Consider the following 57,671-nt stretch of genomic DNA (forward strand, 5'->3'; position numbering starts at 1 on the left):
CGACGGCCGCTGCGGCGAACGAGTGTCGTCAGTAGGTGAACCGGGCCACCGTGGTGCGCAGGTCGCTGGCCATCCGGGACAGCTCGTCCACCGCCTGCCGGGTCTGCCCCAGCGCCTGCGTCGTGGACGACGCCGCGGCCGACACCCCGGTGATGTTCGCCGCGATCTCGGTCGACCCGCCGGCGGCCTCCTGCACCGACCGGGACATCTCGTTCGTGGTGGCGGTCTGCTCCTCCACCGCGCTGGCGATGGTCAGCTGGTAGTCGTTGATCGACCCGATGACCTCGCTGATCCGCCCGATCGCGGCCACCGCACCCGAGGTGTCGCCCTGGATGGCCTGCACCCGGCGGGCGATGTCCTCGGTCGCGCGGGCGGTCTCCTGCGCCAGCTCCTTGACCTCGTTGGCGACGACCGCGAAGCCCTTCCCGGCCTCCCCGGCCCGGGCGGCCTCGATGGTGGCGTTCAGCGCCAGCAGGTTCGTCTGCTCCGCGATGCTCGTGATCGCCTTGACCACGGCGCCGATCTCCTGGGACGACGTGCCCAGCTTGGTGATCGTCTCCGTCGTCGACTGCGCCTCGCTCACCGCCTGGGCAGCCACCCGCGCCGCCTCGTTGGCGTTCTGGCTGATCTCCCGGATCGAGGCACCCATCTGCTCCGCCCCCGCGGCCACCGTGCCCACGTTGCGGGAGACCTCCTCGGCCGCCGAGGAGACCACCCCGGACTGGGCCGAGGTCTCCTCCGACGACGCCGCGATCTGTGCCGAGGAGGCGCACAGCTCCTCCGACGAGGAGGCGACGGCGTCCGCCGACACCGCCACCGAGGCCAGCACCGACCGCAGGCTCTGCTGGGCGGTGTCCAGCGCGGCGGCCATCCGGCCGACGTCGTCTCGCTGGACGACACCGGTCCCCTGGGTCAGGTCGCCTTCTGCGAGCCGCTCGGCGGAGTGCCGGACGCGGGCCAGCGCACCGCTGATCGACCGGGCGGTGAACACCCCCAGGCCCAGCGCGAGCGCGCTGCCGACGGCCACCAGCACGACGAGCCAGGTGCGGGTCGAGGAGTACGCGTCCGCGGCGGCGTCCGCGCTGTCGGCGGCGATCGACGCCTGCAGGTCCGCGAGGGCCTGCAGCTCCGTGACGATCTGCTCGCTCAGCGGCGCGACCTGGTTGGTGCGCAGGTCGATGAACTCCGGGGACTGCGCCTTGCCCGCGGCGCCCAGCGCGTCGAGCTGCTCCCCGAGCTCGATGTACCGGTCGATGTCGGCGAGCGAGGCCTCCAGCGCTGCTCGCACCTCCGGGGTCGGCGAGGTCTCGGTGCGCAGTCGCTCACCGGCCTCGGCCAGGGCGGCCCGGGCCTCGTCCCGCTGGGCGATGTACCGCTGCTTGGCGGTCGCGTCGGCCGAGTACGTCGCGTTGGTCGAGGCGAACCGGCTGCCGAGGAACTGAAAGCGGATGTCCTGGGCCAGCTGCCCGCCCAGCACGTTCTGCCGGTGCATGTCGGCGGTGCGGTCGGCCGAGGTGGACAGAGCGCTCAGCCCGACCAGCCCGGTCACCACGGCGACGAGAACCGCCACGGTCACGGCCGTCGTGATCTTCGTGGTGACGGCGAGGTCCCGGAATCGAATTCCGGTGGACGGCCTCTGCATGGCGACACTGCCTTTCCTGGGTACTGCTGAGCGAACTCCCTGTGTCGCCCATGATGTGGCAGTGGTTGGGTGTCGCTCACCGCACACGCCCGCGTGCCACTTCCTTTTCGAAAAGAACGCGGAATGCGCACGGTCAAGAGATGTGTCGACATCTCCCACGAAATGGGAAGGTGGTTCGATCCCCGAATCGCGGTAAACCAGATCGTGCACTTCGCAGTGCGTTCTCACCATTCCCGGGAACGACGACGGCCGTCGTCCCCGGGCTCCGGGGACGACGGCCGTTCCGTTCTCAGCGCGTCGCTCAGAAGGTGAAGCGGGCGACGCTCCCCCGCAGGTCGCTGGCCATCCGGGACAGCTCGTCCACGGCCTGCCGGGTCTGGGTCAGCGCCTGCGTGGTCGACGACGCGGCGGAGGAGACCCCGGTGATGTTCGCGGCGATCTCGGTCGACCCGCCCGCCGCTTCCTGGACCGAGCGGGACATCTCGTTGGTGGTCGCGGTCTGCTCCTCCACCGCGCTGGCGATCGTGAGCTGGAAGTCGTTGATCGACCCGATGACCTCGCTGATCCGCCCGATCGCGGCCACCGCTCCTCCGGTGTCACCCTGGATCGCCTGCACCCGGCGGGCGATGTCCTCGGTCGCCCGCGCGGTCTCCTGGGCCAGCTCCTTGACCTCGTTGGCCACCACGGCGAACCCCTTGCCCGCCTCCCCGGCCCGCGCCGCCTCGATCGTGGCGTTCAGCGCCAGCAGGTTCGTCTGCTCCGCGATGCTGGTGATGGTCTTGACCACCGCGCCGATCTCCTGCGACGACGTGCCCAGCTTGGTGATCGTCTCCGTCGTCGCCTGCGCCTCGGTCACCGCCTGCGCCGCCACCCGCGCCGCCTCGTTCGCGTTCTGGCTGATCTCCCGGATCGAGGCACCCATCTGCTCCGCACCCGCCGCCACCGTGCCCACGTTCCGGGAGACCTCCTCCGCCGCCGAGGACACCACGTTGGACTGCGCCGAGGTCTCCTCCGCCGACGCCGAGATCTGCGCCGACGACGCCGACAGCTCCTCCGACGACGCCGCCACCGCATCCGCCGAACCCGCCACCGAGGCGAGCACCGAGCACAGGTTCTGCTGGGCAGCGACCAGGGCGGTCGCCATCCGGCCGATCTCGTCGAGGTCCCGGACCTGCGGGGTACGGGTGAGGTCGCCGGCCGCCATCGCTTCCACCGACGACTGGACCGAGCGAACGGTCGCGGTGATCCGCCGGATGACGAGGAAGCCGAGCCCGGCGGCGAGGACGATCGCCACCGTCGAGATCGTCAAGAGCAACGTGATCGAGGACCGCGCCTCGTCGGCGGCGGTCGCATTGCGCGCCGCGGCCTGCTCGGACTGGGCGATGCCCTCCTCCTCCAGCCCGTCGGCGATGTCGTCGAAGAACGGCTGCATGGTCTCCCGGACCAGCAGGGCGTAGCCGCCGAGGTCGCCGGAGGCGCCCAGCGGGAACGCGGTCGTCGTCAGCAGGTCGAGCAGCGCCGAGCGGGCGCCGAGGTACTTGTCCATGGCGGCCTGGTCGACGATGTGCGACTCGTACTCGGCCAGCGCCGCGTCCACGTCCGCCTGCTTCTCGTCCATCTGACCGACCAGCTCCTGCTGGCGGGCCGGGTCGGAGAAGGCGTACTCCAGCACCCGCGCGCGGTGCGCCGCGGTGGCGCGCTGCACGGCGGAGAGGGCGTTGAGCGGCTTGAGGTTCTCCGCGTAGATCGCCTCCTGGCCGGCCCGCATGTCGTTCATTCGGGTCACCGCCACGAGGTTGGTGGCGAGCACGACGACGGCGAGCAGGGCGATGACCGCACCGATCTTGACGCCGATGGGCCGGTCGGTGAACCACGCGAGCCTCCGGGGAGGCGTGGCGGTGGCGTTCATGGTGGCTCCAGGGTGTCGGGAGGAGGTGCGGCAGCCGGCGTCATCGCCCTGTCGCCACGCAATCCCCCCGTGGCGGGCGGACCGGCGTACGGGGGAGGGTGGCGACCCACAGCTGCCCCCGCGCCTTCCTGGGCACCGTGTCGCGGGGCTCCGCCGCAGATAGTCGGGTCACCGGGTCCCGGCGCCACCTTGTCGACAGCCCGTGCCGGTGACCGCCGCAGGCTCTCTCGTGGTGCGAGCGAGGCCTCGCTCAGAAGGTGAAGCGGGCGACGCTCCCCCGCAGGTCGCTGGCCATCCGGGACAGCTCGTCGACCGCCTGCCGGGTCTGCCCCAGCGCCTGCGTGGTCGACGACGCCGACGAGGACACCCCGGTGATGTTCGCCGCGATCTCCGTCGACCCGCCGGCGGCCTCCTGCACCGACCGCGACATCTCGTTCGTGGTCGCCGTCTGCTCCTCCACCGCACTGGCGATCGTGAGCTGGAAGTCGTTGATCGACCCGATGACCTCGCTGATCCGCCCGATCGCCGCCACCGCACCCGACGTGTCGCCCTGGATCGCCTCCACCCGCCGGGCGATGTCCTCGGTCGCCCGCGCGGTCTCCTGCGCCAGCTCCTTCACCTCGTTCGCCACCACCGCGAAGCCCTTGCCCGCCTCGCCGGCCCGGGCGGCCTCGATCGTGGCGTTCAGCGCCAGCAGGTTCGTCTGCTCCGCGATGCTCGTGATCACCTTCACCACCGCACCGATCTCCTGCGAGCTCACGCCCAGCTTCTCCACCGTCTCCGTCGTCGACTGCGCCTCGGTCACCGCGGAGGCCGCCACCCGCGCCGCCTCGTTCGCGTTCTGGGAGATCTCCCGGATCGACGCACCCATCTGCTCCGCACCCGCCGCCACCGTCGCCACGTTCCGGGAGACCTCCTCCGCCGCGGAGGACACCACCCCGGACTGCGCCGAGGTCTCCTCCGCCGACGCCGAGATCTGCGCCGACGACGCCGACAGCTCCTCCGACGACGCCGCCACCGTGCCCGCGGAAGCGGCGACCTGCGTCATGACCGACCGCAGGTGCTCGACGGCGCCGTCCAGCGCCGCGCTCATCTGCCCCAGCTCGCACCTGGTCCCCCAGGCGCTGGCCTGGGTGAGGTCGCCGCGGGCGAGCGCCTCGGCGACCGTCTGGACACACCGGACACCGCGGCCCAGACCGACCGCGACGAAGAGCCCGCCGGCCACCGCGGCGAGGATCCCACCCGCCAGCAGGGCGAACATCGTCGTCCGCGCGTGGGCGGCGGACTCCACCGCCGCCTCGGAGGCCTGCTCGGCCGCCACGTTCTCCGCGTCCCGCAGCTCGACCAGCAGGTCGGTGGCCTGCGCCAGGAACAGGTTCGCGTCGTTCGCTCTCGCCCACCCGGCGTCGTCACCGGCCAGCGCCAGCGGGGCGAGCGTCTGGTCGAGGAAGCCCTGCCACTCCGCCAGCTGCGCATCGGCCTCGTCCAGCAGCGCCCGCGTCTCCGCGTCCATCCCCTCCGCGACGTACGTGGCCTCGTGGGACTCGTAACGCTCGAGCACCTCGGGGACCGCGTCGAGCTGGGCCCGCGCCGCGGCGGGGTCGGCCGCGAGCGCCGCGTTGCGCGAGGTCACCCGCAGCGTCTGGACGTCGTCGATCATCGCGCCGATCGAGACGACGCTGGTGATGTGGTCGCGGTACAACGCGTCCGCGGTGTCCGCGGCGCTGTTCAGCGCCAGGGCCCCGACGAGCCCGGTCGCGGCGGCGGCGGTGCCCGCCACGCCGACGGCGGCGAGCACCTTGGTCTTCACCCCACGGTCGGCCCACCAGTTCAGCCAGGGGTGGCTGGAGAAGCGCGGTGCCGGGGGGACATCGGGGATGATCATGAGAGCTCTCCTGGGATCCGGGTTCTGGCGCAGTGCCGGCGCCCCGAGATCCTGCGACGCCGCGGGCGGTGGACGACCCTTCCGGACGACGTGTCGGAACCTGTTCCGGAAACGATCCGATCGCCTTCCGTCGCGGTCCTCGTGTCGACACGGCCGCCACCGCCCGCCGGCGCCTCAGAAGGTGAAGCGGGCCACGCTCCCCCGCAGGTCGGCCGCCATCCGGGACAGCTCGTCCACCGCCTGCCGGGTCTGGCCCAGCGCCTGCGTGGTCGACGAGGCCGCACTCGAGACCCCGGTGATGTTCGCCGCGATCTCCGTCGAGCCGCCCGCGGCCTCCTGCACCGACCGCGACATCTCGTTCGTGGTCGCGGTCTGCTCCTCCACCGCACTGGCGATCGTCAGCTGGAAGTCGCTGATCCGGCCGATCACCGCACCGATGCGCCCGATCGCCGCCACCGCCCCTGACGTGTCGCCCTGGATCGCCTCCACCCGCCGCGCGATGTCCTCGGTCGCCCGCGCGGTCTCCTGCGCCAGCTCCTTCACCTCGTTGGCCACCACCGCGAAGCCCTTGCCGGCGTCCCCGGCCCGCGCGGCCTCGATCGTGGCGTTGAGCGCCAGCAGGTTCGTCTGCTCCGCGATGCTCGTGATCACCTTCACCACCGCACCGATCTCCTGCGAGCTCACGCCCAGCTTCTCCACCGTCTCCGTCGTCGACTGCGCCTCGGTCACCGCGGAGGCCGCCACCCGCGCCGCCTCGTTCGCGTTCTGGGAGATCTCCCGGATCGACGCACCCATCTGCTCCGCACCCGCCGCCACCGTCGCCACGTTCCGGGAGACCTCCTCCGCCGCGGAGGACACCACCCCGGACTGCGCCGAGGTCTCCTCCGCCGACGCCGAGATCTGCGCCGACGACGCCGACAGCTCCTCCGACGACGCCGCCACCGCATCCGCCGAGGAGACGACCGACGCCATCACCGAGCGCAGCTCGGCCAGGGCTCCGTCCAGCGCGGCCGCCGTGCGGCCGACCTCGTCCCGCGACTCCACCTGCGCGGTGCGGGTGAGGTCACCGGCCGCGAGCCCCTCGGCCACGACCTGCACCCGGCGCAGCCCGCGGGTGATCGATCGGGCCACCAGGACGCCGGCCCCGAGGGCCAGCACCGCCCCGGCGACGATGACCACGACGAGCACCAGCCGGGTGTCCCGGTACTCGGCGGTGGCCGCCTCCGCGCTCGCGGCCGCGTTCGCCTGACGCTGGGCGGCCAGCTCGTCGATCCAGCCGATGATCTGCGTCGCCAGCGGGCCGACGGTGACCTCGCGGGCCGCGGACCAGGCGGCGAGGTCACCGGCGTCGGCCAGCGCATCGAGGGCGACCATCTCCCGCTCGTACTCGACCATGCCGTCCCGCACCTGCTCGATCAGCTCCCGGCCCGCCGCGGAGGGGTGCGTGTCCAGGTAGCGCTCGGCGGCCTCGGCCAGGCCGGCGTAGGCCGCCTCGCGGGCGGCGAGGTAGTCCGCGCGGTCGGCCGGGTCGGTGGCGACGGCGTAGTTCGTGCCGGCCAGCCGGACGGCGAAGAACTGCGAACGGACGGCCTCCACCTCGGCGGTCCCGACCAGCTCGTCGCGGTACATGACCTCGGTGGCGTCGGCGGTGTTCCCGAGGCTGCGCACCCCCAGGAGGCCGACACAGACGGCCACCAGCACCGCCGCTCCGACGGCGGCGAGGACCTTGGTGCTGATGGACAGGTCCCGGAGACGGGACCGGACGGACGGGGTGCTCACGGTGGTGCCCTCCACGACGGACGCCGGGACGCCGGTGCGGCGTCCGCTCACGGAGGGGAATGACCCGAGTGCACTCAGTGATGCACGATCCGGTCGTGCCTCACCCGATGGGGGTGCCTCCGGGACAGCGAACGGCCGCCCCGTCCGGATGGACGGGGCGGCCGTGTTCACGGAGCTGCCGCGGTACGCCGATCAGAAGGTGAAGCGGGCGACGCTCCCCCGCAGGTCGCTGGCCATCCGGGACAGCTCGTCGACCGCCTGCCGGGTCTGCCCCAGCGCCTGCGTGGTCGACGACGCCGACGAGGACACCCCGGTGATGTTCGCCGCGATCTCCGTCGACCCGCCCGCGGCCTCCTGCACCGACCGGGACATCTCGTTGGTGGTCGCGGTCTGCTCCTCCACCGCGCTGGCGATCGTGAGCTGGAAGTCGTTGATCGACCCGATGACCTCGCTGATCCGCCCGATCGCCGCCACGGCCCCGGACGTGTCACCCTGGATCGCCTCCACCCGCCGGGCGATGTCCTCGGTCGCCCGGGCGGTCTCCTGGGCCAGCTCCTTCACCTCGTTGGCCACCACCGCGAACCCCTTGCCGGCGTCGCCGGCCCGGGCGGCCTCGATCGTGGCGTTCAGCGCCAGCAGGTTCGTCTGCTCCGCGATGCTCGTGATCGCCTTGACCACCGCACCGATCTCCTGGCTCGAGGTGCCGAGCTTGGTGATCGTCTCCGTCGTCGCCTGCGCCTCGGTCACCGCGGAGGCCGCCACCCGCGCCGCCTCGTTGGCGTTCTGGGAGATCTCCCGGATCGACGCACCCATCTGCTCCGCACCCGCCGCCACCGTCGCCACGTTCCGGGAGACCTCCTCCGCCGCCGAGGACACCACCCCGGACTGCGCCGAGGTCTCCTCCGCCGACGCCGAGATCTGCGCCGAGGAGGCACTCAGCTCCTCCGACGACGCCGCCACCGCATCGGCCGACACGATGATCTCCGTGATCGTCGCCCCCATGGTCGCGGCGGCGTCGTTGAGCGCCTCGGCCATCTGGCCCAGCTCGTCCTGCCCTCGGACCGGCAACCGCACGGTGAGATCGCGCCCCGCCAGCCGCACCAGGCCGCCCTGGACCTCACGGACGCCGCGGACGATCCCCCCGGAGACGACGAAGGCGAGCGCGCCGCCGAGGAGCAGTGCGGCACCGGCGACCAGGACGGTGGCGCGCACCGTGGCCGACTCGGCGTCCGCCGCCTCGGCGCGGGTGTCCGCGACCCGGGCATCGACCGAGGCGACGAGGTCGGTCATCGCCTGGTCCAGCACGTAGAAGACGTCCCACTTGTCCCCGGTGGACACCGCATCGCCCTCGTCCAGCCGCCCCTGGGCCCACAGCTCGAAGATCTCGTCGTTGAACGCGCTCATCGCTGCCCAGTTGGTCTCGATCGCCTCCAGGCTGGCCCTCGCCTCGGCGTCCAGCAGGTCGCGGTCGATCGCGAACAACTGCTCGAAGCCGGCAGCGCCGTCCCGGTAGTTCGGCACGTTGTCACCGTTCGGGTCGGCAGCCGCCGCCCCGCCGTCGACGCGCGCCCGCCAGGCGGTGATGTTCTGCCAGTTCGCTGCCCACAGGAGGTCGTAGCGGGCATCCTCGACCGCCCGCTGCACCCCTGCGGCCTCGGTGGCCCGGGCGTTCAGGTCGCTGACCCGCGCGGCGCCGGAGATGCCCGTGGCCGCCGCGGCGATCAGGCCGAGGAGCAGGAATGCGCTCAACGCCCCGATCCGGGTCCGGATCCCGCGGTTTCCCAGCCACCGCCGGAAGCCCCCGCCCACCGTCTTCTCCGTCGTCATCGCAGGACTTCCCGTCTGGTCGCCGTCGAGTTGAGCACGGACCATCCTCACGGCTCCGCCACGCCATTCGGCCCATGACTCGACCCACATCGCAGATGTTGCACAATTCCTGCGCCGACCATTCCGTGCGATCGATGTGTCGACCTCACGGCGCATTTCCCCATGAACCTCTCCGGCGACGGGACCCGCTGGCCGCGCCCGTGGCGGAACGGCGAACGGCCGCCCCGTCCGGGTGGACGGGACGGCCGTTGCGGCGCGGTGGATCAGAAGGTGAAGCGGGCGACGCTCCCCCGCAGGTCGCTGGCCATCCGGGACAGCTCGTCGACGGCCTGCCGGGTCTGGCCCAGCGCCTGTGTGGTCGACGACGCCGCCGAGGAGACCCCGGTGATGTTCGCGGCGATCTCGGTCGACCCGCCGGCGGCCTCCTGCACCGACCGGGACATCTCGTTCGTGGTGGCGGTCTGCTCCTCCACGGCCGACGCGATGGTCAGCTGGAAGTCGTTGATCGACCCGATGATCTCGCTGATCCGCCCGATCGCGGCCACCGCTCCTCCGGTGTCACCCTGGATCGCCTGCACCCGGCGGGCGATGTCCTCGGTTGCCCGCGCGGTCTCCTGGGCCAGCTCCTTGACCTCGTTGGCCACCACGGCGAAGCCCTTGCCCGCCTCGCCGGCCCGCGCGGCCTCGATGGTGGCGTTGAGCGCCAGCAGGTTCGTCTGCTCCGCGATGCTGGTGATGGTCTTGACCACGGCGCCGATCTCCTGGGACGACGTGCCCAGCTTGGTAATCGTCTCCGTCGTCGACTGCGCCTCGCTCACCGCCTGGGCAGCCACCCGCGCCGCCTCGTTCGCGTTCTGGGAGATCTCCCGGATCGAGGCACCCATCTGCTCCGCCCCCGCGGCCACCGTGCCCACGTTCCGGGAGACCTCCTCCGCCGCCGAGGACACCACCCCGGACTGCGCCGAGGTCTCCTCCGCCGACGCCGAGATCTGCGCCGACGACGCCGACAGCTCCTCCGACGACGCCGCCACCGCATCCGCCGACACCGACACCGAGGACAGCACCGACCGCAGGCTGTCCTGCGCCGCGGCCAGCGAGGTCGCCATCCGGCCGATCTCGTCGCAGGACCCGGCCTCCGGGGTGACGGTCAGGTCACCTGTGGCCAGCGCCTCGACCGACCGCTGGACCGAGACGACGGTCCGCTTCAGCTGTCGGACGACGAGCAGCGCCAGGCCGGCGGCGAGGGCGATGCCGACCGTCGCCGTGAGGAGCACCTGCACGGCGACCTCCGCGGCGCGCTCCTCCCCCGCCGCTGCCTCCTGGGCGGCGGCGGCCGCCTCCGCGTCACTCTCGGCCGCGTACGGGTTCATGACCGCACTGGCCAGCGGCTTCTCCTCGTTGAACCCGTAGAACTGCGCCGCCCCGGCGTCGATGGCGGCCAACTGCCGGTCGGCCTCGGCGTAGTACTCGGTGACGGCGGACGTGAACTCCGACCAGGCCGCGTCGTCGGCCTGGTGACCGTCGTACTCGTCGATGAGCTCCTGCAGCTCCCCCCGGCGCTCGGCGAGGGAATCGCGCAGGGCCGCGCGCGTCTCGGCGTCCGCGACGTTGTAGGAGACGATCCGCACCCGGTCGCCCTGGAAGCTGCGCTGGATCGCACCCAGGGTGTCCATCGGCCGGACGATCTCCTCGTACAGCCGCTGCTCGCCGTCCCGGAGGTCGTGCACCCCGCGGACCGCCAGCGTGGCGATGAGGGCCGCCACGAGCCCCATCAGGGCGACGACGACCCCGATCTTGACGGCGATCGGCCGGTCGAAGAGCCAGCTCAGTCGACGCGATCGGGAAGAGGCGGTTCGCATGTGGTGCTCCTGGAGACTGGAACGCGCTGGGCGTCCGTTGGTGCGGTGCTGGACTTGCGTCCCGGTGCGCTGCGCGCCGCCCGTGACGCATTCGCTCACTCGCGACTCAGGCGATCGGTTCGCACGGCGCGCATCGCGTTCACGAGGAAATGGTGCTGCAGGTGTGAACGGCGTGACGACCGTCGTCCTGCGTGTCGCACAGAATCGGCGACCGGAATGCGGGTGGCTCCTTCCGATCGGCAACATGTCGATTTCCGGGAATGGCCGCTGCCCCTCGCCGTGCTGCCTCCGGAACGACGGAAGGCCGCCCCGTCCGGGTGGACGGGGCGGCCGGACCGAGGCGGTGGGTCAGAAGGTGAAGCGGGCGACGCTCCCCCGCAGGTCGCTGGCCATCCGGGACAGCTCGTCGACGGCCTGCCGGGTCTGGCCCAGCGCCTGCGTGGTCGACGAGGCCGCACTCGAGACCCCGGTGATGTTCGCGGCGATCTCCGTCGAGCCGCCTGCGGCCTCCTGCACCGACCGGGACATCTCGTTCGTGGTGGCGGTCTGCTCCTCCACCGCGCTGGCGATCGTCAGCTGGAAGTCGTTGATGCTGCCGATCACCTCACTGATCCGCCCGATCGCCGCCACCGCACCCGACGTGTCGCCCTGGATCGCCTCGACCCGGCGCGCGATGTCCTCGGTTGCCCGCGCGGTCTCCTGCGCCAGCTCCTTCACCTCGTTGGCCACCACCGCGAAGCCCTTGCCGGCGTCCCCGGCCCGAGCGGCCTCGATCGTGGCGTTGAGCGCAAGCAGGTTGGTCTGCTCCGCGATGCTGGTGATGGCCTTGACCACCTCGCCGATCTCCCTGGAGCTGTCCCCCAGCTTGGTCACCGTGGCCGTGGTGGCCTCGGCCTCGGACACCGCCTGGGCGGCGACCCGGGCCGCCTCGTTCGCGTTCTGGGAGATCTCCCGGATCGACGCACCCATCTGCTCCGCACCCGCCGCCACCGTGCCCACGTTCCGCGACACCTCCTCCGCCGCCGAGGACACCACGTTGGACTGCGCCGAGGTCTCCTCCGCCGACGCCGAGATCTGCGCCGACGACGCGCTCAGCTCCTCCGACGACGCCGCCACCGCATCCGCCGAGGACACCACCGTGGCCATCACCGTGCGGAGCTCGACCACCGCGGCGTCCAGCGCGGTTCCCATCCGGCCGAGCTCGTCGTGGCTGGTGAGCCCGGTGCTGCCGGTCAGGTCGCCGGCGGCCAGCGCCTCGGCGACGTCCTTGACCCGGTTGGCCGACCGGGCGATCGACCCGGCGACGAACCAGCCCAGCCCCAGCGCGACCGCCACACCGACCACGATGAGCAGGAGCGCGACGGTGCGCTGCTGCTCGTAGGACTCCCGGTTGTCGGCCGCGGCCTGCTCGGCCTCGGCGGACTCCATGACCACGAGCTCACCGATGGCCTCGATCGCGGAGGTGACGAGGGGCGTCCCGTTGGCGGCGTTCTGCGCGATCCAGGTCGTGAAGTCACCGGTCTGGGAGAGCGGCACGAGCGCGGTCTTCTGGTAGTCGACGTACTGGGTGAAGTCGGTCTTGACCGCGTCGAGCAGCTCCAGCTTCTGCGGGTCCTCGGTGCCGGCCTGGTAGTCCTCGGCGACCGCGGCGAACTGCTCGGCCAGCTCGTCGATGCGCGCGACTGCCGCCTGCGGGTCGGTGCCGAGGATGGTGTCCCGCAGGTTGACCCGCATGTCCCCGATCCGGGCTTCCATCTCCGAGACCGCCGCGACCCCGCGCAGGTTGTCCTCGTAGAGGGCGTCGGCGGCATCGGCGGAGGTGCCGAGCGCCTGCAGCCCCGTGATGCCGATGCCGGCGGCCACGACGCCGGCGATGCCGGCGGTGGCCAGCACCTTGGTCTTGACGCTGCGGTCGCCCCACCAGGAGCGGGTGTGGGCCGGGGTGGCAGGTGCGGGCATGGCGTTCTCCAGGACAGCGGGGGAAGAGCTAACGGAGACCATGCTGCGGGATACGGAAACGCGCTGTACCCGTTCTCGAAGCGTGTCGCACAACCGGATGCCGAAATGCTGGTGACCATTCCCGGGAATGCCCATGTCGACTTTCTCGCACCACACCCCCGAAACGCCACCGCGGCCACCACCTCGCCCGGGGAAGGGGGCGGGGCGGTGGCCGCGGAGGTGGTGCGGTGTCCCTGTCGAGTGACCGTCGACCGGAACCGGGTTGTTCGGTCTTCTCCGGAGGTGCCGGTCGGGCCCGACCGGCACGAGACCATTCTCCCGGACACCGGGGCCTTTGTCGCGCACTCCGGGGAAATGACCGGACGACCATTCTCGGGGATCGACGAGTCGACCGGGGCCGGTCACCGACATGCGACGGCCGCCGGCCTCCAGGAGGAGGCGCGACGGCCGTCGTGATCGTGCTGGGGCTGCTGGGTCAGGCGCCGACCGCGCGGTTGACGTCGAGGGCCAGCAGCAGCTGGCCGTCGAGCTTGTAGGCGCCCCGGATCAGGTCGCGGGCGGCGCCGTCGAGGGTGTCCGGCGGGGCCTCGAAGTCCCGGACGTTGACGTCCACGACATCGGCGATGCTGTCGACCAGCAGGCTGACCGCCTCCCCGCGCAGCCGGACGACGATGACGACCGCCTCCTGCCCCTCCGGGCGGGCCTTGCGGCCGAGGCGCTCGCGCAGCTCGATGGCGGTGACCACCTGGCCGCGGAGGTTGATCAGGCCGGCGACGGCCGGCGGCGCCAGCGGGACCCGGGTGATCCCCTGGCTGCGGAGCACCTCCTGCACGTGCTCCACCTCCACGCCGAAGAGGTCGCCGTCGAGCCAGAAGGTGGCCAGCTGCGCACTGGCCGGCATCGTCGCGGTCGCACTGCTCATGTCAGACCTCCGTCAGGTGGTTGGGGGAGTGGGCCGGGGAGTCGCCGTCGAAACCGAAGGCGGGGGAGTCGAAGCCGGCCCCCGCCAGGTCGGCGGCCGGGACGGTCGTCGTGTAGAAGGCCGGGTCGGCGGCGAGGATCGCGGCCCGGACGTCGAGCAGCTCGGTGACCCGGTCGCCGATGACCGCGGACCCCAGCAGGCCGAGGTCGTCGATGTCGCTCTGCACGGCGGCCTCGCCGTCGACGATGTCGAGGATCTCCTCGACGACGATCGCGACGCTGCGGCCGTGGTCGGCGTAGACGATGACCTCCAGCACCTCGCGGTCGGTCTCCCCGTAGGCGCCCAGGTGCCGGTCGAGCCGGACGATCGGCAGGATCGCGCCGCGGTACTGCACGACCTCGCGGGAACCGACCCGCTCCACGGTCTCGCTGCGCACCTGCTCGAGGCGGGTGACGGTGTCCAGCGGGATGGCCACCCGGCGGCCCCCACCGATCGCGGCCAGCAGCATCCGGGTCCGCTCGGCGGTCGAGGCGGTGGCGGCGGCGAGCGCGTTGCGGTGCTCCTGCCGCTCGGTGGTCTCGGTGCGCAGGGCGCGGCGGGCCAGCGCCTGCACGTCGAGGATCAGCGCGACGGCGCCGTCACCCAGGACCGTGGCCCCGGAGTAGAGGCCGATCTGCTTGAGCTGGCCGCTGACGGCCTTGACCACGATCTCCTCGGTGTTGATGACCCGGTCGACCACCAGGCCGAACCGGCGTCCCTCGGAGCTGAGCACCGCGATGACGACGTGGCCGTCGTGCCGGTCGGAGGGCAGGCCGAGCACGTCGGCCAGATGGACCAGGGGGAGGAGCTCGCCGCGGAGCCGGTAGACCGAGGCGCCACCGACGTCCTCGACCGCGGCAGCGGCCTTCTCGGCGTCCAGCGCCACGAGCTCCTGCAGGCTGATCTGCGGGATCGCGTACCGGTCGCCGGCGCACTCGATGGTCAGCGCCGGGACGATCGCGAGGGTCAGCGGGATGCGCAGCCGCATGCAGGTGCCGCGGCCGGGCACCGACTCGACCTCGATGGTGCCGCCGATGCCCTCGATGTTGGTCTTGACCACGTCCATGCCGACGCCGCGACCGGAGACGTTGGTGACCGACGCGGCGGTGGAGAAGCCGGGCAGGAAGATCAGCTGCAGCAGGTCCGGCGGGCCCATCCGGGTCAGCGCGTCGGCGGTGATCAGCCCCTTCTGCACGGCCTTGGCGCCGATCTTGGCCGGGTCGATGCCCGCGCCGTCGTCGGCGACCTCGACCACGACCTGGCCGCTCTCGTGCCGCGAGCGCAGCGTCAGCACACCCTCGGCGGGCTTCCCGGCGGCGATGCGGCCGGCGGCGTCCTCGATGCCGTGGTCGACGGAGTTGCGGACCAGGTGGGTCAGCGGGTCCTTGACCGCCTCGAGCAGGGTCTTGTCCAGCTCGGTGTCACGGCCCTCCATCTCCAGGCGCACCGACTTGCCGCACTGCAGGCCCAGGTCGCGCACGACCCGGGGGAGCTTGCTCCAGATGTGGTCGATCGGCTGCATGCGAGTCTTCATCGCGCTCTCCTGCAGCTCGCTGGCGATGAGGTTCAGCCGCTGCGAGGCGCGGACCAGGTCCTGGTCGTTCTGCCGGCCGACGTACTGGACGATCTGGTTGCGGGTGAGCACCAGCTCACCGACGAGCAGCATCAGGTTGTCCAGCAGGTCGACGTCGACGCGGATGGTGCTGTCGGCGACGGCGCGCCGGCCGCTCTGGGCCTCCGGCGTGCCCGGCTCCGGAGCCAGGTCACCGGCGGGTGCCGCCGGTGCGGGGGGAACGTCCACGGGGACCTCCAGGGGGACCTCGGCCACGGCCGGGAGTTCGATGACCCCCGGTGCCGGGATGCGGATGGACTCGGCCTCCGGCGCCGGGGCGGGCGCCGGGACGACGGGGGGTGCGGCGGCGGCCTTGGCCGGCGCCTTGCGGGCCGGGGCCTTCTTCGCCGGGGTCTTCGCGGCGGCCTTGGCCGGGGCCTTCGCCGGGGTCTTCGCGGCGGCCTTGGCCGGGGCCTTCCGGACCGCCTTCTTCGCCGGTGCGGGCGCGGCCGCGACGGGGGCCGGCTCGACGGGCGCGGGAGCGTCCTCGACGGCGGGGGAGTCCTCGACGACGGGGGACTCCTCGACTGCGGGAGCGGGGGAGTCGTCGAGGGCGGCGCTGATCAGGGCCACCGTGCCGGTGACGTCGACCGTGCCCTCGCCGCCGGACGCCTCGATGGCCGCCAGCAGCGCGCGGATGGAGTCGACCATCTGGAGCAGCGCGTCCGTGCGCACCGGGGTCAGGTCCAGGGCGCCGTCCCGCAGCCGGGAGAGCATGTTCTCCCCGACGTGCGCGACCTCCTCCAGCCGGTTGAAGGCCAGGAAGCCGCTGGTGCCCTTGATCGTGTGGATCGTGCGGAAGATGCTCGACAGGCGCTCACGGGAACGGGGGTCCTGCTCCAGGGCCACCAGGTCCTGGTCCAGCTGGTCGAGGTTCTCGTGGCTCTCCACGAGGAACTCCTCGACGATGTCGTCCAGACCGTCCACGCCCGCCTCTTCCCTCAGGTGCCGCGGCGGGCCTTCCCCGCGCAGCGTCGGTTTCATCGGCACCCAGCCGATCTCCTTGAGGGGAACCAGGCGTTGTGCACGATTTTCTGCTCCGGACGCCACCGAACGGGTGAAGCCGGGCGCCGGCGTAGCCCGGCGTGCTCTCAGCCATCGGCAGGGGCGCAGCGCAGCGTGACCGCGGCGGACCGCGGGCCCAGGGGGTGGGGAGGGGTGGGTCAGCCGCCGAGCGCGTCGGCGAGCCGGGCCAGCACGGCGCGGGCGCCGGCCAGGTCGGGCACCCGGTGAGCGGCCGCGGTCTCCCCGTCGCCCACCTTCACGGTCACCCCGTCGGCGCCCAGCGCGCGGAAGCCGTCCTCGTCGGTGACGTCGTCCCCGAGGTACAGCGCGCCGTCGGCGCCCAGCTCGTCGCGCAGCCGCAGCAGCGCGGTGCCCTTGTCGGCGTCGGTGACGGCGATCTCCAGCACGTCCTTGCCGGGCTTGGGGGTGTGGTGCGGGCCGGCGGCGGCCGCGGCCCGCTCCAGCAGCGCCGGCCGCGCGGCCGGCTCGGCCACGGTGCGCACGTGCACCGCGACGGCGGCCGGCTTCACCTCCAGCCGGGCGCCGGGGACGGCGTCCACCAGTGGCGCCAGCGTGGCGACCAGCTCGTCCCGGACGGCGCGCAGCTCCCCGGCGAGCGGCCCGTCGAACTCCGCGCCGTGGCTGCCGATCCAGCGGAAGGGCCCGCTGAGCCCGCTGGTGCGCTGCAGGTCCTCGACGCCGCGGCCACTGACCAGGGCCACGGTCACCCCGTCGACGGCGGCCAGCCGGGCCAGCAGCTCGGCGACCCCGGGCTCGGGGACGGCGGTGGCGGGGTCGTCTCGCAGCCCGGCCAGGACGCCGTCGTAGTCGCTGGCCACCAGCAGCGGGCGCCGGGCGGCCAGCCCGTCGAGCGCGGTGCCGAGCGCCGGGTCCAGCCCGGTCACGCCTGCGCCTGCAGGGACGCGAAGAACGAGTTGGCCCAGTGGTCGAGGTCGTGCTTGGTGACGTGCCGGCGCATGGCCCGCATCCGCTTGGTGGCCTCGGCCGGCTCCATCCGCAGCGCCCGCAGCAGCTGGTTCTTCACCCCGGCGATGTCGTGCGGGTTCACCAGCAGCGCCTGCTTGAGCTCCGCTGCGGCGCCGGCGAACTCGCTGAGCACCAGCACCCCGCGCAGGTCACCACGGGCCGCGACGTACTCCTTGGCCACCAGGTTCATCCCGTCGCGGTAGGGGGTGACCAGCATGACGTCGGCCGCGCGGTACATCGCGGCGAGCTCCTCGCGGGGCATCGACTGGTTGAAGTACTGCACCGCCGGCCCGGCGATCGAGCCGTACAGGCCGTTGATGTGGCCGACCTGCTGCTCGATCGTCTCCCGCATGGTCACGTAGTGCTCGACCCGCTCGCGGCTGGGCGTGGCCACCTGCACGAACACCGTGGAGGGCGCCTCGATGGCGCCGTCCTCCAGGAGCTCCTCGAACGCCTCCAGGCGCACGCCGATGCCCTTGGTGTAGTCGAGGCGGTCGACCCCGAGGACGATCTTGTCCGGGTCGCCCAGCTCCGCGCGGATCTCCGCGGCCCGGGCCAGGACCTCCGGCGAGCGGGCGAGCTGGTCGAACGCGGCGACGTCGATGGAGATCGGGAACGACTTGGCCACCACCGTGCGGCCCTCGTAGCTCACCGTGTTGCCCTTGGACTGCAGGTCGTGCAGCCGCCGGGCCAGGTTGACGAAGTTGTTCGCCGCGGCCGGCTGTTGGAAGCCGATCAGGTCGGCGCCGAGCAGGCCCTCGATGATCGCCGAGCGCCAGGGGAGCTGGGTGAACAGCTCGTAGGGCGGGAAGGGGATGTGCAGGAAGAAGCCGATGGTCAGGTCGGGACGCTGCTGGCGCAGCATCGCCGGCACCAGCTGCAGCTGGTAGTCGTGCACCCAGACGATCGCGCCCTCGGCGGCCACCTCGGCGGCGCGGTCGGCGAACCGCTTGTTGACCTGCACGTACGCGTCCCACCACGTGCGGTGGTACTCCGGCTTCTCCACGACGTCGTGGTAGAGCGGCCACAGCGAGGCGTTGGAGAACCCCTCGTAGTAGCGGTCGACCTCGTCCTCCGACAGCGGCACCGGCACCAGGTGCATGCCCCCGGACTCGAAGGGCTCGGGCGCGTCACCCGCGGCTCCGGACCAGCCGACCCAGGCGCCGCCCCGGCCGGCCACGAACGGCTCCAGGGCGGTGACCAGCCCGCCGGGGCTGCGCTGGTAGCGGGTCGTGCCGTCGGGGTCGGTGACCTGGTCGACCGGGAGCCGGTTGGCGACCACGACCACCGGGCTGTCGGCGCTCACTGACGTCCTCCGCGCTCCGTTGATCCACTCATCCTGGACCGACCCTAGGCGACGGATGCCCTCGGGCGCTCGCCCGGAGGCTCACCGGACCAGCAGGAACCCGGTCGCGGCGGCGCCCAGTCCGAGCGCCAGCGAGCCGGTCAGGTACGCCAGCGCACGCGGCACGGCCCGCTCCTCGACCAGCCGGACGACGTCGTTCCCGTAGGTGGAGAAGGTGGTCAGCGTGCCGCAGAACCCGGTGCCGACCAGCGCCAGGACGGCGGGGGAGACCCCACGCAGGCCCAGCAGCACCCCGAGCAGCCCGCTGCCGACGACGTTGACCGTGAGCGTGCCGACGACGCTGCCCCGGCCGCGCCGGGCGACGGCCAGCCGCTCGGCCAGCAGCCGCAGCGGCGCCCCGGCCAGCGCGCCGAGCACCACCCACAGCGCCGTCACCGGGCGGCCCCGGCCGCGAGCGGGGGAGCGAGCGCCCGGGCCAGCCGGACCCCGGTGACCGCCGCCAGCACCCCGCCCAGCACCGAGGCGGCCACGTAGCCGACCGCCGTCGCCCATGCACCGTCGTCGGCCAGCCGCACGGACTCGACGGCGAAGGTGGAGAAGGTGGTGAACCCGCCCAGCACCCCGGTACCGAGGAACGGACGTAGCCACGGGTGGTCGGGGTGCCGGGGGAACACCGCCCCGAGCAGCGCGCCGAGCGCCAGGCACCCGATGAGGTTGACCAGCAGCGTCGCCCACGGCCAGCCGGCGGCGGGAGAGGGGAGCACCTCGGCGACGGCCCAGCGGGCCAGCGCCCCGAGGGCACCGCCCACCGCCGCGGCGACGTACCCGGTCACCGCCGGCGGGTCTCGGGGAACAGCAGGTCGACGAAGCGGGCGGCGGTCGGCTGCGGCTCGTGGTTCGCCAGCCCGGGGCGCTCGTTGGCCTCGATGAACACCGCGTCGGGGCCGGCGACGTCGGGCACCAGGAAGTCGATGCCGGTCACCGGGATGCCGATCGCGCGGCTCGCCCGGACGGCGGCAGCGGCGATCTCGGGGTGCAGCCGGTCGGTGACGTCCTCGATCGTGCCGCCGGTGTGCAGGTTCGCGGTGCGCCGGACCCGCAGCCGCTGCCCGGCAGGGAGCACGTCGTCCATGCCGTGGCCGGCGTCGGCGACCACCTCGGCGGTGGCGTCGTCCAGCGGGATGCTCGACTCCCCGCCGGTGGCCCGCTCCCGGCGCCGGCTGGTCTCCCGGACCAGGGCCGCGACGCCCTGCCGCCCGTCCCCGACCACCTCGGCAGGGCGGCGCAGCGCGGCGGCCACCACCTCGTGGTCGATGACGACGACGCGCAGGTCGTCGCCGGCCACCAGCTCCTCGATCAGCACGTCGGGGCAGAACTGGCCGGCGAGCTCGACGGCGCGGGCCAGCCCGTCGTCGTCCCGCACGCCGACGGTGATGCCCTTGCCCTGCTCGCCACGGGCGGGCTTGACCACCAGCTCACCGCACTCGGCGAGGAGCCGGCGGGCGGCGGCCAGGTCCTCGCCGTCGTCGACGACGACCGCGCGCGGCACCCGCACGCCCGCCCGCTCGACGATCCGCCGGGTGACCCGCTTGTCGTCGCAGCGGCTCATCGCCACGGCGCTGGTGAACTCCGACAGCGACTCCCGGGCCAGCACCGAGCGGCCCCCGAGGGACAGCCGGATCTCGCCCCACTCCGGGTCGGTGACCTGCACGCGGATGCCACGGCGCAGCGCTTCGTCGGCGATGATCCGGGCATAGGGGTTCAGCTGCTCCAGGCCGGCCGGAGGAGCGGAGAACAGCGGCGTGTTGATCGGGTTCTTCCGCTTGACGCAGACCGCCGAGACCCGGTCGAAGCCGAGCTTGCGGTAGAGCGCGATCGCCCCGGCGTTGTCGTGCATGACCGACAGGTCCAGGTACGCGCGGCCGCGGCCGATGTACCGCTCGGCCAGCACCCGGACCAGCGCCTCACCGGTGCCGGGCGGCGCGTCCTGCGGGTCGACCGCCAGGCACCACAGGCTGGTGCCGCCGTCGGGGTCGTCGAACCCGAGCACGTGGTCGACGCCGGTGACGGTGCCGATCACCGCGCCGGTGCGGCGGTCCTCGGCGACCAGGTAGGTGAACGTGCGGGTGCGGTGGTTGCGCCACATCGTGGCGGCGTCGCCGACCACCATCCCGGCCCGGGCGTAGAGGTCGTTGATCCGGTCCATCTCCGCCGCCGAGGTCACGGTGCGCACGAACACGCCCCGGATGACCTCCTCCCGGGGGCGGTACCGGTGCAGCGGGAGCCGGTAGACGTAGGACGGGTCGATGAACAGCTCGTCCGGGGCCAGGCCCACGAGCACCTGCGGGTCGCGGGGGTAGATGCAGATGTCCCGGCGGCCGGTCTCCTCCGCGCGCAGCGCGGTCAGCACGCCGGAGAGGTCGGCGAACGTCTGACCGAAGACCAGCCGCCCCCAGCCCATGTCCAGGACCACGTCGGTCTCCATGCCGGCGAGGTCGTGGGCGTCGGGTTGCTGCCAGGAGCGGCTGGTGAGTGGCGCGCGGGGCTCCCGTCGCGCACGGTGGCCGGCCAGTCGACGCGGTGCACTGGTCACCCGCCCACCGTAGGGGACCCGGATGACGACCGCGTTCCACGTGGAACGCGCCCAAAGCCTCTGTAGTGTCAAGCAATGTATAGTCGTGTATGGTTTTGCTTTACACGTAATGATACTTTCTGATCGTGGATCCCGTCCTCAACCCCTACCGACCGGGTACGGGTCGCCGTCCACCGCTGCTGGCCGGTCGGGAGTCGACGCTGCAGGCGTTCGAGGTCATCAGGCGGCGCGCTGAGGAGTACGGCGAGGGCGACCGCAGCTGGGTCCTGAACGGCCTCCGGGGAGTGGGCAAGACCGTCCTGCTCAACGAGCTGCTCGCCCGCGGGAACGAGCGGGGGTGGATCACAGCAAAGGTCGAGGCGGGCGCCAGCGTGTCGTTGCCGGTGGCACTCAGCCAGGGGCTGGTCCGTGCAATGCGCACCGCAACCGGCCGCCACCCCGACAAGCCTCTGCGCCGTCTGCTCGGAGTGGTCAAGTCGTTCAGCCTGAAGGTCGATCCCGCGGGTGCCGTCGGAGTCGGGGTGGACGTCGAACCGCTGTCGGGCTACGCCGACAGCGGCCGCTTCGCCGACGATCTAGCCGGACTGTTCGAGGTGCTCGGCGAGACAGCACAGGAACTGGGCATCGGCGTGCTCGTCCTCGTCGACGAGCTCCAGGAAGCGACGACGGACGACCTCACGGCCATCAACACCGCCGTCCACCACCTGGGACAGCAGGACGTGCCACCGCCGGTCACGTTCGTCGGAGCCGGACTGCCGTCACTGCCGGCGCAACTCGCTGATGCAACGAGCTACGCCGAACGCCTCTACGACTATCGGCCCATCGGGCTCCTGGACGAGCAGTCGGCGGAGCAGGCACTGACGGTGCCCGCCGAGGGGAGGGGAGTCCACTGGGACCGCGACGGTCTGGCGGCGGCTCTCTCGACCGCAGGCGGCTACCCGTACTTCCTGCAGTCGATCGGCAAGCACGTGTGGGACAACGCCCGAACCAGTCCGATCAGCGGGGAGGACGTCGATGTCGGGCTGCGGGAGGCCCGGCGCGAGGTCGACGACGGGCTCTACCGCTCCCGCTGGGAGCGGGCTACGCCCGCCCAGCGGGACGTTCTGCGTGCACTCGCAGAGCTGGGCGCAGCCGACCCGGCACCCGTGGCCGACATCGCCCGGCAGATGGGGAAGGCCCGCACCTCCGACATATCGGTGGCGCGGGTGGAGCTGATCAAGAAGGGGCTGGTCTACGCCCCGGAGCGGGGCCTCCTCGCCTTCACCGTGCCCGGCATGCACGAGTTCATCGCTCGGCAGTCCTGATCGCTGTGCGGGCGAGCGGTCCGGCCGGAACTCCGCCGGGACGGCCTCAGTTCCAGAAGACGCCGACCTGGCGGCCGCCGATCTCGTGCACGTCGACCTCGACGTCGAACACCTTGCGCAGCACCGCGCTCTCCATCAGCTCCGCCGTCGGCCCCTCGGCGACCACCCGGCCGTCGCGCATCGCGACGATCCGGTCGGAGTAGGCGGAGGCGAAGTTGATGTCGTGCACCACCAGGACCACGGTCTTGCCCAGCTCGGAGGCCATCCGGTGCAGCATCCGCATCATGCCGACGGAGTGCTTCATGTCCAGGTTGTTCAACGGCTCGTCCAGCAGCACGTAGTCGGTGCCCTGGCACAGCACCATCGCCACGTACGCCCGCTGCCGCTGCCCGCCCGAGAGCTGGTCCAGGTGCCGGTCGGCGAACGGGCCCAGGTCGAACCACTCGATCGCCTCGTCGACCAGCCGCCGGTCCTCCGCGGTCAGCCGGCCACCGCAGTGCGGGAACCGGCCGAAGCCGACCAGCTCCCGCACCGTCAGCCGCACCGACATGTGGTTCTCCTGCCGCAGCACCGCCAGCCTGCGGGCCAGCTCCTGCCCCGGCGTCCTGGCGACGTCCATCCCGTCGACGGTCACCCGGCCCGCGTCGGCGGGCAGCAGCCGGGACACGATCGACAGCAGGGTCGACTTCCCGGCGCCGTTGGCGCCGATCAGCGAGGTGATCCCGCCGGCCGGGATCTCCAGGCTGACGTCGTCGACCACCCGGACGTCGCCGTAGGACTTGCTGACCCCCTCGATGCGGATCACTGGTCGCCCCCTCTCGTTGGCCCTCTCACAAGCGTGGCTCCCGGGTGAGCAGGGCGATGAAGACGATGCCGCCCACGAAGTTGATGACGATGGACAGGCTGGAGTTGAAGCCGAACGCCTGCTCCAGCACCAGCTGGCCGCCGACCAGCGCGATCACCGCGAGCAAGCTGGCGCCGGGGAGGGCCCAGGCGTGCCGGTGGGTGCCCAGCAGCTGGCGCGCGAGGTTGGCCACCAGCAGCCCGAGGAAGGTGATCGGCCCGACCAGCGCCGTGGAGACGCCCACCAGCACGGTCATCGCCAGCAGCGACACGGCGACCACCCGGCGGTGGTCGACGCCGAGGCCGACGGCGGTGTCCCGGCCCAGGGCGACGACGTCCAGCCGGGGCACCAGCCGGACCACCCCGACCAGCACCGCCGCCACGATGACCGCGGCCAGCGTGAGCAGCTGGGGGTCGACCCCGTTGAAGCTGGCGAACAGCAGGTCCTGCAGGGTGAGGAACTCGTTCGGGTCGATCAGTCGGGACACCAGCAGGGTCAGGCTGGTGAACAGCGTGCCGAGCACGACGCCGACCAAGACCAGCACGTAGACGTCCCGCTGGGTCCGGCCGAACAGCATCCGGTAGAGCAGCGCACCGAAGGCGACGAGCGCCACCAGGTCGACGAGGAAGCGCAGCCGCACGTCGGTCCCGGCCAGGGTGCCGGCGCCGAACCAGAAGACGCCGACGGTCTGGATGAGCACGAACAGCGAGTCGAACCCCATGATCGACGGGGTCAGGATCCGGTTGTTCGTCACCGTCTGGAACAGCACGGTCGCGACGGCGACGGCGATCCCGACGACGACCATCGCGGCGAGGCGCCTGCTGCGCAGGCGCAGTGAGAACTCCCACGAGCCGGTGACGCCGACGGTGAGGAACAGGCCCGCGCAGACCAGGGCCACCACCCCGAGCAGCAGCAACACCCGCCGGCGACGGGCGGCGCGCTGCGCCTCGGTGGCTGCGGCCGAGGTGGGGGCAGCGGTGCGGGAGACGGTGGCCATCAGGCGCCCCGGGTCCGGGCGCGCAGCAGCAGCGCGATGAACAGCAGCCCGCCCACGACGCCGACGACGCTGCCGACCGGGATCTCGTACGGGTACCGGACGGTCCGTCCGATCACGTCGCAGACGAGCACGAACGCCGCGCCCGCGAGGGCGGTGACAGGCAGCGCCCGGCGCAGGTGGTCACCCAGCAGCATGGTCACCAGGTTGGGGACGACGAGGCCGAGGAACGGGATCGACCCGACGGTGACCACCACGATCGCGGTGACCACCGAGACGATGACCAGCCCGGTCCGCACCACCCGGTCGTAGGGGATGCCCAGGTTGATGGCGAAGCTCTCACCCATCCCGGCGACGGCGAAGCGGTCGGCGAAGAGGTAGGCCACGACGGTGGCGGCGGCGACCGCCCACAGCAGCTCGTACCGGCCGGAGACGACGCCGGAGAAGTCGCCGTTGGTCCAGGCGTCCATGGTCTGCAGCAGGTCGTAGCGGTAGGCCAGGAACATCGCCACCGCGATGACCACGCCGCCGAGCATGATCCCGACCAGCGGCACGACGATCATGTCGGTGAAGACCATCCGCCGCAGCAGGTGCAGGAACACCCAGGTGCCGACCACCGCGAACGCGACGGCGATGCCCATCTTGGCCGGCAGCGAGCTGCTGCCGAACAACAGCGTGGCGACGACGATGCCCAGACCCGCCCACTCCGTCGTCCCGGCGGTGTGCGGGGAGACGAACCGGTTGCGGGTCAGCGTCATCATCACCAGCCCGGCCACCGCCATGGCCGAGCCGGACAGCAGGATCGCCAGGAGCCGGGGCACCCGGGAGGCGAGGAAGACCCGGGCCTGGGCCTCGTCGGGGTGCAGCAGGTCCAGCGGCGTGAGGTCGGTGACCCCGATGAACAGCGACGCGAAGGCGCCACCGACGACCAGGAGAAGCCCGGCCAGCAGGTGCCAGCGGCGCACGCCGGGACGCCGCGGCTCCCGGGAGGCGGGAGCCGCGGCGTCGCGGGTCTTCAGCGTGTCGGCCATGCGGGAGGTCAGGCGCCGACGCTCTCGGCGATCTCCTCGACCATCCGCTCGACGTTCGGCAGGCCGTTGGGGGCCAGGTACCAGTCGGCGCCGTCGAGGTAGGTCACCGCGTCCTCGGACCAGGCGGTGGTGCTCCGGACCAGCTCGTTGTCCAGCACCTGCTGGGCCGCGGCACCGGACTCGCCGATGGTGGCGTCCCGGTCGATGACGTAGAGCAGGTCGGGGTTCGTCTCGGCGATGTACTCGAAGGAGATCGCGTCGCCGTGGGTGGCGTCGCTGAGGTTCTCGTCGGCCGGGGTGACCCCGAGGGTGTCGTGGATCAGGCCGCCGAACCGGGAGTTCGGCCCGTAGGCGCTCACCTCACCGCCGGTGGTCAGCACGATCAGGCCCTCACCGGCGCCCTGGGCGGCCTCGGAGACCTCGGCGATCCGCTCGTCCAAGGCGTCGAGCCGCTCGGTGACGTCGTCCTCCGCGCCGAACACCTCGGCCAGCGCGGTGGTCCGCTCGGTGAAGGAGGCTAGGAAGTCGGTGTTGTCGACGGTCAGGTCGATGGTCGGGGCGATCTCGGCCAGCTGGGGGTAGACCGCCGCCGAGCGCCCGCCGACGATGATCAGGTCGGGCTCGAGGGCGTTGACCGCCTCGTAGTCGGGCTCGAACAGCGAGCCGACCTTGGCGTACTCGTCGCCGCCGTACTCCGCCAGCGCCTCCGGGTAGCTGGCGTCGGGGACGCCGTCCACCTGCACGTCGAGGGCGTCCAGCGTCGAGAGCACGCCGAGGTCGAAGACGATGACGGTCTCGGGGTCGACCGGGACCTCGGTCTCGCCCTGCGCGTGGGAGACGGTGACCTCGGCGGGGGCGCTGCCGGACGAGGCACCCGCCGCGTCGGCCTCCTGCTCGCCACCGCCGCAGGCGGTCAGGGCGAGGAGCGCCGAGAGGGACAGGGCGGCGCCGGCCAGGGGCCGGGGCGTTGCGCGCATGCAGGACTCCAGGGTCGGGGAAGTGCAGGTAGGCGAGGCTCGCCTCAGTAAGTGGAGCCTAACCAACCCCACGAGGCGGTCTCCTGTCACATCACCGTGACCGTTTCGTGACCGCATCGGCCGGAGTTCCCGCTGAGCGGGAGGCCGGTTGCGCACCCCGCCCGACGGGCACCACCGGCGCATGCAGATCCGACAGCTCCGTGACCTGACCGTCCCCGCCCAGGGCCTGGGCTGTATGGGGATGAGCGAGTTCTACGGCACCGGCGACCAGGCGGAGGCCGAGCGGACCATCCAGCGGGCGCTCGACCTGGGGGTCACGTTCCTGGACACCGCAGACATGTACGGGCCGTTCACCAACGAACGGCTGGTGGGCCGGGCGATCGCCGGCCGGCGGGCCGAGGTGGTGCTGGCCACCAAGTTCGGCAACGAGCGGGGCGAGGACGGCTCCTTCCGCGGCATCAACGGCCGGCCGGAGTACGTGCACGCCGCCTGCGACGCCTCGCTGCAGCGCCTCGGGGTGGACGAGATCGACCTCTACTACCAGCACCGGGTCGATCCCACCGTGCCGATCGAGGACACCTGGGGGGCGATCGCCGAGCTGGTCCAGGCCGGCAAGGTCCGGCACGCGGGCATCTCCGAGGCCGCGCCGGACACCATCCGCCGGGCGAACGCCGTCCAGCCGGTCACCGCGCTGCAGACCGAGTACTCGCTGTGGACCCGCGACCCCGAGGACAACGGCGTGCTGTCCACCTGCGCCGAGCTCGGCATCGGCTTCGTCGCCTACTCACCGATCGGCCGCGGGTTCCTCTCCGGGCAGATCCGCAGTCTCGACGACCTCGCCCCCGACGACTTCCGCCGGCACAACCCCCGCTTCCAGGGCGAGGCGTTCGAGCAGAACCTGCGGCTGGTCGACCGGGTCCGCGAGATCGCGGCGGAGAAGGGCGTCACCGCCACCCAGCTGGCACTGGCCTGGGTGATGGCGCAGTCCGGGCGGGACGGCAACCCGGCCATCGTGCCGATCCCCGGCACCAAGCGGGTGCAGTACCTGGAGGAGAACGCCGCCGCCGCGCAGCTCACCCTGAGCGAGGACGACGTGCGCCGCATCGACGAGGCCGCGCCCGCCGGGGCGACCGCCGGCGACCGCTACCCGGACATGTCCACCGTGCACCGCTGAGCTGCCGCGGGGCCCCTGGAGGCAGGATGGGCGGGTGCGTCCCCGCCCGTCCGGCCCCCGCCGGTGAACACCCCGCTGCTCGTCGCGGTGACCGTCGTCGCCGTCGCCCTGGCCCTGCTCGGCGTGCTGAGCACCGTCCTGCGGCGGCGGATCGGCACCGCCCACCTGGCCGGGGCCGGGCTGCTCCAGCTGCTGGTCCTGGCGCTGGCCGGGGCCGCGGTCGCCGGGCTGGTCGGCGGGCACCGGCCCACCGAGCTGGCCACCTTCCTGGGCTACCTGGCCAGCGTGGTCCTGCTGCCCCTGGCCGGGGTGCTCTGGGCGCGCACCGACCCCACCCGCTGGGCCGGCACGATCATCGCGGTGGCCGCCGCCGCCGTCGCCGTCATGGTCTGGCGGCTGGACCAGGTGTGGCAGGTCACCGGTGGCTGAGCACCCCGACGCGTCGCCCGAGCCGACGTCGGCGACCGCCGACACGACGCGAGGGCCCGGCCGGGTGCTGGTGGCCCTCTACGGGGTCTTCGCCCTCGCGGCGGGCGCCCGGGCCGGCGTCCAGCTGGCCACCCGGTTCAGCGAGGCGCCGCTGGCCTACCTGCTCTCCGCCCTCGCCGCCGTGGTCTACCTGGTCGCCACCGTGGGGCTGGCCCGCGGCGGGCGGGGCGGCCGACGCACCGCGCTGGCGGCCTGCACGGTCGAGCTGGCCGGGGTGCTCGTCGTCGGCACACTGTCGCTGCTGGACCCGGTCGCCTTCCCGGACGCCACCGTCTGGTCGAACTACGGGCAGGGCTACGGCTTCGTCCCGCTGGCGCTGCCGGTGCTCGGCCTGCTCTGGCTGCGCCACCAGGGTGGCCGTGACTGAACCCCTGACCAGGTGGTCCGCGCCCCTGTCGGTGGTGCCCAACCGAGTGTCTCGATAAGGTCGCGCCCGTGGTGGACGAGGCCGGGAGACCGGTGAGATCCGGCGCCGACGTCCCGCCGGAGGCCGCAGCCGCCCTCGCCGGCACCGGTGCACCGGTGGTCGGCAGCGAGCGCAGCCACCAGGCCTCCCTCGTCGGCGCCGCCGAGGCCGCGGTCTCGGCGACCACCGGCGGCAACGGCGCGCAGGCCGTGCTGCCCGGGGTGCTGGCCGACGTCCCGGTGGCGGTGCTCGTCATCGACCAGCGCGACGGCACCGTGGTCTACGCCAACACCGCCGCGATCGACCTGGCCGGCAACCCGCGCCTGCCGCTGCCGATCGACACCTGGGGCGCCTCGGCCGGCCTCACCGACCTCACCGGTGCACCGCTGGCCAGCACCGGCAACCCGCTGTCCCACCTCGCGAGGGGCCGCCCGGTGACCGGCGAGGCGGTCCGGCTGTCCGCGCGCCGCAGCTCCGACGAGCTGCGCGCCGCCGCCGCGTCCGACGAGCCCGAGCAGCTGCTGTGGGTCACCGGCTTCCCGCTGTCCCGGGACAGCAGCGAGGAGCGGCTGTCCCTGGTGGTCTTCCTGCACCTGGACGAGGGCCACGATCTCGCCGACCCGGAGTCGCACCTGCAGGCGCTGCGCGACCGCGCCGTCGTCGCCACCGACATCGCCTTCACCATCACCGACCCGCGCCAGCCCGACGACCCGCTGGTCTGGGTCAACCCGTCGTTCAGCCGGATCACCGGCTACAGCCACGACGAGATCGTCGGGCGCAACTGCCGGTTCCTGCAGGGTCCGGCCACCGACGCCGGCCGGGTCACGGAGCTGCGGGAAGCGCTGGCGGCCCGCCAGCCGGTCACCACCACGCTGCTGAACTACCGCAAGGACGGCACGGCGTTCTGGAACCAGGTGTCCATCACGCCGGTGTTCGACGGCGAGGGCACGCTGGTCAGCTTCGTCGGAGTGCAGACCGACGTCACCGAGCGGGTGCGGGTGGAGGACGACCGGACCGCGGCCCTCGCCGCCGAACGGACCGCCCGGGAGGAGGCCGAGGCCGCCCGGCAGGAGGCCGAGGCCGCCCGGCAGGAGGCCGAGCGCGCCCGCGAGGCCGCGGAGCGGGCGCAGAGCCGGCTGGCGCTGATGGCCGAGGCCACCAGCACGCTCAGCGCGACCCTCGACCTCGACGACCTGCTCGACCGGCTCGCCTCGCTGTGCGTGCCCCTGCTGGCCGACTGGGTCTTCGTCACCCTGGTCGACGAGCACGGCACCGTCACCGGCACCTCGGCCGCCCACCGGCGGGGCCTCGCCGAGGAGCTGCGCCGTTTCGCCGCGCTGCGCATCGCAGACCTGCCCGAGGCAGCGCCCATCCGGCGGGTCCTGCGGTCCAGCGAGCCGGTCCTCGTCCCGGAGATCACCGACGAGATCCTGGTCCGGGCGGCGCCCGACCCCGCGCTGCGCGCGGTGATGGCCGAGCTGGGCACCTCCTCGCAGCTGACCGTGCCGCTGGTGGCGCGCCGCCGCACGCTCGGCGCGCTCACCCTGGTCGCGGAGACCCAGGACCGCCGGTTCGGGCCCGACGACGTCGACCTCGCCCGCGACCTGTCCCGCCGGGCTGCGATGGCGATGGACAACGTACGGCTGTACCAGCAGGAGCACTCGGTCGCCGAGACGCTGCAGCGCTCGCTGCTGCCCGAGCTGCCGGAGATCCCGGGGATCAGCGCCGCCGGGCAGTACGTCAGCGCCTCCACCGCGGCCGAGGTAGGCGGGGACTTCTACGACCTGCTGCACCTCCCCGACGGCTCGGTGGGGATCGCCATCGGCGACGTCGTCGGGCACGACATCGCCGCGGCCGCCGCGATGGGCCACCTGCGCGGGCTGCTGCGCGCCTGCGCCTGGGACGCCGGGGAGACCGACGCCGGCCGGGTGCTCGACCGCGTCGACGCCCTCGTCCAGGGGCTGCACCTGGCCCGGATGGCGACGATGGTCTACGCCCGGGCGGTGCCCCCGGTCGAGCCGGGCCACCCCTGGCAGCTGACCCTGGCCAACGCCGGGCACCCGCCGCTCGCGCTGCGCCGGCCGGATGGAGCGGTCGAGCTGCTCGACGGGGTCACCGGCCTGCTCATCGGCGTGGACGCCAGCGCGCAGCGCCGGTCGCAGACCTTCGAGGTGCCGGCCGGCTCGACCCTGGTGGCCTACACCGACGGGCTCATCGAGCGCCCCGGTGCGGACATGGACACCGGCATCGCCCTGCTGGTCGAGCGGCTCGCGGTCGCGCCGGCGGACGCACCCCCGGCGGAGCTCTGCGTCGCGGCCGTCGGGCCGAGCCCCGACCGGCGCGACGACATCGCCGTCATCGCCGTCCGGTTCGACTGACGAAGCCCCCCCGCGAGGGGGCCGCGCCAGTACGTCTCCGGCCTCAGCCCTGGTCGCGCAGGGCCTGCTGCAGGCCGTAGGCGCCGCGGTGGAACAGCAGCGGGGTGCGGCTGGCGTCGGCACCGAGGTCGAGCACCCGGGCGACGACGATCGTGTGGTCACCGCCGTCGTACTCGGCCCACAGCTCGCTGTCGATCCACGCCACCACGCCCTCGAGCATCGGGGACCCGTGCGGGCTGGCGGCCCAGGCGACCCCGGCGAACTTGTCGGTGCCGGAGCGGGCGAACTGGCGGGAGAGGTCGCTCTGGGCCTCGCTGAGCACGTTGACGCAGAACCGGCCCGCGTCGCGCAGCTGCGGCCAGGTGCGCGAGGTGCGGGCCGGTGCGAACGCGACCAGCGGCGGGTCGAGCGACAGCGAGCTGAACGACTGGCAGGTGAAGCCCACCGGCCCGTCCGGGCCCGCCGCGGTCACCACGGTCACGCCGGAGACGAAGTGCCCCAGCACGTCGCGCATCAGCTGGGGGTCGACCACCGGGGCGGGGACGTCGGCACTCACACCGGTCATCCCATCACGCCCCGGCGCTCCCGGCTCAGGACAGGTGGACCGGCCCCCGCGGCACCGACGGCCCGCCGGCCCGGTGCAGCGAGCTGGGCAGGGGGTGGCCGACCGCGCGCTCGGTGACGGCGGCGGCCGCCAGCAGCGCGGTCAGGTCGATGCCGGTGTCGACCTCGGCGTCGGTGAGCCAGTAGACGAGCTCCTCGGTGGCGATGTTGCCGCTGGCGCCCGGCGCGAACGGGCAGCCGCCCAGGCCGCCCACGGAGGCGTCGAGCTGGGTGACGCCGGCCTGCACGGCGGCGAGCGCGTTGGCCTGGCCGGTGCCGCGGGTGTCGTGGAAGTGCACGCCGACCGGGGTGCCCGGGCACGCCCGGCGGACGGCGTCGAGCAGCCGCACCACCCGGGCCGGCGTGGTGGTGCCGATGGTGTCGCCCAGGCAGAGCGCGTCGGCACCCCCGGTGACCGCGGCCCGGGCGACGTCCACGGTGCGGGCGATGGGGGTGCGGCCGTCGAAGGGGCAGTCCCAGGCGGTGGCGACCACCACCTCCAGCGAGCCGCCGGCGCCCTGCGCCAGCCCGGCGATCTCCCCCACGGCGGCGAGCGCCTCGGCGGTGGTGCGCCCGGCGTTGGCCCGGCTGTGCGAGTCGGCCGCCGAGACGACGTACTCCAGGTGCGGCACCCCGGCGTCGACCGCCCGCACCGCGCCTCGGGCGTTGGCCACGAGCGCGGAGAAGTGCACGCCCGGGAAGCGGTGCAGCTCGGCGGCCACCTGGTCGGCGTCGGCGAGCGCCGGCACGGCCTTCGGCGAGACGAACGAGGTGACCTCCACCCGGCGGACACCGGTGGCCACGATCGCCGCCAGCATCGCCAGCTTGTCGGCGAGCGGCAGCGGGTCCTCCAGCTGCAGGCCGTCGCGCATGCCGACCTCCCGGACGTCGACCGCCGTCGGCAGCACCAGGTCGAAGTCGTTCACGAGGTCATCCTGCACCGCTGGTTCCACGTGGAACGGGTCACGAGCCGTACTGGCAGACCCGGCACAGGCCCGTGTCGTCGGGGACGTCCTCGACCGGCACGACGCGCACCCAGGTGCCGCAGAGCGCCTGCACCTGCTCGTGCGACTCCCGGGCGGCCTCCCCGGGTCCGGCGGCGACGGCGTGCAGCGGGCCGGTGAACGCCTCCCCGGCGGGCTGGCCGGGGGCGGGTGGGGCAGGCGGGCGGGGTTCCCGTCCGACGAGGTTCGGCATGCGCCCAGCCTGCCCCACCGCTCAGCCGGCGACGGGCTCCGGGACCCGCTCGTCGTCCCGGGCGGTGAGCTTGGCGCCCTCGACGTCGAGGTCCGGCAGCACCCGGTCCAGCCAGCGCGGCAGCCACCAGGCCGAGCGGCCCAGCAGCGCGAGCACCGCGGGCACCAGCGTCATGCGGACGACGAAGGCGTCGACCAGGACACCGACGGCCAGCCCGAAGGCGATCGCCTTGACCGTGACGTCCTCGATGCTCACGAAGCTGGCGAACACCGAGAACATGATCAGCGCCGCGGCGACGACGACCCGGGACGCGTGGCGCATGCCGGCGACGACCGCTTCGCCCGGCTCCGCCCCGTGCACGTACTCCTCGCGCATCCGGGAGACGAGGAAGACCTCGTAGTCCATGGCGAGCCCGAAGAGCACGGCCATCAGCAGGATCGGCATGAAGCTGATCACCGGGCCGGTGGTCGGCACGCCGAAGACGTCCATGAGCCAGCCCCACTGGAAGACCGCGACGACGGCGCCGAAGGAGACGCCCACCGAGAGCAGGAAGCCCAGCGCGGCCTTGACCGGCACCAGGATCGAGCGGAAGACCAGCAGCAGCAGGACCAGCGCGAGGCCGACGACGACCAGGGTGAACGGCAGCAGCGCGTCGGCCAGCCGGTCGGAGACGTCGATGGCGACGGCGGTCTGCCCGGTCACCGAGACGTCCGCACCGGTCCGGTCCTCCAGGTCGGCGCCCAGGTCGCGCAGCGACCCGACCAGCTGGCTGGTCTCCTCGCTCTGCGGGCCGCTCTCCGGCACCACCGAGACGATCGCGGCGGTCCCGTCCGCGACCACCTGCGGTGCGGCGTAGGCGACGTCGTCCAGCCCGCCCGCGAACTCGCCCGGCGTGCCGGTCGGGGTGCCGCCGATGGCGGCCGCGGTCTCGCCGGCGGTCTGCTCGGCGGTGGCCGGGTCCAGCCCGTCGAGGAAGACCAGCAGCGGGCCGTTCACGCCCGGCCCGAAGTACTCGGCGATCGCGTCGTAGGCCTGCCGCTGCGGGGTCTCCTCACCGGCGCTGCTCGCATCGGGGAGGGCCAGCTGCAGCTGAGCGGCCGGGATCGAGCAGACGACCAGCGCGGCGAGCACGCCGAGCACGGTGAGCGCCGGGCGACGGGTGACCAGCCGGGCCCAGCGGGCGCCGCCGGTGCTGGCGGGGGCGTCGGCGTGCGCGGCCAGCGCCAGCTCGCGGCGGTGCGCCCGGGAGCCCGGTGCGGGGATCAGCCGCGCCCCGGCGAAGCCGAGCAGCGCGGGCACCAGGGTGAGCGCGACCAGCACGGCCACGGCCACGGTGCCGGCGGCGCCCAGGCCCATCACGGTGAGGAACGGGATGTTGACGACGGCCAGCCCGGACAGCGCGATGACGACGGTCAGGCCGGCGAAGACCACCGCGGAGCCCGCCGTCCCGGTGGCCCGGCCGGCGGACTCCTCGGGCGCCATCCCCTGGGCGAGCTGGGAGCGGTGCCGGCTGAGGATGAACAGCGTGTAGTCGATGCCGACGGCCAGGCCGATCATCAGCGCCAGGGTGGGCGCGGTGGAGGACAGGGTGATGACGCCGGAGAGCGCGAGCAGGCCGGTGAGCCCGATGCCCACCCCGACCAGCGCGATCAGCAGGTTCATCCCGGCGGCCAGCAGCGAGCCGAAGGTGACCACCAGGACGATCACCGCGACGACGACGCCGACCAGCTCCAGCGGGCCGACGGTGACCGCGCCGGCGTTGAACGCGCCCCCGCCGACCGCGACCTCCAGGCCGGCGTCCTCCGCCGGGGCGGTGGCCGCCTGCAGCTGCTCGAGCGCGTTCTCCTCGAGCTCCAGCGGACCGACGGAGTAGGTCACCGTCGCCAGCGCCGCCCGGCCGTCCGGGCTGATCTGCTGGGTGGTGAAGGGGTCCTGCACCGCGGCGACGTCGTCCACCTGCCCGGCGGCCGCCACCGCCGCGCCGATCGCCTGGGCGTACTGCGGATCGGCGACGGTGCTGCCGTCCGGGGCGATGAACACCAGGTCGGCGCTCGCCCCCGCGGCGGCGGGGGAGACCTCGCGGAGCTGGTTCAGCGCGGTCTGGGACTCCGAGCCGGGGATGGTGAACTCGTCGTCGAACTCGCCCCCCACGGTGAGGAAGAGCGCGACGACCGCGCCCAGCACGGCGACCCAGGCCGCGGTGAACAGCACGCGGTGGCGGTAGGCGGCACGGCCCAGCCGGTAGAGCAGGGTGGACATCGGTTCTCCTGGTCGGCGGATCTGCGGCGGGGAGGATCAGCGGGACGACGGCGCCGGTGCGACCGCCCCGCGGACGAGCGTGAGCAGGGCGGTGCGGCGCAGCGGCTCGAGGTCGCCCTCGGCGGTGAGCGACATGACGGTGAGCCCGCTGAGCAGCGCGGTGGCCGCCCCGATGAGGTCGGCGGCCGGCAGGGTGAAGGTCAGCCCCGCCTCGGCGGCCATCCGGTCGACCAGCGCGGCCAGCCGGCCGCCGACCTGCTCGTCGTGCCGGCGCAGCACCTCGGCGGCCTCGGGGTGGCGCGCGGCGTGCAGCGTGTACTCGGTGACCACCAGCGCCCAGGTCCGGTCGCAGCGGAAGGCGCCCAGCACCCGGTCGACCGCGGCGGCCAGCGGGTCGGGTTCGTCAGCGAGGCCGGTGAGGAGCTCGGCGACCCGGGCGAGGTCGCGCTCGACCTCGCGGGCCATGAGCGCCTCGAAGAGCTCGTCCTTGGTCTTGAAGCTGGAGTAGAAGGCGCCGCGGGTGAAGCCACCGCGGCTGCAGACGTCCTCCACGCTGGCGGCGGCGAAGCCCCGCTCGGCGAAGGTGTCCAGGGCGGCGTCCAGCAGCCGCTCGACGGTCGCCTCCCGGCGGCGCTTGGGCCGCTCCAGGTCGGTCGCCGTCACGATGCAGGACTGTATTGGATACAGCGCTGTATCGAGAACTCGAGACGGGTGTGACGTGCGTTGCCCCGGATGCCCGGTGCGCCCGCCTGGGAGCACCGGGCACCGGTGTCACGGGGTGTACGTGACCTGGTCGGCGATCTGGAGCACCTGATCCCGGGTCAGTGCGTCCGGGGCGACCAGCAGGAACAGCGACCCGTCCGGGAACTCACCCGCGACGTACCAGGCGACAAGGGCTCCACCGCCGGGCTGGGCGAGGACGAGCCGGGCCGGCCGCCCCTGGGCCGTCACCGTCTCCACCGGCTGGGCCGGCGCCATCCCCTCGAGCAGGTCGTCGATGGTCAGCCCGAAGCCGGGCAGGTACCGGCTCAGCTTGATCCGCTGTTCCGGGTCCACGTCGCTGGAGAGGTCGATGCTCCGGCTCTCCTCCAGGCTGTTCAGCGTCCAGCCGGCCGGGGCCAGCCCGAACTGCAGGTCGAGCGGCTGGGGGCGGTCGACGATCGACTCCGCAACACCCACGACCCCGTCCACGTCGCCGTAGGGGCCGTCACCCCGCACCAGGACCCACCAGCCGCCCGACCGGCGCCAGAGCAGGTCCGCGCTGTCACCGTCGGTGGCGACCTGCGCCTCGGCGCCGTCGACGGTGACCGTCCCGACGCGGGCACCCTCCACCGGCCACTCGCCGACGGCCCCCGTCTCCCGCGGGTCCTCGGGGTACAGGCTCAGGGTGAAGCCGTGCCCGTACCCGTCCTCGCCGGTGGGCCGGTAACTGGCGGTGTAGGTGAGCGGCTGGTCCTCGAACGGCGGCACCCCGCCCCACTGGCTGAACAGCGGCGTCAGCCCCTCGGGCACCGGGTCGAGGGACACCGGGAAGGCGATCTGCTCGGCCGCGACGAGGGAGACGCCGTCGGTCGGCGCCACCGTCGCACCTTCGGTCGGTACCGCCGTCCCACCACCCGGCCGCGGTGCGGGATCTGCCGGGGTGACCAGCACGGCCGTCGTCCACGCCGCGGCCACGGCGACCGCCGCCGTGCCGAGCCGGAGCACGGTCCGCCGGCGCGGGCGCCGGCGGTGCCGGGGCGCGGTACGCGCCTCGTGGGCGTCCGCGATGAGCTGACGGAGCGCGACCACCGTCGCCGGATCGGGGTCGGCGTCCGAGGTCAGGTGGGTGAGGAACTCCTCGGGCAACGGCGGGAGGTCGTCGTCGTCGATGCCGGCGGCATCGGCCAGGCGGGCGTCGAGCTCACGGTCACTGATCACGGTCGGCCTCCTGGCGGCCTGCGACGTGGGGGAGGGTGGTGCCGGGGGGAGCGGGGTCGGAGAGAGCGACACGCAGCCGGGCGCGGGCCCGGTGCAGCCGGACACGAGCGGTGCCCGGGCTGACACCGAGGGCCTCGGCGGCCTGCGCGGGCGTCAACCCCTCCCAGGCGATGAGCGTCACGAGCTCGCGGTCGGCAGGGGGGAGCCGGCCGAGCGCCTCGTGCACCTGCCGCACCTCGGCCCTGCCCTCGGAGAGCACCGACGGATCGGGCACCGTCACGTCGGCGAGGGCCTGGCCCAGTCGCTCACCGAGCCGACCCGTGCGGACGCTGCTCCGGGTGGCTTTGGCCAGGCAGCGCCGGGCGATGCCGAAGAGCCACGGCCGCACCTCCAGCGGATCCGCCGGCATGTCGGCCCGACGTCGCCAGGCGGTCGCGAACGTCTCCGCGACCGCGTCCAGGGCATCCTCGCGGGACTCCGCGCGGCGCAGCGCGTACCCGAGGACGGCGGTCCCGGAGGTGCGGTAGGCGTCCTCGAAGAGCTCTTCGGCGGACGCGGGCGGGTGGTCGGGCCTGGGCGGCGGCTGCCCCTGCATGGCGATCACACAGTGACATGTCCGGTACCGGCAGTTCGTTACAGGGCCCGTCCGTTGCCGCGCGGCCGATCGCCGTCCTGGCTCAGCCCCGGTGCTCCTGGCTCACGCCGCACCGTGAGCCAGGAGCACCCACGATCAGCTGCCCTGATCCCGGGCGTTCAGTCGGGAGTGCGGCCGACCAGGACGGCGCGGGTGTCCGGCGCGGCGATCCGGGCGGCGTCGGCCGCCTGGTCGTCGGGGGCGGCCTGGGAGCGGCGCTCGGCCTCCACCCGGGCGGCGTAGCCCTCGACCTCGGCGGTGACCCGGTCCTCGCCCCAGCCCAGCGACGCGGCGACCGCGCGGGCCACCGGCTCGGCCGACTCCACCCCGCGGTGCGCGGTCTCGATGGAGATCCGGGTGCGGCGCGCCAGCAGGTCGTCCAGGTGCAGCGCGCCCTCGTGCTCGACGCCCCAGACCATCTCGACCATCAGGTACTCCTCGGCCCCGGGCACCGGCTCCAGCAGCTCGGGCCGGTCGGCGGCCAGCTCCAGCACCTGGGGGGTGAGCGACCCGAAGCGGTTGAGCAGGTGCTCGGCGCGGAACCGGGCGATGCCCCAGCGCTCGGCGAGCCCGTCGAGGGAGTTGACCATCGCCGCGTAGCCCTCGGCGCCGACCAGCGGGATGTTCTCGGTGACACTGGGCGGCACCGGCCGGGTGACGTCGTCGGCGACGGCGTCGACCGCGTCGGCGGCCATCGGCCGGTAGGTCGTGTACTTGCCGCCGGCGACGGCGATCACGCCGGGCATCGGCCGGGCGACGGCGTGCTCGCGGGAGAGCTGGCTGGTCGACTCGCTCTCCCCGGACAGCAGCGGGCGCAGCCCGGCGTACACCCCGGTGATGTCCCCGTGCGTCAGCGGCACCGACAGCACCTCGTTGACGTGCTCGAGGATGTAGTCGATGTCGGCCTTGCTCGCCGCCGGGTGGGCCTTGTCCAGCTCCCAGTCGGTGTCCGTCGTCCCGACGATCCAGTGGCTGCCCCACGGGATGACGAACAGCACCGACTTCTCGGTGCGCAGGATCAGCCCGGTCTCGCCGTTGATCCGGTCGCGGGGGACGACGATGTGCACGCCCTTGCTGGCCCGCACGTGGAACCGGCCCCGGCCGCCGACCATGGTCTGCACGTCGTCGGTCCACACCCCGGTGGCGTTGACGACCACCTCGGTGCGGACCTCGACCTCCTGCCCGGTCTCCACGTCGCGGACCCGGGCGCCGACGACCCGGCCACCGGCGTGGACGAAGGAGACCACCTCGGCGGAGTTCAGCACGGTGGCGCCGTAGGCGGCGGCGGTGAGCGCCACCGTCAGGGTGTGCCGGGCGTCGTCGGCCTGGGCGTCGTAGTAGCGGATCGCGCCGACGAGCGCGTCGGGCTTGAGCGCCGGGAACAGCCGGCGGGCGCCGGTGCGGGTGAGGTGCTTCTGCCCGGGCATCGGCTCGGCCAGCGCACCCAGGCGGGCCAGCCCGTCGTAGAGGGTCAGCCCGGCGGTGACGTAGGGCCGCTCCCAGTGACGGGTCAGCGGGTAGAGGAACGGCACCGGCTTGACCAGGTGCGGGGCGATCCGGTTCACCGACAGGTCCCGCTCGTGCAGCGCCTCCCGGACCAGGCCGAAGTCGAACTGCTCCAGGTAGCGGAGCCCGCCGTGGAACAGCTTCGACGAGCGCGACGACGTGCCGCTGGCGAAGTCACGCGCCTCGACCAGCGCGGTCCGCAGGCCGCGGGTCGCGGCGTCGAGGGCCACACCGGCACCGGTCACCCCGCCACCGACGACGAGCACGTCGTACTGCTGTTCGGCCAGTTCGGCCCAGGAGCGGGCCCGCTGCTGCGGGCCGAGCGGGGGGACTGCGGTCATTCCGACACCTCCGGCGGGGACTCGTCCGGCGTCCACGGTAGGTCTGGCGTGCACACCCGTCGATCCCGGCTGTTCGACATGGTCGGACAACGCCCGTAGCGTCCGGTTCGTGCCCGGGAGCGTGCAGGCGGTCGAGCGCGCCGCCGCGATCCTGCAGGCCATCGCGGGCGCCGGCGGCCGGGTGGGGGTCACCGAGCTGGCGGCGGCGGTCGGCCTGCCCAAGACGACCACGCACGGCCTGCTGCGAACCCTCCTGGCGGTCGGCTTCGTGGAGCAGGACGCCGACACCGGCCGTTACGGGCTGGGCGCGGGGGTCCTCGGTCTGGGCACGCACCGGCCCGACGTCAACGAGCTGCGCTCCCGCGCCTCCAACTGGACCGACTCGCTGGCCGCCCGCAGCGGCTGCGCCGTGCGGCTGGGCACGCTGGCCGGCTCCGGTGTGCTCGTCGTCCACCACGTCTTCCGGCCCGACGACTCCGCCCAGGAGCTGGAGGTGGGGTGCCGGCTGCCGGTGCACGCCACGGCGCTGGGCAAGGTGCTGCTCGCCGGTCGCCCGGGGGCCCCGGCGCTGCCGGCGGGCACGGAGCTGACCCGCTTCACCACCGCCACCTGCACCGACCCGGCGGCCCTGACCGCCGAGCTGCACGGCGTCCGGACCCGCGGCTGGGGCGCGCAGCGCGAGGAGCACACCCCGGGCACCGCGGCGCTGGCCGCCCCGGTCCGCGGCGCCGGCGGCGTCGTGGTGTGCGCGCTGGGGGTCAGCGGCCCCGTCGAGTCGGTGCTCGGGCCGGGCGGGCAGCCCCGCCCCGCACTGCTCACCGTCCTGCTCGACGCCGCGGCGGCGGTCTCCCGCGAGCTGGCGCAGCCGTGATCGAGCGCTACGTGCTGGCGATCGACCAGGGCACCACCTCCACCCGGTCGATCGTCTTCGACCGGGGCGGCCGGCTGGTGGCCGTGCGGCAGAAGGAGCACCGGCAGCACTTCCCCCGGCCCGGCTGGGTGGAGCACGACCCCGAGGAGATCTGGGCGAACACCCAGCTCACCGCCGCGCAGGCACTGCGCGACGTCACCGCCGGGCCGGGGGAGGTGGTGGCGCTGGGCATCGCCAACCAGCGGGAGACGACGGTGGTCTGGGAGCGGGCCACCGGCCGGCCGGTCCTGCCTGCGCTGGTCTGGCAGGACACCCGCACCGGGGCGCTGGTCGACGAGCTCTGCCGCCGGCCGGGGTCGGCGACGGTCCGGGAGCGCACCGGCCTGGAGATCGCCGGGTACTTCGCGGGCCCCCGGCTCCGCTGGATCCTCGACGCGGTGCCCGGCGCCCGGGAGCGCGCCGAACGCGGCGAGCTGCTGTTCGGCACCATGGAGAGCTGGCTGGTCTGGAACCTCACCGGCGGGGTCGCCGGCGGCGTCCACGTCACCGACGTGACCAACGCCAGCCGCACGCTGCTGATGGACGTGCACACCTGCCGGTGGGACCCCGACCTGCTGGCCTTCTTCGACGTGCCGGCCGCGATGCTGCCGGAGATCCGCCCGTCGGTGGGCGTGCTCGGGCAGGCCACGGCGCTCCCGGTGCCCGTGCCGATCGGCGGGGCGCTCGGCGACCAGCAGGCGGCGCTGTTCGGGCAGACCTGCTTCGCCCCGGGCGAGACCAAGTGCACCTACGGCACCGGCAGCTTCCTGCTGCAGAACACCGGCACCGAGCTGGTCCGCTCGGGCAACGGGCTGATCAGCACCGTCGCCTACCAGCTGGCCGGCGAGCCGGTGCACTACGCGCTGGAGGGGTCGATCGCGGTCACCGGGGCGCTGGTGCAGTGGCTGCGCGACGGGCTGGGGCTGATCGGCTCCGCCGCGGAGGTGGAGACGCTGGCCCGCACGGTCTCCGACAACGGCGGCTGCTACGTCGTCCCGGCCTTCTCCGGGCTGCTCGCGCCGCACTGGCGGGGCGAGGCCCGCGGGCTGGTCGCCGGCCTCACGTCCTACGTCACCAGGGGGCACCTGGCCCGGGCCGCGCTGGAGGCCACCGGCTGGCAGACCCGGGACGTCGTGCGGGCGATGGAGGCCGACTCGGGGCTGCACCTGGCGGCGCTGCGGGTGGACGGGGGGATGACCACCAACACGCTGCTCATGCAGTTCCTGGCCGATGCGCTGGACAGCCCGGTGGTGCGGCCGATGGTGGGGGAGACGGTCTCGCTGGGCGCGGCCTACGCCGCGGGGCTGGCCGTGGGCACCTGGTCGGACACCGAGGCGCTGCGGCGGAACTGGCACCGGGCGGCCCAGTGGTCCCCCCGGCCCGAGCGGGTGGCCGCGGTGGACGCGCAGTACCCGTCGTGGGAGCGCGCGGTCCAGCTGAGCATCGCCTGGGGCGAGACCGGCCGCTGACGGCCCACGCCACTCTGTTCGACATCGTCGGACGGCGCGCGTTGTCCGGGTCCGAGAGGTGTGAATACGGTCACCCGGCCCGTCGCGTCCGGCCCGATCCGGAGCGCCGCGGCACCCACATCACCGTCGATGAGGAGAACCCCGCGTGGAACTCAGCTTGTGGACAGTCTTCGGCAGCGAACTCGTGGGGACGTTCTTCCTGCTGCTGCTCGGTGTCGGCGTGGTCGCCAACGTGGCCCTGGCCAAGACCTACGGCAACGGCGGCGGCATCATCACGATCGCCTTCGGCTGGGGGCTCGCCGTCTTCGCCGGCGTCTACGCCGCGGCCAGCTCCGGCGCCCACATCAACCCGGCGGTGACCGTCGGGCTGTGGGCCAGCGGCGCCGACGAGTACGCCCCGGGGGTGCCGATCACCTGGGCGTCCACCGCCGTCTACGTCGTCGCCCAGCTGCTGGGGGCCTTCCTCGGCGCCGTCGGTGCCTGGGCGGCCTACCGCCGGCACTACGACGACCCGGAGAACGGGCCGGGCTCGGCGCTGGGCACCTTCTCCACCAACGCCGCCATCCGCAGCATCCCGGACAACCTGGTCACCGAGGTCCTGGGCACGTTCGTGCTGGTCTACATCGTGCTGCGGTTCGGGGACACCCCGACCGAGCTCGGCCCGCTCGCCGTCGCCCTGCTGGTCGTCGGCATCGGGGTCTCCCTCGGTGGCCCGACCGGGTACGCCATCAACCCCGCCCGCGACCTGGGCCCGCGCATCGCCCACGCCGTCCTGCCCATCCGGGGCAAGGGCGACAGCAACTGGGGCTACGCCTGGGTGCCGATCATCGGCCCGCTGGTCGGCGCGCTGCTCGCCGGCTGGTTCGCCCACGTCTCGATCTGACGCCGCCCCCCCTACCGCCGCGCACCACCCGCGGGCCAAGATGGCCGTCTTGGCCCCTCACCGTCGAGGAGGACCCCATGGCCGCTCAGTACGTCGCCGCCATCGACCAGGGCACCACCAGCACCCGTTGCATGCTCTTCGACCACGACGGCACGGTCGTCTCGGTCGGCCAGAAGGAGCACCAGCAGATCTTCCCGCGGGCCGGCTGGGTCGAGCACGACGCGATGGAGATCTGGCGCAACACCCGGGAGGTCGTCGGCCAGGCGATCGCCCGCAGTGACGCCGGCACCTCCGACATCGTCGCCGTCGGCATCACCAACCAGCGCGAGACCGCCGTCGTCTGGGACCGGAAGACCGGTGAGCCGGTACACAACGCCATCGTCTGGCAGGACACCCGGACCCAGAGGATCTGCGACGACCTCGCCGCCCTCGGCGGCGGCGCCGACCGGTACAAGGACACCGTCGGGCTGCCGCTGGCCACCTACTTCGCCGGCCCCAAGGTGAAGTGGATCCTGGACAACGTCGACGGCGCCCGAGAGCGCGCCGAGCGCGGCGACCTGCTGATGGGCACGATCGACTCCTGGCTGATGTGGAACATGACCGGGGGCACCGACGGCGGGCTGCACCTCACCGACGTCTCCAACGCCTCGCGCACGATGCTGATGGACTACCGGAAGCTCAGCTGGGACTCCTCGATCGCCGAGGAGATGGGCATCCCGATGTCCATGCTGCCGGAGATCCGGTCCAACTCCGAGGAGTACGGGAAGGGCCGCAAGGCCGGCTTCCTGGCCGGCGTGCCCATCGCCGGGTCGCTGGGCGACCAGCAGGCGGCGACGTTCGGGCAGGTCTGCTTCGAGCGCGGGATGGCCAAGAACACCTACGGCACCGGCAACTTCATGCTGCTCAACACCGGCGAGGAGGCGGTGCCGTCGGAGAACGGCCTGCTCACCACGCTGTGCTACCAGCTCGGCGACGCCAAGCCGGTCTACGCGCTGGAGGGGTCGATCGCGGTCACCGGGTCACTGGTGCAGTGGGTCCGGGACAACCTCGGCATGATCAAGAACGCGCCGGAGATCGAGGACCTGGCGCGCTCGGTCGACGACAACGGCGGCGCCTACTTCGTGCCGGCCTTCTCCGGGCTGTTCGCCCCGCACTGGCGCTCGGACGCCCGCGGCGCCGTCGTCGGGCTCACCCGGTACGTCAACAAGGGCCACCTGGCCCGCGCCGTCCTGGAGGCGACCGCGTACCAGACCCGCGAGGTGCTCGATGCGATGAACGCCGACTCCGGCGTCGACCTCACCGAGCTGCGGGTCGACGGTGGCATGGTCGGCAACGAGCTGCTGATGCAGTTCCAGGCCGACCTGCTCGGCGTCCCGGTGATCCGGCCGAAGATCCCGGAGACGACGGCGCTGGGTGCTGCCTACGCCGCCGGGCTCGCCGTCGGCTTCTGGTCCGACCTCGACGAGCTCAGCGCCAAGTGGGCCGAGGACAAGCGGTGGGACCCGCAGATGGCCGAGGACCAGCGGGAGAAGTACCACCGGCAGTGGCAGAAGGCGGTCACCAAGAGCCTGGACTGGGTCGACGAGGACGACGACTGACGAAGGGCCCCGCTGAGCGGGCGGCGCGCTTCCCACGCTCTCGCTGCGCATTCCACGTGCCGCAGCGCGTGGAACCCGGACGGAGAGCGTGGGAAGCGGCGCCGGGCGGGGGTCAGCCGGCGAGGGCGGCCGACACGACGGCCTTGGCCTCCTCCTGCACCTGCGCGAGGTGGTCGGCGCCACGGAAGGACTCGGCGTAGACCTTGTAGACGTCCTCGGTGCCCGAGGGGCGGGCGGCGAACCAGGCGTTCTCCGTGGTGACCTTCAGCCCGCCGATCGCGGCGTCGTTGCCGGGGGCCCTGGTGAGCTTGGCGGTGATCGGCTCACCGGCCAGCTCGGTGGCGGTGACCGCCTCGGGGGAGAGCTTGCCCAGCTTGGCCTTCTCCTCCCGGGTGGCCGCCGCGTCGACCCGGGCGTAGGCCGAGGCGCCGAACCGTTCCGTCAGTGACGCATGCAGCTGCGACGGCGAGCTGCCGGTGACCGCCTGGATCTCCGAGGCCAGCAGGGCGAGCAGGATGCCGTCCTTGTCCGTCGTCCAGACCCCGCCGTCCCGGCGCAGGAACGACGCACCCGCGGACTCCTCGCCGCCGAACCCGACCGAGCCGTCGAGCAGGCCGGGCACGAACCACTTGAAGCCGACCGGCACCTCGACCAGCCGCCGGCCGAGGTCGGCGACCACCCGGTCGATGAGGGACGACGACACCAGCGTCTTGCCGACGGCGGTCCCGGCGCTCCACTCCGGCCGGTGGCTGAACAGGTAGGAGATCGCCACCGCGAGGAAGTGGTTGGGGTTCATCAACCCGCCGTCGGGGGTGACGATGCCGTGCCGGTCGGCGTCGGCGTCGTTCCCCGTCGCGATCGAGAACTCGTCCTTGCGGCCGATCAGGGAGGCCATCGCCGACGGGGAGGAGCAGTCCATCCGGATCTTGCCGTCCCAGTCCAGCGTCATGAACCGCCACGTGGCGTCGACCAGCGGGTTGACCACGGTCAGGTCCAGGCCGTGCCGCTCGGCGATCTCCCCCCAGTAGGCGACGCTCGCGCCACCCAGCGGGTCGGCGCCGATGCGCACCCCGGCGTCCTTCACCGCAGCCAGGTCCAGGACGTTGGGCAGGTCGTCGACGTAGCTGCCGAGGAAGTCGTAGGACTGCGCCGCGGCACGGGCCCGGGCGAACGGGATGCGCCGGACGCCGTCCAGGCCGTTGGCCAGCAGCTCGTTGGCCCGCTTCGCGATCCAGCCGGTGGCGTCGGTGTCGGCCGGGCCGCCGGACGGCGGGTTGTACTTGAAGCCGCCGTCCCGGGGCGGGTTGTGCGACGGGGTGACGACGATGCCGTCCGCCAGGCCGCTGGTCTTCCCCCGGTTGGCGGTGAGGATCGCGTGGCTGACCGCCGGGGTGGGCGTGTACCCGTCCCGGGAGTCGACCAGCACGGTGACGTCGTTGGCAGCGAGGACCTCCAGGGCGCTGACCCAGGCCGGCTCGGAGAGCCCGTGGGTGTCCCGGCCGATGAACAGCGGCCCGTCGAAGCCCTGCTGGGCGCGGTACTCGCAGATGGCCTGGGTGGTGGCGAGGATGTGCGGCTCGTTGAACGCCCCGTCCAGCGACGAGCCGCGGTGCCCCGACGTCCCGAACACGACCTGCTGGGCGACGTCGGCCGGGTCCGGCTCGATCGCGTAGTAGGCGGTGACCAGGTGGGGGACGTCGACCAGGTCACTGGGCTGGGCAGGCAGGCCGGCGCGGTTCGAGCTCATGGGCCGATCTTGACCCGGTGGGGGCCACTCGCGCGACCGGGACCATCCCGTCGGTGGTCCGCCGTAGCCTGGTCGGGTGCTCGGGGACTGGCGGGAGATGGTCACCGATGCGGCGCTCTCCGAGGCGGTGGGGCCCGACGTGCTGGACCGGGCCCGCGCGTACCTGGCCCGCGGGGTCCTCGACGTCCGGGTGGCCGAGGACGCCCGCCGGCTGACCGGGCTGGTCCAGGGCGGCGCACCCGCGCCCTACCGGACGACGGTGGTGCGCACCGAGGGCGGCCGGGTGGGCTGGGCCGCGGCCTGCACCTGCCCGGTGGGCGACGACTGCAAGCACGCGGTGGCCGTGCTGCTGCACCTGCGGCCGGACATCCAGCGTGCACCGGGCGGGTCGCGGCCGGCGCCCCCGGCTGCGCGGACCTGGGAGCAGGAGCTCGCCGAGCTGGTCACCGCCACCGGCCGCCCGACCCCGGCCACCGTGCCGATCGCGCTGCAGTTCGAGCTGGTCGAGCCCGAGCCCGGCCGGGGGCGCTCGTCGGTCGCCGCGCCGGGCACCCGGCAGCGGCTGATCCGGCTGCGGCCGGTGGTGCCCGGCAAGCGTGGCCAGTGGGTGCGCAGCGGCGTCTCCTGGCGGCAGCTGCAGTACGACAGCACGCATGCCGGCTGGGACCCCGCGCACCTCGCCGCGATGCGCGCGCTGCACGCCACCCACCAGGCGGCCCGCAACCAGTACTGGTCCTACGCCCCGGCCGACGTGTACCTGCACGAGTTCGGCCCCGGGCTGTGGCGGCTGCTCGCCGAGGCCGTGGCCGACGGCGTCCCGCTGGTCACCGCCGACCGGTCGGCCCGGCCGGTGGTGCTGGCGCAGGCGCCTGCCGACGTCGCCGTCGACCTGCGCCGCGACGGTGGGCGCGCCGAGCTGTCCGCGGTGCTCCGGGTCGACGGCCGCACCGCCGACCCCGGCCGGCTGTCCTTCCTGGGCATGCCCCCGCACGGCGTCTCGGTGGAGGGTCCCGCCGGCGGCGACGCCGACGTGCCCGGCCTCGTGCTGGCCCGCCTCGACCGGCCCGTGCCGCCCGTGCTGGCCGGGCTGGTGGCCCGCGGCGGCGCGATCGACATCCCACCCGGCGACGTCGACCGGTTCCTGCGCGACTGGTACCCGGGGCTGCGGCAGGCGGTCCCGGTCATCTCCGGCGACGGCTCCGTCGAGCTCCCGGACGTCCCCCGGCCGCGGCTGGCCGCCGAGGTCCGCTACCCCGGTGACGCGACGGTCGCCGTGACGTGGTCGGTGCGCTACGGCACCGGCCGGTCCTTCCCGCTGCCCGCCGCCGAGCAGGCCGCCGTCCCCGGCGACGGACGCGACCACCCGGCCGAGCAGCAGCTGCTGGACGAGCTGCCCGAGCAGGTCGCCGCGCTCCCCGAGCTGTGGACGCCGGAGCGCCGGCTGGCCGAGACCGTGGAGCTGGCCGGGACAGAGGCCCTGGAGTTCACCACCGAGGTGCTGCCCGCCCTGCACGCCGCAGCCGACGTCGACGTCACGGTGGTGGGCACACCGACCGCCTACCGGCAGACCACCTCGGCGCCGCAGATCAGCTTCGCCGCCCGGGACACCGGGGAGTCCGACTGGTTCGACCTCGGCGTCACCGTGACGATGGACGGCCAGAGCGTGCCGTTCGAGACCCTCTACAAGGCGCTCGCCGCCGGCCGCACCCGGCTGGTGCTGCTGAGCGGCACCTACTTCTCCTTGCAGCGCCCGGAGTTCGAGCAGCTGCGGCTGCTCATCGAGGAGGCCCGCGAGCTGCGCGACGTGCCCGGCGACGGCGTGCAGGTCAGCCGCTTCGACGCCGGGCTGTGGGAGCAGCTGCTGGGCCTGGGCGTCGTCGACGCGCAGAGCGAGCGCTGGACCCGCGAGGTGCGCGGCCTGCTCGACATCGAGCGCGCCGAGCCGCCGCCGGCCCCGGCCGGCCTGGCCGCCGAGCTGCGCCCCTACCAGCTGGAGGGCTACGGCTGGCTGTCCTTCCTGTGGGACCACGGGCTCGGCGGGGTGCTCGCCGACGACATGGGACTGGGCAAGACGCTGCAGACCCTGGCGCTGCTGGTGCGCGCCCACGAGGCCGGTGAGCTGGACGCCGCCCCGGTGCTGGTGGTGGCGCCGACCAGCGTGGTCTCCACCTGGGCCCGGGAGGCGGCCCGGTTCGCCCCCGGCCTGCGGGTGGTCACGGTGACCGGGACCGAGCGCAAGCGCGGCACCCCGCTGGCCGAGCAGGTGGCCGGCGCGCACGTCGTCGTCACCTCCTACGCGCTGCTGCGCATCGACGACGACGCGTGGACCGCGCTGCCCTGGCGCGGGGTGGTGCTGGACGAGGCGCAGTTCGTGAAGAACCACCAGGCCCGCACCTACCAGTGCGCCCGCCTGCTGCAGGCGCCGGTGAAGCTGGCGCTGACCGGCACCCCGCTGGAGAACAGCGTGATGGACCTGTGGGCGCTGATGTCCATCGTCGCCCCCGGGCTCTTCCCCGACCCGCAGCGGTTCACCGAGCAGTACCGGGTGCCCATCGAGCGGGACAGCGACGCGGAGAAGCTGGCCGCGCTGCGCCGGCGGATCCGCCCGCTGGTGCGCCGCCGGACCAAGGAGATGGTCGCCGCAGACCTGCCCGCCAAGCAGGAGCAGGTGCTCGAGGTGGTGCTCAACCCGCGGCACGAGAAGCTGTACCAGACCCACCTGCAGCGCGAGCGGAGCAAGGTCCTCGGCCTGGTCGAGGACATGTCGAAGAACCGGATGACGATCTTCCGGTCGCTGACCCTGCTGCGGCAGCTCAGCCTCGACCCGGCGCTGGTCGACCCGGCCTACGCCGACGTCGCCTCCAGCAAGGCCGACGCGTTCGTCGAGCACCTGCGCGAGGCGGTCGCCGAGGGCCACCGGGTGCTGGTGTTCAGCCAGTTCACCCGGTTCCTGCGCGGCATCCGCGACCGGCTCACCGCCGAGGGCATCGGCTGGGAGTACCTCGACGGTCGCACCCGGGACCGGGACGCGGTGATCGAGGGCTGGCGCAGCGGAACGGCCCCGGTGTTCCTGATCAGCCTGAAGGCCGGCGGGTTCGGGCTGACCCTCACCGAGGCCGACTACGTGTTCGTGCTGGACCCCTGGTGGAACCCGGCGGCCGAGGCGCAGGCCGTCGACCGGGCGCACCGGATCGGCCAGGACAAGCCGGTGGTGGTCTACCGGCTGGTGTCGGTCGGCACCATCGAGGAGAAGGTCATGGAGCTCAAGGCGCGCAAGCAGGCGCTCTTCTCCCGGGTCGTCGACGACGGTGCGCTCGCCTCCGGGGCGCTCACCGCCGACGACGTCCGGGGCCTGTTCGGCTAGGGCCCCTTCGGCTGGGGCTGTCGACCGGCTCCAGCCGCGTCACCTGACGTGGGGCCGCGTCACGGCGCGGCTCCACGTCAGGTCGAGCGGCTCGACCCTGGTGCTGATCAACCCCGGCGCGATGCGCCCCGGTAGGTGCCGACGCTCCACAGGTTGCCCTCCGGGTCGCGGACGGCGAACTCGCGCCCGCCGTAGCTGGTGTCGTGCAGCTGCTGCACGACCTGCCCGCCGGCGGCGACCACGCGGGCGTGCACCGCGTCGGCGTCGTCGGTGACCAGGTACGCGGCGGCGGTGCCCGGCTGCGCGGGCCACGGGTCGTCGGGCACGTTCCGCACGGAGCCGAGCATCACCCCGCCGCCGGGCGGCCAGGAGAGCTCCGCGTGGGCCACCGTGTCGCCGTCGGCGACGACGAGCGTCTCCTCGAAGCCGAGGGCGTCGACCAGGAAGCGGATCAGGGCGTGGGCGTTGCGGGCCCGGAAGGCCGGCCAGACGGTGGGCGGCGGGGGAGCGGGATCGGTCATGCGCTCAGGATGTCGACACGGCGGACCGGCCGTCTTGGACGTATCCGAACTCCTCGGCCAGCCAGCGCGACGGCGGCAGCCCGGTGAACCGCCGCCACTCGCGGGTCAGGTGCGCCTGGTCGGCGAAGCCACCGGCCGCGGCCAGGCCGGCGAGGTCGAGCGGCCGGCCCGCGCCGGCCCGGGCCTGCAGCGCCCGGCGGGCGCGGGCGAACCGGGCCACCCGGGCCGCCTCCTTGGGGGTCAGCCCGGTCTCGGCGCGGAACCGGGTGAGCAGGTGCCGCTCCGACCAGCCGACCCGCCGGGCCACGTCGGCGACCCGCAGCCGTCCCCCGGAGGCGAGGGTCAGCCGCCACGCCTCGGCGACCTCCGGCGCTGGTGCACCGTCCGGGCGCACCCGGCGGAGCAGCACCTGCTCCAGCGCGGCGAACCGGGCGGGCCAGTCGGGGGCGGCCCGGAAGCGCTCGACCAGCTCGACGCCGTCCGGCCCGAGGACGTCGTCGACCGCGCAGTCCAGGGACGCCAGGGCACCGGCGGGCACCCCGAGCAACCGGCGGGCACCGAGCGGGGTGAGGGCGAGCTGGACGCCGGCCTGGCGGCCGGGGTGGCGGATCAGCGCCGGCGCGGTGTGCAGCCCGCCGACCAGGCCCGCGTAGCTGCCGGGCGCCTGGCGCGGGTCGGGGTGGGCGGCCATCTCCAGCGGGTCGTCGAGCGTGACGACGAACGTGAGCGTGGGGGAGGGCAGGCCGCGGTGCAGACCCGGCGCCAGCCCGTCCTGCCGGTACCCGGTGGCCTCGGCGACCAGCCCGTGCAGCGCCGGGTGCGGCCGGTGCCCGACCCACTCGCTGACCATCGCGTCAGGATGGCCCTGCGGACCCGGCCGGTCCAGGGGTCAGCGGTCGACGCGGGCGGTCTGCCGGCGCAGCACCAGCCCTTGCCGCAGCAGCCCGGCGGCGAGCACCGCGCCGACCCCCTCACCGGCGCGCAGCCGCAGGTCCAGCAGCGGCTCGACGCCGAGCGCGTGCAGCACGAGCTCGTGCCCGCGTTCCCGGCTGCGCTGCCCGGCCACCAGCGACGACTGGGCGGCCGGCTCGAGCCCGACGGCGACGAGCGCGGCCACCGAGGTGGCGAACCCGTCGACGACGACGACCGCGCCGGCCTCGGCCGCCCCCAGCACGGCGCCGGCGAGGACGGCGAGCTCCGGGCCGCCGAGCTCGGCCAGCGCGGTGCGCGGGTCGAGCCGGGCGCCGGCCCGGTCCAGCGCGGCGGCGACCACCGCGCGCTTGCGCTCGACCATCGCCGAGTCGGCGCCCGCGCCCAGCCCGACGACCTCGGCCGGGCCGAGCCCGAGCAGCCCGGCGGCCAGCGCCGCGGCGACCGTGGTGTTGCCGACGCCGACCTCGCCCAGCGCCACCAGCCCGGTCGCCCGCCCGTGCTCGGCGCCCAGCCGGCGGCCGGCGGCGAGCAGCGCAGCGGTGTCGTCGGCGGTCATCGCCGGGCCGGTCGCCAGATCCCCGCGCGCCCCGGCCGGCCGGACGGCGAGCGCCCCGGGCACCGCCGTCCCCCGCACCCCGGCGTCCACCACCACGACGTCGAGCCCGGCCGACCGGGCGGCGGTCGCACCCAGCGCCTGCCCGGCGACGGCGGCCTCGGCGATGTCCCGGGTGGTGGCCACGGGAAACGCGGAGACGTGGTGGCCGGTGACCGGGTGGTCGGCCGCGGCGAGCAGCAGCGTGCCGCCGGGCAGCTCGGTGCGGCCCAGCGCGACGGCCCGGTCGACGGCCCGGTCGAGCACGCCCAGCGACCCGGGCGGGGTGAGCAGCCGGTCGGCCTGGTCGCGGGCGCCGACGACCGCGGCCGGCGCCGGGCTGCGGAGCCGGTTCGGCGGCGGCGCGGGGTCGGCGGCCGGCCAGCGGTCGGTGAGGACGACGTCGTCCAGCGGCTGCCGGCGGGACCAGCCGGCCCGCTCCAGCCCCGGTGCCGGCGGCCGCTCGTCGGGCCAGCCCAGGCACAGCCAGCCCAGGGTGACCACCCCCTCGGGCAGGCCGAGCAGCTCCGCGAGCTCCTCGGGGCGGAACAGCGTCACCCAGCCCAGGCCCAGCCCCTCGGCGCGAGCGGCCAGCCACAGGTTCTGGATCGCGGCGGCGCAGCTCCACAGGTCGGCGTCGGGGAAGGTGGCGCGACCGAGCACGCCGGCGGCCGGCGTGCGCCGGTCACAGCAGACGACGACGCCCAGCGGCGCCTCGCGCACGCCCTCCAGCTGCAGGTCCAGCAACCGGGCGCCGGCCTCGGGCTCCAGCTGGGCGGCCTGGCGGAGCCGCTCCCGGTCGGTGAGCACGGCGGCCCGGTCCCGGATCGCCGGGTCGCGCACGACGACGAACCGCCAGGGCTGGCTGTGCCCGACGCTGGGCGCGGCGTGCGCGGCGCCCAGCACCCGGGCGAGCACGTCCTCGGGCACCGGGTCGGGCCGGTAGCGGCGGACGTCCCGCCGGGCGCCGATGGCGCGGTAGACCCCCGCCCGGTCGGGGTCGGGGAGCGCCCAGCCGGTGGGGTCGGCGGCGCGCTCGGAGGCGGCGCTGTCGTCGCCGATCAGCGGCACCGGCCGTGGCCAGGTGGTCATCGCTCGACCTGGGCCAGGAACCGGCGGACGGTCTCCAGGAACACCTCGGGCTGCTCGGAGTGCACCCAGTGCCCGGCGTTCTTCACCCGCACCAGCCGGGTCGAGGGGAACAGCGCGTCCATCCGCGGGCGGTCCTCGTCGAGCACGTAGTGCGAGTTGGCGCCGGCGATCCAGAGCACCGGGCCGTCGTAGTGCGCGCCCGGCTCCGGCTCGGGGAACCGGCGCAGCTCGCCCAGGTCGCGGGCGAGGGTCTCCAGGTTCAGTCGCCACCTCCAGCCTTCCTGGCCGTCGCGGACCAGGCTCTGCAGCAGGAAGCCCCGGACCATCGTGCTGGGCACCGCCTCGCGCAGCGCCCGGTCGGCGTCCTCCCGGGTCTCCAGCGCGTCGATGTCGACCGCCTGCATCGCGGCGATGAACGCGGCGAACGGGGAGGCCTCCTCGTCCGGGTCCTCGGTGCGCCCGCCGGTCTCCGGGTAGTCGACCGGCGCGATGTCGACGACGACGAGCGCGCGCAGCAGCTCCGGCCAGCGCAGCGCCAGCTGCATCGCGACCTTGCCGCCCATGGAGTGCCCCACCAGGGTCACCGGGTCGCCGAGCAGGGCGAGCTCGGCGGCGACGAACTCGGCCATGTCGCCGTAGTCGACCCGGTCGGTCCACGGCGAGTGCCCGTGGTTGGGCAGGTCGAGCAGCGTGACCCGGTGGCCGTCGTCGGCCAGGGCCTTGGCGATCGTCGTCCAGTTGCGCCCCTGGCCGAAGAGACCGTGCACGAACACCACCCGCGGCCCGGTGTCGCCGAGCGTGCGGGCCGCCAGCCGGTTCGGGTCGGTCATGCCCCGATCCCATCAGATGAGCCCACCCCCATGTCACTGCACCGGATCGTCGGTGCCCGCACCTACCGTCGACGCGCTCACCTGCACCACCGCTGCGAGGAGATCCCCGTGCCCGGACGCCGCCGGCGTGCCACCAGCACCACCGCCCGGACGACGGCCGCCCGCAAGGCCGCGCCGGCGCGGAAGGCGGCGCCGAGCCGCCGGGCAGCGCCCGCGCGAAAGGCGGCGCCCGAGCTGCCGGTGGCCGGGCCGGGGGAGCGGGTCTGGGTGCTCGCCGTCCCCTTCCGGGCCCCCGCGCCCGGGGCGAGCTGGCACGCCGGGCTCTCCGCGCACGTGTACGTCGGCGCGCGCCTGCCCGCGGCGCTGCAGCCCTACGCGCCGCCGCCGTACAGCCTGGAGCGGTACCTGGAGGAGGAGCTCAACGCCACCCCTCGGCCGCTTCCGGCGGCCCGGCCGATGACGCCGCGGGAGCAGCAGGTCACCGGCGCGGCGGTGATCGCGGCGCACGCGGCCGCCGGCGGGCGGATGTTCCTCCTCGGGGACGACCCCGGCGTCGGCAAGACCGGCACCGCCGTCCTCGCCGTCCGGCAGATCGCTGTGCAGCGGGCCGGCCAGCAGCGGCCGGTCCGTCGGGTGCTCGTCATCGCCGACCGGCCGGCGGCGATCACCGTGCCGCACTGGGCGCGGTCGATCGGCGGGTTCGGCGACGGCGGCCTGCGCTGGTGCGTGACCACCTGGGACCGGCTGGGCAAGGTGGCCGCCGCGGTCAAGGCGACCGGGCACGGCTTCGACGTGGTCGTCGCCGACGAGGCGCACATGGTGCGGCACACGACCACCCAGCGGTGGAAGCACTGGAAGGCCGTCTCCGGCAGCGGCCGGGTCAAGGACGCCCCGTTCGTGCTGCTGGCGACGGCGACGCCGGCGCACACCCCGCTGGAGCTGCCCTACCTGGCGCCGCACTTCGCCGCGCTGCACGGCGAGCCGCTGCGGGAGTGGGCCGACCTGCCGAGCCGGCTCGCAGCGCACGGGTTCCACGTGGAACGAAGCCGCTACGGCTGGGCGTGGACCGAGGACGCCGACGAGCGCCGCGCCGACCTCGCCCGGCTGCGCAGCTGGCTCGCCGACACCGACCCGCCGGCCACGCTGCACCGGCCCGCGCCGTGGGGACCGGTGAGCGTCACCGGCACGCCGGTGGAGCTGACCCCGGCCGAGCGCGCGCAGTACGAGGCGGAGTGGTCGGAGTTCCGCGCCGAGATGCAGCTGGCCCGCCGGAAGCGGGAGACCGCCCGCGGCCGCGCCGCCCTGCTCCGGTTCCGGCAGAAGGCCGGGCTGATCCGGGCCGCGGCCACCGTCGACTGGGTGCGGGCGCAGGTGGAGGCCGGCCGGCAGGTCGCCGTCTCGGTGGAGTTCGTGGAGACCGCCGCGGATCCGATCCGCGAGGCGCTGCTGGACGGCGGGATCGCGGTCGCCGGGATCTACGGCCGGGACCGCTTCGACGTGGAGGCCGAGCGGCTGCGCTTCCAGACCGGCGAGGCCCCGGTGTGCGTCTTCACCGTGACCGCCTCGATCAGCCTGCACGCCGGTGAGCTGCTGCCCGGCGGCCTCGTCGCCTCGACCACCCCGCGGGTCGGGCTGTTCCACCAGCCCCGGTTCTCCGGCATCGCCGCCCGGCAGGTCACCGGACGCACCCACCGCGACCACCAGGTGTCGCCGTGGCGGGTCGCCTTCGCCTCGGACACCGTCGAGGAGGACGTCGCCCGGGTGATGGTCGAGCGGCTGGCGGTCACCGGCTCGACGGCGGGCGGGGACACCGCCGGCCTGCAGCAGATCGCCGAGCTGCTGGACGCCGACTGGCTGCCGTCCGCCTCGCTGACCGGCTGCGACTGACCGGAAGTCAGCTGCCGGCGGCGTACTGCTCGGCGACCTGGTCCGCCGAGAGCGCAACGAGGTGGAGGCTGACGTGTGCGATCGAACCGCGGAACGACTCGCTGCGCGGCTTGGCGTCCCACGCGGAGCCGATCGAGTCGTAGCCCACTCGCCAGTAGCCGATGTAGGGCTCGGCGGAGGTCGTCGACGTCCGACTGGCCTGGAGTGCTCCGTCCACGTAGAGCCGCAGGCCGGTGGTCGGGGAGAACGTCGCGGTCATCAGGTGCCACGCGCCGTCGTTGTAGGCCTGGTCCGTCGTCACCTTCTCCACCTGGCCGGAGTAGACACCGAAGGTCAGCTTGCCCGAGTTGGTCATGTAGACGTGCCGGTCGTGTTGCCCCGAGGCAGCGCCGTTCGCGCCGGTACCGAAGCCGATCAGCTTCCCGCCGTCGGTCGTGGTGGTGGAGAACCACAGCTGCACCGAGAAGGTCTGCGGGTTGTTCATCGCGTAGGTGGTGTACATCTGGTCGTTGACGCCGTCGAAGCTCATCGCCCGGGTGCCGTCGGCACCGCACTTCCGGGGGCCCGCGGAGACCGGCGTCGGCCCGCCGCGGTAGGTGCCGTTGGCGTAGGCGCCGGCGGTCCCACCGTTGTAGGCGGTGGTCCCGCCGGTCTCCTGGAAGCCGAAGTACCCGGGCGCACCCGCCGCGACCGACGCGCAGGTCACGTCCCGGCCGACGCTGAAGGTGTTGACGTGGTTCGCGGTGCTGGCCGTGAACACCGCCCCGGAGGTGCCGGGCAGCCCGGCGAGCAGCAGACCGACGGCGCCGAGGGTGAGGGCACCCCGAGCGGTTCGTCGGGCTGGCCGGCCGAGCCGGCGCGGCGTCCTGCCGTCCGGCCGACCGTCGGAGCGTCCCGGGGCACCCCGGTGCAGCTGTGCCAGCCCGGCCAGCCCGGCCAGCGCGAGGACCGTGCCCGCCACCGGCAGCCACCGTCCCTGGGCGGCCCAGAGCACCGGGAGCCCGAGGTCGGGCAGCCGCAGCACCCCGACGCCGTGCACCGCCGAGGGCATCACCAGCGAGCCGTCCGGCTGCGGGTTCGCGTCGCCCTGCAGCCGCAGGCCACCGTCCTCCACCGCCAGCAGCCGGTGCAGCCGCAGCGCGCCCGGGATGTCGGGGTCGTCGACGAGCAGCACCTGCCCGGGCTGGACCGAGGCCACGTCCACCGGCCGGACCAGTGCCACGTCGCCGGGCTGCACGCCCGGTGCCATGGAGCCGGAGAGCACCACGGTGGACTGCCAGCCGGCCACGGCCGGCGCCACCGAGACGAGGACGAGCAGCACCAGGGTGCCCAGCACGGTGCGCGCCAGGACCGTGCCGGCGAGCGCCGTGCGGCTCTGCCGCCAGGTGGCGGTCACCGGCGTGACATCCGGGGAGGCACTCATCGGGACTGGGCCTCCCAGACGAAGGTCACCGTCGCCGACCCGCCCTGCACCCTGCCCGGGCTGTTGACCGGGAGGGTGTAGGTGATCTCGTAGGTCCGCTGGTCGCCGGCCGGGTCGCCCGACGTCGTCCAGTCGCCCCGGCCGTCGGCCCACCGGTCCGCGGGGAAGGCGGCCAGCGTTCCGTCGTACACCGACGCGTTCGAGCGGAAGCCCGCGCAGTCGGCGTACCCGCCGCCGGTGCCGATCCGGACCGTGAGCCTCAGGGCGTCGGCCAGGCCGTTGGAGTCCGAACGTCCGGTGACGTACATGCGGACGCTCGCCGGCACGGTGCCGGTGGAGGTCACCGTGATGCACCGGGTGCCGGTGCCTCCTCGCTTCAGGTCCGGGATCGTGAACATGGTGCCGCCGGCGTCGTCGGACAGGACCACTGTCCCGGTGCTCACGGTGGGCAGCGCGAGGGCGCCGGTGGTGACGGTGAACCCCGCGTAGGCCGACTGCCACACCAGGGCGGTGGCGAGCACCAGCGCACCGGCCGCGGACATGACCGCCCCCCGTCGCGTCGCGCGACGGCTGGGACGGCGGGGCGTCACCTTCGTCATGCCTGGCTCTCCGGGGCTCCGGGAGGACGGCCGCTCCGGTCACCCCCTGCGGGCCCGAGGCTAGGACCGGGGCGACCGGCGCCGGAAGACCACCCGTCACGGTGCCACTCCACTGGGTGACTGGTCGGGCGGCCATCGGGGCGGCCTGGTGACGCGGTGTCGGCCAGGCCGCCGACTCCACCCCTGCTCAGCCCGGCGCCGCCGGCAGCCGCATCGGCAGGTGCAGGATGCCGTCCTCGTCGTAGTCCGGACCCGACCGGCGGAAGCCGAAGCGCTCGTACCAGCTCTCCAGGTACGCCTGGGCGCCGATGTCGATCGTGCGACCGTCGCACAGCTCGATGCCGCGGCGGATCAGGTCGGCCGACAGCCCGCGGCCACGCGCGCCCACGGCAGTGGCCACCCGGCCGATGGCGCGGTCCTCACCGTTGTGCAGCACCCGGAT

The 57,671-nt window shown here is 73.9% G+C and carries 45 protein-coding genes (1 of these 45 running past the window's edge); 11 read left to right on the forward strand and 34 right to left on the reverse strand.

The genetic code is table 11. From position 1 onward, the window contains the following. Window positions 1-28: 28 nt before the first annotated feature. From ACI795_RS07030 to ngg, 14 genes are all read right to left on the reverse strand, one after another. A complete protein-coding gene (locus ACI795_RS07030; protein WP_457074681.1) occupies window positions 29-1,642 on the reverse strand; it encodes a methyl-accepting chemotaxis protein in 1,614 nt (537 codons plus the stop codon). A 301-nt stretch (window positions 1,643-1,943) separates the two neighbouring features. After that, complete coding sequence (locus ACI795_RS07035) at window positions 1,944-3,551, reverse strand: methyl-accepting chemotaxis protein (protein WP_457074682.1); 1,608 nt, start codon at window positions 3,549-3,551, stop codon at window positions 1,944-1,946. 250 nt (window positions 3,552-3,801) lie between these two features. Continuing rightward, complete coding sequence (locus tag ACI795_RS07040) at window positions 3,802-5,436, reverse strand: methyl-accepting chemotaxis protein (RefSeq protein ID WP_457074683.1); 1,635 nt, start codon at window positions 5,434-5,436, stop codon at window positions 3,802-3,804. Window positions 5,437-5,610: 174 nt separating this feature from the next. Then, window positions 5,611-7,215 carry a methyl-accepting chemotaxis protein gene (locus tag ACI795_RS07045; protein ID WP_457074684.1) on the reverse strand — a complete coding sequence of 535 codons (1,605 nt, stop codon included), beginning with the start codon at window positions 7,213-7,215 and terminating at the stop codon, window positions 5,611-5,613. A 192-nt stretch (window positions 7,216-7,407) separates the two neighbouring features. Beyond that, a complete protein-coding gene (locus ACI795_RS07050; RefSeq protein ID WP_457074686.1) occupies window positions 7,408-9,042 on the reverse strand; it encodes a methyl-accepting chemotaxis protein in 1,635 nt (544 codons plus the stop codon). 263 nt (window positions 9,043-9,305) lie between these two features. Then, window positions 9,306-10,901 (reverse strand): methyl-accepting chemotaxis protein, encoded by a 1,596-nt coding sequence (locus ACI795_RS07055; RefSeq protein ID WP_457074687.1) that lies wholly within the window; start codon window positions 10,899-10,901, stop codon window positions 9,306-9,308. A 348-nt stretch (window positions 10,902-11,249) separates the two neighbouring features. Further along, window positions 11,250-12,860 (reverse strand): methyl-accepting chemotaxis protein, encoded by a 1,611-nt coding sequence (locus ACI795_RS07060; protein ID WP_457074689.1) that lies wholly within the window; start codon window positions 12,858-12,860, stop codon window positions 11,250-11,252. Between the two features lie 475 nt (window positions 12,861-13,335). Beyond that, complete coding sequence (locus ACI795_RS07065; protein ID WP_457074691.1) at window positions 13,336-13,782, reverse strand: chemotaxis protein CheW; 447 nt, start codon at window positions 13,780-13,782, stop codon at window positions 13,336-13,338. A 1-nt stretch (window position 13,783) separates the two neighbouring features. Then, a complete protein-coding gene (locus ACI795_RS07070; RefSeq protein WP_457074693.1) occupies window positions 13,784-16,360 on the reverse strand; it encodes a chemotaxis protein CheA in 2,577 nt (858 codons plus the stop codon). Between the two features lie 236 nt (window positions 16,361-16,596). Then, a complete protein-coding gene (gene otsB / locus ACI795_RS07075) occupies window positions 16,597-17,343 on the reverse strand; it encodes a trehalose-phosphatase (RefSeq protein WP_457074695.1) in 747 nt (248 codons plus the stop codon). Then, window positions 17,340-18,731: an alpha,alpha-trehalose-phosphate synthase (UDP-forming) gene (locus tag ACI795_RS07080; protein WP_457074696.1), complete on the reverse strand. Its 1,392-nt coding sequence runs from the start codon at window positions 18,729-18,731 to the stop codon at window positions 17,340-17,342. Before ACI795_RS07080 ends, otsB begins: the two co-directional genes overlap by 4 nt. An 81-nt stretch (window positions 18,732-18,812) precedes the next feature. Then, window positions 18,813-19,166 (reverse strand): fluoride efflux transporter FluC, encoded by a 354-nt coding sequence (locus ACI795_RS07085; protein ID WP_457074698.1) that lies wholly within the window; start codon window positions 19,164-19,166, stop codon window positions 18,813-18,815. After that, window positions 19,163-19,564, reverse strand: coding sequence for a fluoride efflux transporter CrcB (gene crcB, locus ACI795_RS07090; protein ID WP_457074700.1), 402 nt, complete (start codon window positions 19,562-19,564; stop codon window positions 19,163-19,165). Before crcB ends, ACI795_RS07085 begins: the two co-directional genes overlap by 4 nt. After that, the gene (gene ngg / locus ACI795_RS07095) at window positions 19,561-21,324 is read right to left on the reverse strand and encodes an N-acetylglutaminylglutamine synthetase (protein WP_457074701.1); all 1,764 of its coding nucleotides are present in this window, start codon (window positions 21,322-21,324) and stop codon (window positions 19,561-19,563) included. Before ngg ends, crcB begins: the two co-directional genes overlap by 4 nt. A 125-nt stretch (window positions 21,325-21,449) precedes the next feature. Here ngg and ACI795_RS07100 point away from each other — a divergent pair, with 125 nt between their 5' ends. Next, window positions 21,450-22,628, forward strand: a complete 1,179-nt coding sequence (locus ACI795_RS07100; protein ID WP_457074703.1) for an ATP-binding protein — start codon at window positions 21,450-21,452, stop codon at window positions 22,626-22,628. 46 nt (window positions 22,629-22,674) lie between these two features. Here ACI795_RS07100 and ACI795_RS07105 read toward each other — a convergent pair whose 3' ends face one another. From ACI795_RS07105 to ACI795_RS07120, 4 genes are read right to left on the reverse strand one after another with little or no spacing between them, the layout of a single operon-like run. After that, window positions 22,675-23,433, reverse strand: a complete 759-nt coding sequence (locus ACI795_RS07105) for an iron ABC transporter ATP-binding protein (RefSeq protein ID WP_457074705.1) — start codon at window positions 23,431-23,433, stop codon at window positions 22,675-22,677. Window positions 23,434-23,458: 25 nt separating this feature from the next. After that, window positions 23,459-24,469: an iron chelate uptake ABC transporter family permease subunit gene (locus ACI795_RS07110; RefSeq protein ID WP_457074706.1), complete on the reverse strand. Its 1,011-nt coding sequence runs from the start codon at window positions 24,467-24,469 to the stop codon at window positions 23,459-23,461. After that, complete coding sequence (locus ACI795_RS07115) at window positions 24,469-25,497, reverse strand: ABC transporter permease (RefSeq protein ID WP_457074707.1); 1,029 nt, start codon at window positions 25,495-25,497, stop codon at window positions 24,469-24,471. Before ACI795_RS07115 ends, ACI795_RS07110 begins: the two co-directional genes overlap by 1 nt. Before the next feature lie 8 nt (window positions 25,498-25,505). Beyond that, window positions 25,506-26,474 carry a siderophore ABC transporter substrate-binding protein gene (locus ACI795_RS07120; protein WP_457074708.1) on the reverse strand — a complete coding sequence of 323 codons (969 nt, stop codon included), beginning with the start codon at window positions 26,472-26,474 and terminating at the stop codon, window positions 25,506-25,508. A 181-nt stretch (window positions 26,475-26,655) separates the two neighbouring features. On the opposite strand from ACI795_RS07120, the gene ACI795_RS07125 reads away from it, so the two are divergent. The 4 genes from ACI795_RS07125 to ACI795_RS07140 all read left to right on the forward strand — a co-directional run bounded on the left by ACI795_RS07125 (window position 26,656) and on the right by ACI795_RS07140 (window position 30,921). Further along, window positions 26,656-27,648, forward strand: a complete 993-nt coding sequence (locus ACI795_RS07125; RefSeq protein WP_457074709.1) for an aldo/keto reductase — start codon at window positions 26,656-26,658, stop codon at window positions 27,646-27,648. A 63-nt stretch (window positions 27,649-27,711) separates the two neighbouring features. Continuing rightward, window positions 27,712-28,077: a hypothetical protein gene (locus tag ACI795_RS07130; RefSeq protein WP_457074711.1), complete on the forward strand. Its 366-nt coding sequence runs from the start codon at window positions 27,712-27,714 to the stop codon at window positions 28,075-28,077. Beyond that, window positions 28,070-28,504: a hypothetical protein gene (locus ACI795_RS07135; RefSeq protein ID WP_457074712.1), complete on the forward strand. Its 435-nt coding sequence runs from the start codon at window positions 28,070-28,072 to the stop codon at window positions 28,502-28,504. The genes ACI795_RS07130 and ACI795_RS07135 overlap by 8 nt, the downstream gene beginning before the upstream one ends. Before the next feature lie 92 nt (window positions 28,505-28,596). Next, window positions 28,597-30,921, forward strand: a complete 2,325-nt coding sequence (locus ACI795_RS07140; protein WP_457074715.1) for a SpoIIE family protein phosphatase — start codon at window positions 28,597-28,599, stop codon at window positions 30,919-30,921. Between the two features lie 43 nt (window positions 30,922-30,964). Here ACI795_RS07140 and ACI795_RS07145 read toward each other — a convergent pair whose 3' ends face one another. The 8 genes from ACI795_RS07145 to ACI795_RS07180 form a co-directional block, all read right to left on the reverse strand. Then, a complete protein-coding gene (locus ACI795_RS07145) occupies window positions 30,965-31,486 on the reverse strand; it encodes a flavin reductase family protein (RefSeq protein WP_457074716.1) in 522 nt (173 codons plus the stop codon). A 25-nt stretch (window positions 31,487-31,511) separates the two neighbouring features. Next, window positions 31,512-32,450 (reverse strand): hydroxymethylglutaryl-CoA lyase, encoded by a 939-nt coding sequence (locus ACI795_RS07150; protein ID WP_457074717.1) that lies wholly within the window; start codon window positions 32,448-32,450, stop codon window positions 31,512-31,514. Between the two features lie 37 nt (window positions 32,451-32,487). Next, window positions 32,488-32,721, reverse strand: coding sequence for a hypothetical protein (locus ACI795_RS07155; protein WP_457074719.1), 234 nt, complete (start codon window positions 32,719-32,721; stop codon window positions 32,488-32,490). A gap of 21 nt (window positions 32,722-32,742) precedes the next feature. Further along, a complete protein-coding gene (locus tag ACI795_RS07160) occupies window positions 32,743-34,980 on the reverse strand; it encodes an MMPL family transporter (protein ID WP_457074720.1) in 2,238 nt (745 codons plus the stop codon). 36 nt (window positions 34,981-35,016) lie between these two features. Beyond that, entirely contained in the window at window positions 35,017-35,643 is a 627-nt protein-coding gene (locus ACI795_RS07165; protein ID WP_457074721.1) for a TetR/AcrR family transcriptional regulator, read from the reverse strand. A gap of 108 nt (window positions 35,644-35,751) precedes the next feature. Further along, entirely contained in the window at window positions 35,752-36,900 is a 1,149-nt protein-coding gene (locus ACI795_RS07170) for a hypothetical protein (RefSeq protein WP_457074722.1), read from the reverse strand. Beyond that, entirely contained in the window at window positions 36,890-37,495 is a 606-nt protein-coding gene (locus ACI795_RS07175; protein WP_457074763.1) for an RNA polymerase sigma factor, read from the reverse strand. Before ACI795_RS07175 ends, ACI795_RS07170 begins: the two co-directional genes overlap by 11 nt. A 158-nt stretch (window positions 37,496-37,653) precedes the next feature. Then, on the reverse strand, window positions 37,654-39,381 hold the full coding sequence (locus ACI795_RS07180; protein WP_457074723.1) for a glycerol-3-phosphate dehydrogenase/oxidase: 1,728 nt from the start codon (window positions 39,379-39,381) through the stop codon (window positions 37,654-37,656). Window positions 39,382-39,490: 109 nt separating this feature from the next. On the opposite strand from ACI795_RS07180, the gene ACI795_RS07185 reads away from it, so the two are divergent. From ACI795_RS07185 to glpK (ACI795_RS07200), 4 genes are all read left to right on the forward strand, one after another. Continuing rightward, window positions 39,491-40,252, forward strand: a complete 762-nt coding sequence (locus ACI795_RS07185; RefSeq protein ID WP_457074726.1) for an IclR family transcriptional regulator — start codon at window positions 39,491-39,493, stop codon at window positions 40,250-40,252. Then, entirely contained in the window at window positions 40,249-41,760 is a 1,512-nt protein-coding gene (glpK, locus tag ACI795_RS07190) for a glycerol kinase GlpK (RefSeq protein ID WP_457074728.1), read from the forward strand. The genes ACI795_RS07185 and glpK (ACI795_RS07190) overlap by 4 nt, the downstream gene beginning before the upstream one ends. A 145-nt stretch (window positions 41,761-41,905) precedes the next feature. Beyond that, window positions 41,906-42,643 (forward strand): MIP/aquaporin family protein, encoded by a 738-nt coding sequence (locus ACI795_RS07195; RefSeq protein ID WP_457074729.1) that lies wholly within the window; start codon window positions 41,906-41,908, stop codon window positions 42,641-42,643. A gap of 77 nt (window positions 42,644-42,720) precedes the next feature. After that, window positions 42,721-44,241 (forward strand): glycerol kinase GlpK, encoded by a 1,521-nt coding sequence (gene glpK / locus ACI795_RS07200; RefSeq protein WP_457074730.1) that lies wholly within the window; start codon window positions 42,721-42,723, stop codon window positions 44,239-44,241. A gap of 112 nt (window positions 44,242-44,353) precedes the next feature. Here the strand turns inward: glpK (ACI795_RS07200) and pgm are convergent, their stop codons facing one another. Beyond that, window positions 44,354-45,988 carry a phosphoglucomutase (alpha-D-glucose-1,6-bisphosphate-dependent) gene (pgm, locus tag ACI795_RS07205; RefSeq protein ID WP_457074731.1) on the reverse strand — a complete coding sequence of 545 codons (1,635 nt, stop codon included), beginning with the start codon at window positions 45,986-45,988 and terminating at the stop codon, window positions 44,354-44,356. A gap of 76 nt (window positions 45,989-46,064) precedes the next feature. Between pgm and ACI795_RS07210 the strand changes: the two genes are divergently transcribed. Continuing rightward, window positions 46,065-49,352 carry a DEAD/DEAH box helicase gene (locus ACI795_RS07210; RefSeq protein WP_457074733.1) on the forward strand — a complete coding sequence of 1,096 codons (3,288 nt, stop codon included), beginning with the start codon at window positions 46,065-46,067 and terminating at the stop codon, window positions 49,350-49,352. A gap of 107 nt (window positions 49,353-49,459) precedes the next feature. On the opposite strand, the gene ACI795_RS07215 is transcribed toward ACI795_RS07210, so the two are convergent. The 4 genes from ACI795_RS07215 to ACI795_RS07230 are packed head-to-tail and all read right to left on the reverse strand — an operon-like array spanning window position 49,460 to window position 53,320. Next, window positions 49,460-49,873 carry a VOC family protein gene (locus ACI795_RS07215; protein ID WP_457074734.1) on the reverse strand — a complete coding sequence of 138 codons (414 nt, stop codon included), beginning with the start codon at window positions 49,871-49,873 and terminating at the stop codon, window positions 49,460-49,462. A 4-nt stretch (window positions 49,874-49,877) separates the two neighbouring features. Then, entirely contained in the window at window positions 49,878-50,723 is an 846-nt protein-coding gene (locus ACI795_RS07220) for a helix-turn-helix domain-containing protein (protein WP_457074735.1), read from the reverse strand. 39 nt (window positions 50,724-50,762) lie between these two features. Continuing rightward, window positions 50,763-52,490: a 5,6-dimethylbenzimidazole synthase gene (gene bluB, locus ACI795_RS07225; protein WP_457074736.1), complete on the reverse strand. Its 1,728-nt coding sequence runs from the start codon at window positions 52,488-52,490 to the stop codon at window positions 50,763-50,765. Continuing rightward, window positions 52,487-53,320 (reverse strand): alpha/beta fold hydrolase, encoded by an 834-nt coding sequence (locus tag ACI795_RS07230; protein WP_457074739.1) that lies wholly within the window; start codon window positions 53,318-53,320, stop codon window positions 52,487-52,489. Before ACI795_RS07230 ends, bluB begins: the two co-directional genes overlap by 4 nt. A 108-nt stretch (window positions 53,321-53,428) precedes the next feature. Here ACI795_RS07230 and ACI795_RS07235 point away from each other — a divergent pair, with 108 nt between their 5' ends. Further along, window positions 53,429-55,207, forward strand: coding sequence for a helicase (locus ACI795_RS07235; RefSeq protein WP_457074740.1), 1,779 nt, complete (start codon window positions 53,429-53,431; stop codon window positions 55,205-55,207). A 7-nt stretch (window positions 55,208-55,214) separates the two neighbouring features. Here the strand turns inward: ACI795_RS07235 and ACI795_RS07240 are convergent, their stop codons facing one another. The 3 genes from ACI795_RS07240 to ACI795_RS07250 form a co-directional block, all read right to left on the reverse strand. Further along, window positions 55,215-56,603, reverse strand: a complete 1,389-nt coding sequence (locus ACI795_RS07240; protein ID WP_457074741.1) for a LamG-like jellyroll fold domain-containing protein — start codon at window positions 56,601-56,603, stop codon at window positions 55,215-55,217. A gap of 23 nt (window positions 56,604-56,626) precedes the next feature. Further along, window positions 56,627-57,172, reverse strand: a complete 546-nt coding sequence (locus ACI795_RS07245; RefSeq protein WP_457074742.1) for a hypothetical protein — start codon at window positions 57,170-57,172, stop codon at window positions 56,627-56,629. Window positions 57,173-57,416: 244 nt separating this feature from the next. Next, on the reverse strand, window positions 57,417-57,671 hold the 3' portion of the coding sequence (locus ACI795_RS07250; RefSeq protein WP_457074744.1) for a GNAT family N-acetyltransferase. It continues 198 nt past the right edge of the window; 255 of the gene's 453 nt are visible here — the last part of the coding sequence; its start codon lies beyond the right edge, outside the window; it ends in the stop codon at window positions 57,417-57,419.

Source organism: Modestobacter sp. SYSU DS0290 (genome assembly GCF_054050955.1).

Bases quoted from the DNA above. Each gene is read 5' to 3' on its own strand.
- ACI795_RS07030 (WP_457074681.1), bottom strand. From the start codon at position 1,642: ATGCAGAGGCCGTCCACCGGAATTCGATTCCGGGACCTCGCCGTCACC.
- ACI795_RS07035 (WP_457074682.1), bottom strand. From the start codon at position 3,551: ATGAACGCCACCGCCACGCCTCCCCGGAGGCTCGCGTGGTTCACCGAC.
- ACI795_RS07040 (WP_457074683.1), bottom strand. From the start codon at position 5,436: ATGATCATCCCCGATGTCCCCCCGGCACCGCGCTTCTCCAGCCACCCC.
- ACI795_RS07050 (WP_457074686.1), bottom strand. From the start codon at position 9,042: ATGACGACGGAGAAGACGGTGGGCGGGGGCTTCCGGCGGTGGCTGGGA.
- ACI795_RS07055 (WP_457074687.1), bottom strand. From the start codon at position 10,901: ATGCGAACCGCCTCTTCCCGATCGCGTCGACTGAGCTGGCTCTTCGAC.
- ACI795_RS07060 (WP_457074689.1), bottom strand. From the start codon at position 12,860: ATGCCCGCACCTGCCACCCCGGCCCACACCCGCTCCTGGTGGGGCGAC.
- ACI795_RS07065 (WP_457074691.1), bottom strand. From the start codon at position 13,782: ATGAGCAGTGCGACCGCGACGATGCCGGCCAGTGCGCAGCTGGCCACC.
- ACI795_RS07110 (WP_457074706.1), bottom strand. From the start codon at position 24,469: ATGGCCACCGTCTCCCGCACCGCTGCCCCCACCTCGGCCGCAGCCACC.
- ACI795_RS07115 (WP_457074707.1), bottom strand. From the start codon at position 25,497: ATGGCCGACACGCTGAAGACCCGCGACGCCGCGGCTCCCGCCTCCCGG.
- ACI795_RS07120 (WP_457074708.1), bottom strand. From the start codon at position 26,474: ATGCGCGCAACGCCCCGGCCCCTGGCCGGCGCCGCCCTGTCCCTCTCG.
- ACI795_RS07125 (WP_457074709.1), top strand. From the start codon at position 26,656: ATGCAGATCCGACAGCTCCGTGACCTGACCGTCCCCGCCCAGGGCCTG.
- ACI795_RS07145 (WP_457074716.1), bottom strand. From the start codon at position 31,486: ATGACCGGTGTGAGTGCCGACGTCCCCGCCCCGGTGGTCGACCCCCAG.
- ACI795_RS07155 (WP_457074719.1), bottom strand. From the start codon at position 32,721: ATGCCGAACCTCGTCGGACGGGAACCCCGCCCGCCTGCCCCACCCGCC.
- ACI795_RS07160 (WP_457074720.1), bottom strand. From the start codon at position 34,980: ATGTCCACCCTGCTCTACCGGCTGGGCCGTGCCGCCTACCGCCACCGC.
- ACI795_RS07175 (WP_457074763.1), bottom strand. From the start codon at position 37,495: ATGCAGGGGCAGCCGCCGCCCAGGCCCGACCACCCGCCCGCGTCCGCC.
- ACI795_RS07180 (WP_457074723.1), bottom strand. From the start codon at position 39,381: ATGACCGCAGTCCCCCCGCTCGGCCCGCAGCAGCGGGCCCGCTCCTGG.
- glpK (WP_457074730.1), top strand. From the start codon at position 42,721: ATGGCCGCTCAGTACGTCGCCGCCATCGACCAGGGCACCACCAGCACC.
- pgm (WP_457074731.1), bottom strand. From the start codon at position 45,988: ATGAGCTCGAACCGCGCCGGCCTGCCTGCCCAGCCCAGTGACCTGGTC.
- ACI795_RS07215 (WP_457074734.1), bottom strand. From the start codon at position 49,873: ATGACCGATCCCGCTCCCCCGCCGCCCACCGTCTGGCCGGCCTTCCGG.
- ACI795_RS07220 (WP_457074735.1), bottom strand. From the start codon at position 50,723: ATGGTCAGCGAGTGGGTCGGGCACCGGCCGCACCCGGCGCTGCACGGG.
- bluB (WP_457074736.1), bottom strand. From the start codon at position 52,490: ATGACCACCTGGCCACGGCCGGTGCCGCTGATCGGCGACGACAGCGCC.
- ACI795_RS07230 (WP_457074739.1), bottom strand. From the start codon at position 53,320: ATGACCGACCCGAACCGGCTGGCGGCCCGCACGCTCGGCGACACCGGG.
- ACI795_RS07245 (WP_457074742.1), bottom strand. From the start codon at position 57,172: ATGTCCGCGGCCGGTGCGCTGGTGCTCGCCACCGCCCTGGTGTGGCAG.